Below are 56241 nucleotides of genomic sequence, written 5' to 3' on the forward strand. Positions count from 1 at the left end.
CTCTAAAGAAGAGGAGTTCAACAGAGCCGTCGAACCGGGAAATCGGAACAGTCGGCCTGAAAATCCGTATCGGCGACCTGGAAATCCGTATCAGTCGTCCGGGTCGATGGCCGCCAGGTCCATCGCGGATTCGACGTACGTCGTCGAGTGCGTCGCGTCGAGGAACGCCTCGTCGCGGACGACGGCCCGGTGGAACGGCAGCGTCGTCGCGATTCCCTCGACGCTGGCCTCGTCGAGGACGCGCCGGGCGCGAGCGACGACCTCCTCGCGGTCCTGGCCCGAGACGACGAGCTTGGCGATGAGCGAGTCGTAGTAGCCGCTGACCTCCTCGCCTTCGTCGACGCCGTCGTCGACGCGCACGCCGATGCCGTTGGGAAGTCGATACACGTCGAGCACGCCGGGATGCGGCATGAAGTCGTTCGTCGGGTCCTCGGCGTTGACTCGGAACTCCATCGCCGCGCCGCGGAACTCGACGTCGTCCTGGGCGAAATCGAGCTCCTCGCCCGCGGCGACGCGGAGCTGCCACTTGACGAGGTCGTACCCGGTCCGAACCTCCGAGATGGTGTGTTCGACCTGGATGCGCGTGTTCATTTCGAGGAAGTAGAACTCGCCGTCCTGGTAGAGGAACTCCACCGTTCCAGCGTTCGTGTAGCCTGTCTCCGCGACGCCACGACAGGCGGCGTCCCACATCTGCTGGCGCACCGCTTCGTCGATGGCCGGCGCGGGAGTTTCCTCGACCAGCTTCTGCTGGTTGCGCTGGAGCGTGCAGTCGCGCTCGCCGAAGTGACGGACGTTCCCCTGGTCGTCGGCGAGCACCTGCACTTCGACGTGGCGTGGATCGTCGAGGTACTTCTCGACGTAGACGTCGGAGTTGCCGAAGTAGTTCTCGCCTTCGCGACGGGCGTCCCGGACGATGCGCTCGACGTCGTCGCCCGCTTCGACGACCTTCAACCCTTTTCCCCCGCCGCCGCCCGCCGCCTTCACGGCGACCGGATACCCGTGTTCGTCGGCGAAGGCGCGGACGGTCTCCGCGTCGGTGATTGGTTCCTCCGTCCCGGGCACGATTGGAACGCCGGCCGACTGCATCGTCTGCCGTGCCCGTATCTTCTCCCCGAGGCGCTCCATGACGTCGCTGGACGGCCCGACCCAGACGACGTCGCTCTCCTCGACCCGCGCTGCGAAGTCGGCGTTCTCGGCGAACAGACCGTATCCGGGATGGATCGCGTCCACGTCGGCCTTCTCGGCGGCGTCGAGTACTGCGTCCGCGTCGAGGTAGCTTTTCGTGACCGGCGGTGGCCCGACCTCGTACGCCTCGTCAGCCAGTCGGACGTGTTTGGCCCCGTCGTCGGCTTCACTATGGACGGCGACGGCCTCGACGTCGAGTTCCTGGCAGGCGCGAACGACGCGGACGGCAATCTCTCCCCGGTTAGCGACGAGAACGCGGTCGAACATACCAAATGCTAGCCGGGAGGCCAGATAAAGTAGTGGCTAGAGAGTTCTGACTGGATACTTTCAGAATCCCGGGTGACAGGCTCCGTTGAAACCCTTTGTCGCTGATAGTTTGTCGAGGGTGTGCTGAATAGAGAGCGCGTATCTTTTGTCCTCCACTCACGGGCTGTTGGGGTCGTGGTGCCGGTATCGTACCACGAAACTTATACCGAATTAGTGTCGCAGTCCGCAACTGAACCAAGAAATGGGTAGTCCTCGGTCACGTCGTGCCTTCCTCAAATCGAACACAGTGACGGGGGCGACCCCTGTTTTCCGGCTGTTCCGCACTACAGGACTCCCGCAGTTCTCCACTTGCCGTCACAGTGTCCAACGAGGCGGTTGATGAGGTGACGATCAACGTATATATTGGGAAGCCATCGGGGATGAGCGCCTTGGACAAGACGGCGACGATACAGCCCAAGGGAACTACGAAGTTCCAGATGTAGTTGGGGAACAGAACACGTTTATGTAAGCAAATGATGTTTCACCGCCGTCATCTCTTTGTAAGAGACTGTCGTACGAGAGTGCGAGTTGGGTGGGGGGAGTGCTGTCGGGACCGTGCGAGAGAAAAGTGGGACGAGACACCAATAATGAGTAACGAGCCACACGACACGCCGACTGACACAGAATCGGGCGCCGAACCCCTGCGGGCGACCCGCCGCACTGCGCTTCGCGGGGCAGGCCTCGCCGGATTACTTGCAATGGCTGGTGGCGGCGCCGCTGCCCGCCAGAACTCCCCGGAGACGAACACCCGCCAAAGTGAAACCGAGACGACAGACGACGACGAACCCATCCAGGTGACGTGGGAAAACTACACGCGCGCAGAATCTGACACCTACTTCCAGCGCTACGTCGACTTGGGTGGGTTCGGGCAGTTCTATCACCACCGCAATCTCATTCCTATTGACGAACAGAGCGTTATCCAGATGAATCGTGACACGCTTTACTCGGCTGGCGTCTTCGACTTGACCGAGCCGGTCACCGTCACGAAACCGGAGACAGGTGACCGTTACCAGCTGATGATTGTCATCAACCAGAACCACTATGTGTCGCTGTCGTCCACAGCTTCCGGCGAGTTCACGTTGACGCAGGACGAGATCGGGACGCGATACTGTATGGTCGTGTTCCGCACGTTCTTCGATCCGAGCGATCCAGACGACGTCGAGGCCGCGCAGAGCATTCAGGACGAGATCACGGCGAGGCAAGCATCGGCGGTCACGACCTTCGACGTCCCAAACTGGGACCAGCAATCACTCGAAGAAATCCGCAACGCGCTCATCACGGTCGGGAAGACGATGAACGACACGCGAGACACGTACGGTGAAGCCGACGAGGTCGACCCTGTCAAGCATCTCCTCGGCACTGCGGTTGCCTGGGGTGGGATGCCGGAGTCGGTCACGCTGTTCCTCTTCCGAGTTCCCGAGCGGAACGACGGCGAAACGCCGTACACGCTCACCGTCGAGGACGTCCCCGTCGACGCGTTCTGGTCGGTCAGCGTCTACAACAGTGGCAAGTATTTCGAGGAGAACGAGTACGACGCGTATTCGATCAACGATGTAACCGCAGAACGAAACGACGACGGGAGCGTCACGATTCACTTCGGCGGCGACCCAGATCAGCCGAACTTCCTCTACACGCCTGATGGGTGGAACTACACGGTTCGGCTGTACGGTCCGCGCGAGTCGATTCTCAACGGGAGCTATCAGTTCCCCGAGGCCAAGCCGGTCGAGTGAGGCGAGCGCAGCGATAGCAGGCGTGCTGGCCGCTGACGCGTGTGTCGTCGCAATGTCGAATTTCGACTCCGCTTTCATCTCTCCCTGACGGCCGTGCCGAATACACCCTCTCTATTCAGCACACCGGTTATATCAACTGCTGATGATTTCAACAGAGCCGGGTGACACAAGCATCCACGTGACCGGTGAGGTGAAATGCCACCTCGATGCGCCAAAACGCGAGGACAGGAGTTACAGCGAGTGATTCCTATCCGTTAGTCGGGTCAGTACATCCCAGTCGCTCACTGCTCTAGCGGTTCCCCCGTCTCCTCCACGAGCGCTTCCAGTTCGCTGACCGTGAGCGGATCCACCGGCCGACGAGTCCCAGTCTCGGTGTAGAAGATACTAGTGGAGATTGCCCTGTCGGGGTACACGGCTTCTGCAACGCGATAGTAGACGCTCAACTGCTTGCAGTACTCGTCTTCGGCGTGGCGGCCACGATCGGTCTTGTAGTCGACGATCTCCACAGAGTCCGCCGTCACGTGAACCAGATCAACAATCCCGGAGATCGTGACCCGCTCACCGCCGACCTCCATGGGCAGGTACGCGTCCTCTTCGACGAGCAACTCCCCATGCAACCCATCGAGGAACCCTCGAACGTTGCGCTCGTCGTCGTTCCGTGGGTCGACGTCCTCGCCGAGCGCGTACGCCTCGGCGAAGTCGTGAACGCGAGTCCCGAAGTCAGTGCCCTTGCCTTCTTCGACGTCCTCGAACACGTCGTCCTGCATGAGCGTGTGCGGCGTGTGGCTCGTCGGTCCCTCGGGCGTCGGCACGGTGACCTGGAGCGTCGTCTGGGTGGTCTCCTCGACCGACCGCTCGTCCAGGTCAGGCTCGACCGACTCGACGTCGACGGGCAACTCCTCGACGAAGGTGTTGGGGTCGTCGCCAGCGGAGAAGACGACGTGCTGTTCGGCGCGGGTGATGGCGACGTAGAGGAGGCGGCGTTCCTCGTCGTAGTCGCGGGGGAGACACTTCCGGAGGACGTCCGCGCGCCAGTTGTCGTAGACGTGTGGCACGCCGTGGGCGTCCGCTGAGTAGCGCTTGCGCTGGCGGAGGCCGACAGGGTCGTCGTAGGTGACGACGCTGTCGCCGCCGCTGGCGGGCGGGAAGCGGCCGCTGTTCATGTTGGCGAGGACGACGATGGGGTATTCGAGGCCCTTGGTGGCGTGGATGGTCTGGACGGTCACGGAGTCCGTGCCGGCGCCGGCGTGGACCTCGTGGGTGCTGCCAGCTTCGATGCCGCGCTCGATGAAGCGGACGAGGTCGCCGCGCGTGAGGGTGGTGGCGTCGTGGACGGACTGGAGAGTGTGTAGGACGACGTCGGCGGTCGCGCCGTCGTAGCCGTAGCGGTCGAAGACGCGGCGGGCGACGCCGCCGAGCGTGTCGAGGTCGCGAAGTTCCTCGCGGAACGCGACCATGTTCTCGGGGTAGGCGTCGCGGTCGAGGATGGCGTCGGCCTCGTCGAGCGTGTAGCCCGCCTGTTCGAGGACGACGGCCCAGCCACGGTCGCGGTCGTCCTCCAGGATGCGCAGCCAGGCGAGCAGCAGTTTCGCCTGGTCAGTGCGGAACAGTTCGATGCCGCCCTCGTAGGCCATTGGGAGGCCGTACTCCTCGGCGGTCTGGAGCAGTTCGCGCCCGAAGTCGCGGGTGCGGGTGACGACGGCGACGTCGCCGTAGGTCGGCGGGCGGAGCGTGCCGTCGTCGGCTTCGACGCGGTAGTCGTCGTTGCCGACAATCTCTTGCACTTTGGCGAGGACGGACTCGCGTTCGTCCTCGCTCTGGATGGCTTCGATGGTGGTGTGCTGGTGGTCGGCGTTCGACTGCAGGGAGTCGATGCGGTCGCGGACGGCGTCGACGTCGACGTCGTCGTAGTTCGATGCGGGGACGAGCAGGCCGTGCTCGGAGAAGTCGAGGATTGCCTGGGTGGAGCGGTAGTTCTCGACGAGGGGAATCCGGTCGACGGAATCGGTGGGGAACGCGACGCGTTCGTGGTCGCGGTTGAGTTCGTCGGCGAAGCGAGCCAGCCGAGATTCGAACTCGACGATGTTGTCGACGTCGGCGTACTGGAAGCTGTAGATGGACTGTTTCCAGTCGCCGACGACGCAGAGGTTGTCCGTGTCGGCGAGCAGGAGCGCGAGCTTGAACTGGATCTCGCTGGAGTCCTGGAACTCGTCGATCATCACGTACTCGTGGGCGACCGCCTCGCGGACGCGGTGGTCCTCGCAGAGGAGGACGAACGCGAACAGCTGGAGGAAGCCGAAGTTGAGGTAGTTGCGCCGTAGCGCGAACTGGAGGTACTCGTAGTAGACGTCGTGGACGAACTGTTTGAGGGTGGTACGGTCCTCCTCGAAGACGCGCCGGGCGAGACTGGGAGGTACCTGCTTGCCGCTGCCGCGGATCTCGCCTTTCTCGGGTGCGTCGGGGAGATAGCACTTATCGTGGCCGTAGCGGCCGAGCTTCGAGCGCAGGCGGGACTGCTTGCTGCCGCCGTTCCGGGGCTCGTTCAGCTCGTCGAAGCGCTCCCTGAACGCGTCGAGGTCGCCGTCGAGATAGCGTTCGCCGTCGCGGTACCAGCCCTCGGGTTCGGGGAAGACGCCCTTCGCGGCGAGTTCGCCGACGAGGTCGAGCAGTGCGGTGGGGTCGTCGAGCGCGCGGAGGACGTCGTGGTACTCGGGGTGGTCGTCGCCGAACTGGTCGACGAACTCGCGGAAGAGCGCCTCCTCGACGAGTTCGTTCTCGACGAGGCGGGTGGAGCCGGTGATGCGGTCGTCGATGCCGAGGTGGGTGGGGGCGTCGTGGCCGTGTTCCTGGAGGACGTCGTGGCAGAGCGAGTGGAACGTCTGGATGGGGGCGTCGGCGAGTTCGCGCATGCCGTAGTCGCAGTGGCCGACGATGCGCTCTCTCATCTCGGCGGCGGCGTTGTTGGTGAAGGTGACGAGCAGGACGTCATCGGGGTCGACGGCGTCCTGTTCGACGATGGCGGCGTAGCGTCGGGTGACGGTGAACGTCTTGCCGGTGCCGGCGCCGGCGTCGACGACGTAGATGCCGTCGGTGCTGTCGATGAGTCGGCGTTGCTGGTCGTTGGGTTCGGGGTCGGTCATCGTTCGCCCTCCAGGAGCAGGTCGCGGTTGTCCACGTAGCGGTAGTTCGGCTCGCCGGCGACCCCCTCGATGGGGAACGGTTCCTCGCCGGCGCGGCGGCGGTTCAGCTCGTCGATGCGCTCGTCGACGAACTGCTCGAACGCGTCGAGGTCGTCGGCGAAGTAGTTGCGGCTACGGGTGCGTACCAGCTCGCGCATCGCCTGCTCGCAGCCCTGCGTGACGTACTTGTAGTCGCCGACGCGCTCCTTCATGCGGTCGACGAACACCTGCCCGAACTCGGAGGCGATGAGTTCGTCGCTGTCGGTCGTCGCGGGGAGGGGCGCGCGGTCGAAGACGGCGGCGTAGTCGTCGTACTCGACCTGCGAGAGCGTCTTCTGGCACTTCTTCGCGCCGTCGTCGCGCAACCGCTCGAACAGCGTCTCGGACTCGGCGTACTCGGCGAACGGTTCGGGGTAGTACGTGACGGTCGTCGTCGTGTCGTCGAGGTCGGCGTCGCCGGCGACGGCGTCGTCCAGCGTCTCGAGGAAGTGGAAGAACGTGAACTCCAGTCGCCGGTCGGGGTACTGCGAGCGCCAGTGGGCGAGGTAGAGCAGAGCTTGAAAATTCGGCGAGTCGCTCGGCGGGTCGACGGCGGACTCCTTGACGATAGTACTGGCGCGCTTGCGACTGCCGCTCTTGTGGTCGACCATCCGGGTGGGTGCGTGCACGAGGTCGATCTTGCCCTTCACGCCGAGGGCGTCGTTCTCGAACCAACGCTCGGTGTGCGGGGCGTCGACCGGGCGGTCGAAGTACTCCGCGATGGCGTTGGACCCCCAGCCACTGGTCGGCGTGAGGAACGCGTCGCCGTCGGGCGGGTTCGCGTCGAGATAGGACGCGATGGTCTCCAGGCCGACGCGGTACTTCGTGCGCCGGGTTGTCTGGTCGACCGAGCGCACGAATGGCCGCGTCTCGTCGAGCATGAACTCGACGACCTCGTCGATGGCGTCGTCGCCGATTGCGTCGGGATGGGTGGCGTAGAACTCGGCGAAGTCGTGGAAGAGGTTCCCCTCCGTGAAGTAGTCCTTGTCGGGGCTGTCGACGAGGCGGCTGAAGAAGTAGTCGCGCGGGCAGTTGACGTACGTGCTCAGACTCGACTGGCTGACGGTCTCGACCGCGGTGGTCGTGGCGTCGACGGGTTCGGTGTCGAAGCCGTCGCCGCGCTGGTCGAAGGTTCGCGTGTGGTCGATGGCGTCGAGGTCGCTGAAGCGTTCGAACGCCTCGTCCAGCAGTTCCTCGAAGTAGAGACAGGGCGTGACCGGCGACCCGCCTCTGGCGTCCTGGACGAGGTAGTACTGCTCGGCCCCGCTCTGCAGGAGGAGCTGGAACTGCTGGACGTTGCGCGTGTACTGTGCGTCCTGGTCGACCCACGGTCGCTGCGGCGGCGAGTGGGTCCAGCTCTCGTCGAGGCCGAGGTAGAAGACGACCGGGCGGTCGACGTACGCGGCAGACTTCGCGTCGGCGAGCAGGACGCCCTCGTTCTCGCGGTCGACCGGTACCTCGTACGTCTGGAGGTAGAACTCGAGGTCGTCGACCGCCTCCTGCGTGACTGGTTCGTCGAGCAGTCCGAGCGCGTCCAGTTCCTCGCGGAATTCGTCGAGCGTGCAGTCAGCTTCGCGTTCGAACGCGGCGAGTGCGTCGCCGAACGTGCGCTGCTCGACGTCGGTGGCGAAGTCGACCACCCAGTCGACGGCGGAGGCGTCCACGTCGTACAGTCGCTTCTCGTCGTGTTCCACGTCGACCGAAACGTCGAGCGCGGTCAGTAGCGGTCGCACCTCGCCGACGCGCGTGTCCGTACCGCCGTGGGCGGTCCTGAGCAACTGGACGAACGAGCGGCGGTCGGGGTGGTCGGCGAATCCCGGGCCGCCGTAGAAGGGGAGGTCTGCTGCTTCCAGGGCAGACCGGACGAGCGACGCGTATTCGCTGGCGCGGTCCTGGACGATGGCGACGTCATCGGCGTTCTCGGTCGTGATGGCGTCGACGACCGTGTCGACGATGGCGGCCGTCGAGTCGTAGACGTGGAACGGTGGACGGTCGAAGGCGTCGTCGGCAAACGGACTGCAGGTGTCGTACTCGTCGGGGAGGATGGAGCGTTCGAGTTCCGTGAACTGGTCGTACCCGACGACGGCGACGTCGCGGTCGGCGTCGATGCGGTACTCGGCGAGACGCTTCGACGTCGTGTCGAGCCCCTTCACGTGCTCGACGGCCTGCCGCGTGGCCTCGTCGACGTAGGCGTCGTGGTCGAGTATCGCGTCGACCGCACCCGTGTACTCCCAGCACCCGAGGACGTTGCCGGTCGCGTGAGAGATCTGCTTCCAGTCGAGGTCGGTCTGGTCGACGAGTTCGCGGAAGGCCCGGCGGTCCTCCGTGCGTTCGCGACGCCCGGCGGCGAGCCGGCGAGGCGTGATGGCGAACGGACCGAGATGTGGCCGGTCGAGTCGGCGGTTCAGCGCGCTGGCGAGCGGTGCGTCGGGGACGACGACGAGGTCGTAGTCGGCCACCTCGTCGTAGAGTCGGTCGAGTGATTTCGCCCGCTGCAGTGACACGTCAAGAACCGCAGAGCAGTGGCTAATAAAACTTCGTAGCTCTGTGGGGAATCGACGGGCGATTCCGGTTGTTCCGATTCGATCGCGCCACCATACTGGCGATTACTGATAAGCTGAACTCCGGGTTTGTGATAGGGTGTAAGTAGTAACGTAAAGGGTTCCTTTAGCTTGCAAACGGACTCGAACGGTTACTCGACGGACGGGATACGGATTACGGTCGATATTCCGCTTCAAGACGGTCGTCTATTCCAGAGTGAAGCGACAAACGCCATCCACCTCTCTTCGACGCAACACCACGACGAATCGTTCTCGGTGACTGACGTCGACGAGGCAGCCGACTCGTCACCCCAACTCGGTGGTCTCGCGAAACTACCCATCACCGGTAGATGGTCCTGTATATCACTTTCTCCGCCGTCTTCAGCACGACGTCTGTGACAGCAGCTTGGTAACTTGGTGACGGCACGTCGTATCGGTGGTCCGACTCTTGTCAGGCAGAAGGGGAGGAATACGGTTGGTCGGAGAGCATCTCGGCGAGTTCGTCCAGTAGCGTCGCGGCCGAATCGTGGCCGAGGTATCGGACGCGCTGAGTACGAGTATCGTGTTCGACCCACCCGTTCGATTCGAGCTTCGGGAGGTGGTTGTGCGCCAGTCCCAGAACGACCTGTTCTCGGGTCGTCTCGGGGACGCGACGAGCAACCTGGGTGGCCAGGTCCTCCAGCGTTGTCGTATTCTGGGAGTCGGCGGTCTCGAAATAGCGGATGACCTCCCGACGGAGGTGGTGACTCAACGTATCCAGCACTCTGTCCGTCTTCAGGGCCTCGTCCGGATCTCGCCCTTTCTGTGCCATGTTACCAAAGACCAATGCGATGCAGGGTTAATAAAGTTGTTACCGAACCTTCAAGATCGCCTGTAGCAATGGAGACCGATCTGCTGAACACTTCCTCCGGGTCAGCTGAGGCCGTTCGCTCAGTCAGTGCTGAACCCACTGCGCGTCTCGGTCACATGACCTCCTCGGCGGTACGGCCAGACCCTCGAAAGAGCACTGGCTGACAACTGCTGGTTGTTCGCTACCGTGTCGATACCTCTACACACACTACTGTGTATCGAGATGGCGACGAAAACCATCGCCCTCGATGAGGGGGCCTACGAACGTCTCGAGGCTCACACGCGGGAGGGCGAGTCGTCCTCGGAGGTCGTCGAGCGGATTGCAGGCGAACGGTCGTGGACGGAGGTGGCTGGTATTCTTTCTGACGAAGAAGCCGAGCAGCTCGACGCGATCATCGAGGAGGGACGGGAACGCTCACGGAATCGGCGGGAGCGCCTCGATTCGGACTTACGGAGTGAGGATGATCGAAGATACGTCGTTCAGCATCGATATCTTGCACGGCGACCCTGCCGCACTCGCGCGCCTCGACCGTACCGAGAAGGAGAGCCGTCCCGAAAAAGTCGCCTCGGTTACCGTTCTTGAACTGTCCGAGGCTGTCCCACAGTTAGATGTTCCCCAGGAACGCCAGCAGCGAATCTTCGACGTGCTCGACACCCGTCACGCTGTTGTCGCCGACGAGACCGTGGTGCGGAAGGCGGGGAAGATTTCGGGGGAACTGGCTCTGTTGAAATCCTCAGCAGATGATATATTCTGACCCGGCCACGGTCAATACAGACGACTCATCTATCGTAGGATTTAGTTAACCCAAGTGCTGCCTCTAGGTGAATGTCTCTCCAAAAAGCGATTCTCATCGAGGTGTTTGCGGTACTTCTGACTGTACACCGAGGAGTTGCGACGCTTTCTCCCGATATGTATGCCTCACCCGGTTCAATCCATTTCGGACTCCTCGTTGGTCTTCTCGGCCTCGTATACGGTCTCGCGGGAGACGCAATTGGGAATTCGCCCCAGAGCGAGTAATTCGCAGTTCTCATCGACCGGCTTTTTCACACGGTCTTATATCTGAACAATAGGATTTCAACAGAGCCGGAGAACTCCTCTCTCTGGGTGAAGAGATCGACCGAGAGGACTGTCTCATCGCGGCGACCGCATTGCTCAACGACGAACCGGTCGTCACCCCCAACAGCGATCGCTTCGAGCGAGGTGAGTACCTGGTCAGCCACCGACAGTCGGCGTGGAGCCGGGCCTGACCCTCACCGCGGTTCGAAGACGTGGACCGGCCAGTCGGTCTCGTAGTCGAGTGCGACCTCTCGCTCAGCGGTCGTCGGCTCGCGCACCGTGAGTTCGACCGGGTCACCGATGGCGACGTCGGCGTAGTCGGCGGTCACGCGCCCAAGGAGACGGCCACCGTCAACGAGTTCCACGACTGCGACCGTGTAGGGCGCGTCCGCAGCGAACGCCGGCGGCGGCGTGTGGACCGCTGTGTACGAGAAGACCTGGCCCTCTCGGGACTGCGGTTCGACGTCGACGGCGCGACTGCCGCAGGCGTAGCAGGCCGGCCGCGGCGGCAACAGTACCTGTCCACAGTCCGCACAGACCCCACCCAGGAGTTCGCCGTCCGCGAGGGCGTCGAAGAAGCCCGGCAGCGTCCGCGGGTCGGCCGCATCGAGGTCGCTGTCAGTCATCGTGCCTCCGCCGTCGTGAGCACGTGGCCGACGGTGACGGCGTCCGCGACGCCCCCTTCGTTGAGCAAGAGGGCCGTCTCGGCTCCTTCGACCGCTCGGTCGCCTGCGGTCCCCGTGAGCTGTTCGTAGGCTTCGAGCGCTTGCAAGAGCCCGGTCGCGCCGATGGGGTGGCCGCGGGCCTTCAGTCCGCCGCTCGGACTCAACTGCACGTCCGTCCAGCCCTCCGCCCGCTCCGCTGACGCCTGGTAGCTCTGATAGCCCGTTCCCGCGGGGGCGAAGCCGGCGGCTTCAGCGAGCAGCGCCTCGCAGACGGTGAAGGCGTCGTGGACCTCCGCGACGTCGACGGCCGCGGCGTCGATGCCCGCTTCCTCGTAGGCCGTCTCGGCGGCGATGCGAGCGCCCGCGATGTCGGTCATGTCACGCTCGGCGACCGCGATGTTGTTCGCGGAGGCCCCGCTGCCCGCGACGCGCACCTGCGGGCGGCCGAGGTCGGCCGCCAGCTCGGCGGTCGTCACGAGGACGGCCGCGGCGCCGTCCCCGACCGGCGCACAGTCGTAGAGCTTCAGCGGCGGGGCGATGGGGTCGGATTCCAGGACCGTCGCCACGTCGATCTCCTTCGGAAACTGCGCCCGGGGGTTGCGAGCGGCGTTGGCGTGGTTCTTCACCGCGATCTCGGCGAGGTCGCGTTCGGTGGCGTCCGTCTCGTGGAGGTAGCGATTGGCGAGCAGTGCGTACTGGCTGGGCGCGGTGACGCCGGAGCGCTGCTCGATGGCACGGTCGAACGCCGCCGACAGCGCGTCCGTCGCGCCGCTGGTGCCCGCTGAGGTCATCTTCTCGACGCCGCACGCGAGCACGGCCTCGTGTTCTCCGTTGCGGACGTCCTTGACCGCGTGGCGCAACGCGAGCGCGCCCGCGGCGGCACACCCCTCGACCCGCTCGGCGGGGACGTGACGGAGGCCGGCCCACTCGGCCAGAAGCGTCCCGTACATGATCTGGTGTTCGTAGCTCTCCGACTGGTTGCCGACGTACACCGCCTCGACGACGTCGGCAGGGTCGGGCAGTTCGTCGAACGCTTCCGCGAGGGCGACCGAGAACAGGTCGCGGCCCGGGAGGTCCGTGCGGCCGAGCGGCGAGGCACCGACCGACGCGATGACTGGTTCTGGCATGCGTACCTATCCGGTCTCGACGGCCATTGTTAGCTGTTCGCATTATCTAGCTGGCTGAAATATATGGCCATAGAACCACTTCACCGTCATCGCAGTATCTCCACGTCGACATCTCCACATCGACAGCCAGGCGGGACCCCTCGCGACGGTGCGTCGCGGCCGATAAGACTATTTTCACGGTCCGACAAGCAGCAATGTGGTGGACACCAGACTGGCCGACGCCGATTTCCCCGCCGAGGGTTCGGCGTGGCGGGTCATCACCATCGCGACCGGATGGCTGCTGCTCCTGTTCGTCGGTGCCTACCTGATCACGCCAGCCAGTGTCCTCCCGCTGGTGATGGCCGACCTCGGCATCACCGAAGCCACGGCTGCCGCACTCGTCTCCATGCCGCAGGTCGCCGCGACGGTGATCGGTATCCCCGTCGGAATCTATCTGGACCGCGTCGAGACCCGTGCTGCTGTCCCGGTTGCGGCGGCCGTCCTCCTCGCCGGTAGCACGGGTGACTGGATGGCTGCGAGCGGGGGCAGCGTCTCGCTGCTCATCGCCTCGCGATTACTCGCGGGCGTCGGGATGTTCGTTCTGTGGGTGGTCAGTATCAACGTCGCCTCGAGCACGTTTCCACCGACCAGGCGGGCGACGGCGACGTCGGTGATCATCTCCGGCTATCCGGCGGGATACGCGCTCGGACAACTGGGTGCGCCGCGCGTCGCCGCGGTCGTGGGCTGGCCAGGGGTGTTTCCGGTCTTCGGCGTCGCAGTGCTGGTGACGTCGATCGCGTTCTACGTTGCTGTCGGGCGCGTGTCGCGGTTTCACGCGTCGACGGAACCGATGACGCTGACAGGGTTCAAGAGGGTGTTGCGGAACCGGAACGTGTGGTCGGTCGTCGTCGTCACGATATTCGGCTACTCGCTGTACATGGTGTTCAATTCGTGGATGCCGACGTACATCACCCAGCGGTTCGGCGTCTCGCTGGCAGAGAGCGGCACGTTCGTCGCGCTGTTTCCCGCGGTCGGGATTCTCGCCCGGCCGACGGGGGGCTGGCTCTCGGACACGGTGTTGGCCCGTCGACGACGGCCCGTCTTCGGCGCCTCGTTCGTCGGCGCAACCGTACTGGCGGTCGTCATGTTCTACAGCACGACGATGACGGTGCTGGTCGCGATGCTCGTCCTCGCAGGCGTGTTCATCCAGCTCCAGATCGGGCTCATGTACCAGTCGATCCAGGAGTTCGTCGACCCGAGTGCTGCCGGCACGGCCGTTTCGCTCGCGAGCGTGGCTGGGTGGCTGGGGTCGTTCGTCGCGCCTGTCATGGTCGGAGAACTGGTCGCCACCGCTGGAACCTACGCCGTCCTGTTCGTGCTCGCAGTCGGCCTCGGTGTGACGGGAGCACTCATCGTCTGGCAGATGGCCGAGTCGGGCGAGTCTACTGCGCCAGCCTGACTACAGCCGCTGTAGCCAGCGTGCGACCTACTCGACCGCCGCCGGGTTCCAAGAGAGCCGAAAATCTCTAGTTTTCGTCATCGAGAGGCGCGAAGCCGTCTCGAACGACCTCGTTACGTGGGTAGGTAGACCGTCTCCGAATACCGTCCAGAGTCCACTCCGCTCCGACCTGACCGTACCGCTGTATAGTGGTTGCTATCACGGACGTCAGACTGGTCGCCGGTCTGGGGAGTGACGGCCTTCGTGAAACCCTTACTGTAAGTGGAGGCAGTTACTTATAGCAGGAGAACTATCTCGCGAACGAGTTCATGGATGAAGAGGTTCTAGTCGTAGACGATAGCGATTTTCAACGAACCATAATCCGAGATGCGGTCGAACCGGAACTGGAGGTGGTGGGTGAGGCGGCGACCGGTGTCGAGGCAGTCGAGGAGTACGAGCGACTCGTACCGGATGCGATCACGATGGACGTGAACATGCCCGAGATGGACGGGGTGGCGGCGACGGCAGAGATCAAGTCCACGGACGACCCGGCGACGATCGTCATGGTGACTAGCGTCGACCAGACTGACAAGATGAAGGAAGCGGTCAGAGCCGGTGCGGACGGCTACGTCACGAAGCCGTTCGAAGAAGACGAGATTCTCGCCGAACTCGATTCGGTGCTGTAATCGACGGGCAGAAACCGTGACCTTCGTCGAGCAACCGTGGTGCAACGTCGCCTCGAGTCGGTTCGTCAGTTACGGGCGAACGGTCGTGGACGGAGGTAGCTGGTGTTCTCGCTGGCGAAGCCGAGGCGTTCGCCAGAGTCATCGAGAAAGGACGAGACCCTCTCACGATCGCCGTGACCATCTCGCTTCGGACCTGCGGAGTGGGATGACCGGGGAGACGTCGTCCATCAAATCGTAAATGGAACTCGCGCCACGTACTGGCTACCATGGAGACGGTCGACATTCGGCAAGCGGACGTCGAGGATGCTGAAGCTCTCACCGCCGTCTATCGGAGTGCCTATCAGGAGAACCGGCGGCTGGGGTTCCCTGCCAAAGCAGAATCAGTCACACCGGAGACGGTCGAAGAGTGGATCGAGGCGGACAGAGTCTACGTCGCGGAAATCGAAGACGAACTCGTCGGTGGTGTGCGTCTCACGAAAACAGATCCTGAACGCGTCAAACTGAGTCGGCTCGCCGTCCACGAAGACTGGAAAGGCAGTGGAATCGGGAGCGGACTGGTAGACCATGCAGAATCGACAGTGCGAACACGGGGTGAGACGACGATCTGGCTGACGACACCCGGGGAACATCCGTATCTCCCCGGATTCTATCGGTCCCGTGGGTACGAAAAGACGGGGAACTACCCGCTGGAATACCGGGACTACGACGAGATCGTCCTCGAAAAACAGGTGTGAGCGGGGAACGACGTTTCGTCAGTGACCGGGCTGTGTCGCGACGTCGGCCCAGACGAGTCGGTGGTCCGAGGCCGCACTGACGTCCGCGCCGAGGTTCCGCTTCGTCGCGTTCTCGCTCGGCCAGACGACCGACGAGCCGTGGATAGAGAGATCCGGGGAGGGGAGGACGTAGTCGATCTGTTCGACGACGCCCTCGAAATCACCGCCGAACCGCGTCGCGGTGGGGAGACCGCGTTGCGCCGCGCCGGGGCTCGTCGGGAGGCGGTCCGTGTCGAAGTCGTCGTTGTCGAGAAGGAACTTCCGGGCGGGCTTGAGCGGCCGTTCGTCGCGACCCAGGCCTGGGCCGGCATTCATGTCGCCCATCAGGACGTAGGAGGCGTCGTCGTCGAGACCGCCGTGGACGCCACTGTCGTCGTAGATGTAGTCTTCGCCAGCGACGTAGTCCGCGAAGAACCGGACCTCGTCGTGGTTCCACCGCCCGTTGAAGTTGTTCACGCCGTCGAAGCCGGGCGGCGTCGGGTGTGCGAAGAGCCCGTGGACCGTCCCGCCGTCGACCTCGAACGGGACGTCGACGTGGGTCTTCGAAGAGAGGCGGAACACGTCGAGCTCCTCCTCCGTGAGGTAGATCGCGGTCTCGTCGTCTGCGGGGTCGGTGACGACGCCGTCGTCGCCGGCGACCGGAATGCGGTTGCCGGGCATGTCCGCCCAGTTGAACGTCTGGAAGGAGCGAAGGTTCGACTCGTCGATCGGGTACTTGCTCGCGATCGCGAACGCGTAGTGACCCGGATACACCCCGAACCCGAACGCGTCACCCGGCAGTTCGCCAGCCGTCCCGTCTTTGTTGAAATCGTAGTCCTGCTCCGGGAGGACGCCCGTGTTGCTCTCCGGCTGGAGCGTGTGTTCGTAGTCGATGCCGTCGAGGTCGTCCCGTTGCGGGACGCTGAGGTAGTTCTCGACGAACGCGTCGATGTTCGGTCTGTCGGTGTGTTTGCCCTGCTGGAGGTTGTTCGTGAGTTCGTTGACCACCAGGATGTCCGGCCGAACCTCCTGGACGACTCGGGCGGCCGCTTCCGCCTGTGGGTCGCCCGGTTCCTGGACCTGCTCCGTCTCGAGTTCGATCACGTTGAACGCCGCGTACCGTGTCTGGCGACTCTGTGCTTTGCGGTGGGGCTGCTGTCGACCGCTCACTGTGCCGACGAACCCTGCTGCAGTCGCTGTCCCGCCGATCGTTTTGAGTAACTCTCGTCGAGTCTGACGTCGAACCATCGGGTGCAACATTGGGACACGCCCCCATCAATATTTCCAATATAAATATATTACTTTTATGGGTTCGTATTCGAAATATGTGGGTGGCGATTCGTAGCAACGGCAGAACAAAGCGTGCGTGTCTTTCTGGAATCACTCCATCGAGGATCCAGCGGTCGTTGGGCCGTTTCACAGCATTCGTTCGGGTTGCTGGTATGCCAGATCGCAAGATCGGGCCTGTCGCCCCGGTCAGTATTTGCATCGCCAATGGGCAGGATCAACGAGAGCTGGTCACTGTCGTAGTCCGTCAGGTTGGTCGACTGCCACTCCGTCCGGTCATCGAGCCGGGCGCACACGACATACTGCCCTTCATTGCCGCCCCACGGACGCGAGACACGTGCGCCGCCGAGCGTGCCGTCATCAGCCACCGTCGCTTCGTGGTCGGTCCCCCGGTGTAGAGTCGGGCGAGTGGTTCCTCCGCTGCAATGACACGCCAAGAACCATAGAGCAGTTCGTAAGATTTCGCACCCGCAGGGTAACCAACGCCGGTTCCTGTTAGGTTCTAGGGGACGCCCGTTGGTCAACGGATGATAGCATAGCGGTGCCCGGACTTTCTCTCGGCACTTCTATTCACCGCGCTGATATTTAGGCGAGCCTAAAATAGAAACAACTATATCGTTTAGGCCGGCCTAAATCCAGATAGATGACTCAGGATACATCGTCCCGTCGGCGGTTTCTGACCAGTGCAAGCGTCGCTAGCGCAGCGCTACTTGCTGGCTGTGCTGGAGGCGATAGTACCGAGAAGACCACGGAAGGTACTACGACGGCGACTGGCCATACCACCACTACTGCAAGCTCAGACGACACGACGACGCTCCGTGTGTTCGACCAGGAGGCAGGCTTCGTCGGCCCCTACAAGGACGCAGTATCGCAGTTCGAACAGAAGCACGACGTGAACGTCGATGTTGTCGGCGGTCTCGGCGCAAACATCGTCGACAAGTATCTCGTCGAGAAGCAAAACGACATCGCGACAGCCGACGTGCTTGCAGGCTGGATTCCCCAGCAGCTTCTCAAAGCACAACTCGACGACAAGCTCACACAGCCCGAACTTCCGGGACTTGCCGACCAGATCCCGGAACGCTTCCGTGACCCACTGCTCGTTCGGCACGTCGCCGCCATCGTACCGGCGTACAATCCGAACAAGCTAGAGGACGCCGACGTCGAACCGCCGAAATCGTACGCAGCGTTAGCCGATGACCGTTTTGCCGGGAAAGTCGAAGTCGTCGACCCGGTCAAGGTCGGGAGTGCGATGAAGGTCGTCGCCTACATCGCGAACAACCTCGGCGGCTGGGATTACTGGCGGTCGCTCCACGAGAACGGGGCAAAAGTCGTCTCCGGCTATCCGCAAGTGCCAAAAGACGTCATCAGTTCCGAAACCGACACCGCCGTCGGGATTCTCGGTCTGGGCCTGGGACTCCCGGCCGAGAAGGAAGGGAAACCGGTCGAGAACGTCATTCCGACCGAAGGTGCGGTCGGGAGTTCACACGCGCTCGCGGTCAACCCCGACTCGCCCCATCCGGAGCTAACGAGACAGTTCATCACGGAGGTAAAATTCGACGAGACGGTGCTGGACTTCTGGACGGACAAGTATCTCCCCGTGACGCTAGATGGACACGAGTTGCCCGACGATTCACCGCTCTCGATCGACGACATTCGCACCGTCGACTGGCAGTGGATGATCGAACACGAACTGGATCTCAAGGTCAAGTGGCAGACCATCTTCGGCTAACCCAGTATGTCCAGGCCCCAGTCCACAGTGCGGTCGGCGAGTTCGACTGTCGACGCGTCCATCGGGGTCATCTACGCAGGCTATCTCTCGACCCATCAGGTTGCGACCGACGATGCCCACCCGGAGACGACACCCCTTCCGATGTACGACCTCCCGGACCACGACCTGACGAGTTTCGATGGCCTCGTCGTTCCGAGCGTCGTCGACCAGAAGTTTCTGGCGCACGAATCGGACATGTTCGCCGACTACCTCGACGCGGGAGGGGTCGTCGTCTCCTTCGCGAAGATCTTCCGCGATTGGCTCGCCGGATACCGCTGGCACTCACATCCAACGTCGGCACGCGCACTCGAACTCGAACTGGCCCACGACCACCCCGTCTTCGAACCGGTCACCGAGCGCGATCTGAATCTGTACGAAGGGGTCAGCGGATGGTTCACGCGGGGGTATCTCGAACCACCCGCGGGGGCGAAACCCATCGTCGTCGATGGCGAGGACAGAGTCATCGTCTCAGTAGATGAAGAGAGCACTTCGGGAACGATTCTCGCCACCGCAGGGTCGGATCTGTTCCATACCGCGTTTCGCGACCACGAGCCGTTCCCGAAGGTCGTCGCGCGGCTACTCGACTGGATGACCGACGTGAGCACCGTCAGTGACGGGGAACAGGGGGAGCGCCATGAGCGGTGAGACAGACGAGTCCGTCGCAGTGCTGGACTCGGGGGTTCCGATTCACGACTACGTTCTTACCGAGAGTGCGTACGCCGACTCGTTCGATTCGATTCCGGTTCGTTCGCTCCCGGAGACGGACCTCACAGACGTTGGTACCCTCGTCGTTCCCTACAAGACGAACCAGGAGATGCTTCGATCTGAACGCGACCAGGTCGAGGAGTACATCAGCGCCGGTGGGACGGTTCTCGCGTTCGGAGACGTCTTCCGTCAGTGGCTTCCCGGTGGCACGTGGCATCCAGTCGAGTTCGACTACACGTGGTGGGCGCGCGGTGAGAACCTCGAGGTGGAGATTCTCGAACCGGACCATCCACTGTTTGTCGACGTGTCGAGCGACGCGTACACCTGGCACTACCACGGGCGATTCGACCCGCCGACGGATGCGACGCCACTCCTCGCCGCCCCTGAGGGCGTCATCATGTACGAACAGCGACTCGGAACCGGGAAACTCCTGGCGTCGACCATCGATCCGTTACACCATCTCGGCGATGGAGAGATAACGAATCCGATCGACACGACCATTGCACTCGACCGCGTTCTCGACTGGGCTCGTGAGCCGGAGGGTCGACTGACAGATGGATAGCGGATCGAGGATCAGAGCGCTTCGTTCGAATCGGCTCGTCCGCTCGATCGTCCGTCCGCCGGTGCTCATAGCGCTCGGGCTTCTCGCCCCTCTTGTCCTGTTTGCGGCGTACCCGCTCGCAATCCTGGTTTCCAAGACGGTCGTCATCGACGACGTAGCGACGCTCGCCTACTGGCGGTCCGTCCTGTTCGGTGTTCCAAACCAGTTTATCTCGACCTGGGGACCGACGTACTCCGAGACACTCGTCTGGCAGCCACTGAAACATTCACTCGTCGTCGCCACAGGAACGACAGTCGTTGCTGTTGTCGTCGGAACGACACTGGCAGCGCTCGTGAGCCTGACGGACATCCGATTCAAATCGCTCCTCACGACGGTCGCCATCTATCAGGTGATCCTCCCGCCGTTCGCCCTGGCGACTGCGTGGATCATCATGGGCCAGCGCCTCGAGTTCCCTGCGACTATCCGCTACGGCCCGGAGCCGATGGTGCTCGTCCTCGCGGTTCACTTCTACCCTTTCGTCTACTTGATCACGAGTGCAGCGTTCCGGAAGATCGATTTCCGGTTGCTGGAAGCAGCGTTCGTTCACGGGGTACCGAAGCGTACTGCACTGCGCGAGGTCGTCCTGCCGCTTGCTGGCCCTGCCGTCGTCGGGAGTGGTGCTCTCGTCGCGTTCTCGTCGCTCGCCGTCTTCGCCCCGGTCGAGATTCTCGGCGGCGGGTCAGATCCGTATCGAGTACTCTCCACACAGATCTTCGCGCTCTACCAGAACGCACTCTCGACGCCGACCATCATGCCGATTGCGGCGATCGCGTCGTTGTTGCTGACCGTCGTTTCGTTGCTCCCGTTCCTCGGATACTACGTCATGCTCGAGCGGAGCCGAACGGAAACGGTGAGCGGGCAGGGAACTCACAGTGCTCTCTTCGAGTTAGGTGCGTATCGGACCCCGATCTCTCTCGTCGTTCTCGGAGTGTTTCTCTCCACGGTCGTCGTCCCGCTCGGGTTCCTCGGGTTGCAGTCGGTGTCCCCCTCGTGGGCGCTATTCGACGTAAGTGCCATGTCTCTCGACGCCTACAGGGCTATTCTCAGCTCTCCACCGCTGGGGTATAGCCTGCTCAACTCGATGATCATCGGAATCAGTGCTGCGACGATCGGAACGATCACGAGTCTGTTCGTCTCGTACGTCCTGGTCGCTGGGACCAACCGGTTCCTGAAACTCACTACCTACGGCCTCTCGTTGGTCTCGTTCGTCCTTCCAGGGGTTGCCCTCGGTGTCGCATACCTTCTGGTCGTGTCGCAACCGCTCCCCGTACCAGGTAGCTCACTCAACCTCCGGTTCCTGTACGGCTCGATCTTCCTCGTCATCGTCGTTACGACTGTACGGAACCTGCCATTCGGTGTCCAGAGCACCGCGAGTTCGCTGGTCCAGATCGACGACTCGCTCGTCGAAGCAGGTTATCTCAACAACGCCGGCTTCCCCGGTGTGTTTCGGGCGATTCTGGTTCCGCTTGTCCGTCGCTCACTGGTCGCCTCCTGGATACTCGTGTTCATCTTTGCGGTCAAAGAGCTCGACGTCATCATGTTCCTTTATTCGCCACAGCCGTTCACGCAGGGTGCGTTCTCCGTCTCGTCGATCACCGACGCACCACCGATAATGTACCAGGTTTTCTATATGTTGAATGCGCCGCAGAATCCTGAACTCTACTCCCGTGCTGCAGCCCTTCTTATCATCGTATCCGCGGTCATTCTCGTAGGTGTCCTCACGGTGAAACGACTGACAGCAGTTGATCTCGACCAACTCATCACAGCATGACTTCCGACAACCCCTTGCTCGAACTGGAAGAGCTCACGGTCAGCTATGGCGACGTCAATGCGGTTCGAGACGTCTCGATCGACATCACCGAAGGCGAAGTACTCTCGATAGTCGGACCGAGTGGGAGTGGCAAATCGACCCTGATCCGAGCCATCGCCGGGCTCGAAGCAGTCGATCGGGGTCAGGTCACACTCGCTGGCCAGCCGGTCTCCTCGAACTCGGTGCAGGTGCGGCCGCAGGCCCGAGACATCGGAATGGTCTTCCAGAACTTCGCACTCTGGCCGCACAAGACGGTCCGTGAAAACGTCGCCTTCCCACTCACTGCGGATGGAGTGGCAGCAGCCACCGTACGCGAGCGTGTTTCAGAGGTTCTCTCACTCGTCGAGTTGGACGGATACGATGAGCGGTATCCAGGTGACCTGAGCGGCGGACAACAGCAACGGGTCGCCGTGGCACGAGCACTCGCCCCAGACCCGTCGTTACTCCTGCTTGACGAGTGTTTTTCGAGTCTCGATGCACGCTTGAAAAACCGTATGCTGTCGGAGCTGGACCGGATTCAATCGGAGATCGGCGTCACGACGGTTTACGTGACACACGACCAGCAAGATGCGATGCAGATTGCGGACCGTATGGCTGTTTTGCGTGACGGGACACTGCAACAGGTCGGGTCACCGGTCGACGTGTACCGATCACCGGAAAATGGGTTCGTCGCAAACTTTGTCGGCGAGATCAACGCGCTCTCGACGGACGTGCTGGCGCAAGCGTTCGGTCATCGCGTGAGTAGTTGCCTCTCCGAGGTGGGTATTCGGCCTGAAGATCTCCGTTTGCTTCCCGTCGCAGCGACCGATGGTGATCGGCGATCCGTCGCGTCCGAACAGGAAGAACGTACTCGAGGGACGATAGTGGAGGCGACGTTCCTGGGAGACCAGACGCGGTACGAGGTCCGCGTCAATGACGTTTCCCTCACCGTCGTCGAACACCCTCGAAAACAGTTCGACGAAGGCTCACCTGTGCGGGTAGAGTTCGACCGATCCGCACTGGTCGAGATGTGATACTCGACCTCGTCGTTCCGGACGACGAATCGTCACCTTCCAAGATATCCGGGGGGACCGGGACGCCGAGGACGGGTCACTCCTCCCCGAGATCAACTCACGTGGAGCACTCTTCACCGTGAATCGAAAGACTCGCCAGTGGGGGAGTGGATCGTTTCGACCTGACCGCACCTCTGTATCGTGGTTCCCATTTTTGGACGCGCGGATTGGAATGCCGATGTCGATCGAGGAGGGCTGTTCTCGGCCGTGTCAGCCGCGTCGTCCGTCTACAGGCGGGTCACATCGCCTCGCCCTCGTTCAACGACGAATCGTAACCTCGTCGACCAACGCAGCGATTCGATAGGACAGCGTTCGGTCACGCTGAGAGTTCGTCACGACGCACCCACACGCCCGTGTATTGAGGGTCTCGGCAGTCGTCAAGCGGATTCCGCGCGAACGCTCGCGGACGGTGATGGTTGATACCCTCACGGAGGAAGAAGCCCAGAAGTTCGACGGCCAGGCTCCCCCGTCAGGGCCGGGCGGACGTCACGGCACCGTACGTGTCCAGGTACCCCGAGCCGTAGTACTTCTCCTCGTACTCGTCTGGCACCGATGCAGTGCGCTCGAGGACGCTCTTGACCTGGTTCGCGTTGAATTGCGGGTTCGCGCTCTTCACCAGCGCGACGGCGCCGGCGACCTGCGGTGCAGCCATCGACGTGCCGGCGTACCAGTCGTAACCGTAGGTAGCACCCAGGTACTCGCCCGTCTCCTCGTCGAACTCCGGGACTGCGATGGTGTTCACCACGAAGTCGCGGTCCCAGGGTACGCCCGTTCCGATCGCGTCGAGGTCCGCGTTGCTGCCGGGCGCTCCCAGGTCGACGGCGTTCGTGCCGTAGTTCGTGTAGAACGCCGGGGCGTACGGTGGTTCCACGAGTCCGTCCTCGCCCCACCGGAATCCGATCGGCCCCGCCGCGCTCACCGTCAGGCCGCCGGCGGTCTCCGAGGAGTCGCGCTGGTCCTCGTCGAACTGGAGCGTGCCACGATGGTCGCTCGCACTCCGTGCTATTTTATAACTGCTTCCTCCCTTAGAAATATAAAATAACGCGACCATAATATTATAAGCAATTGTTCCGTGGTGGATTGATCCGGGGGTGAACTCGGAGAGATGAAGCGACCAGATGGCACGCTACGACACAGTCGCAAATCACTCCGGAGGGATACTGCACTGGCCGTTCACTCGTACCGAAGTGCTTCGATCGGATCGGTTCGGGCACCGTTCCACGCGGGGTAGAGCCCTGCGACCACGCCGACGACGATCCCCACGATGACGGCGATGCCGGCCCACTCCAGCGGGAACGTGAACGGGAGATCGAGCACCCGCGTCGCCCCGTAGCCGGCGAGGACGCCGACCACGATTCCCATGACGGAGCCGATCACGCCGAGGACGACCGCCTCGACCAAAAAGAGCTGGAGGACGTCGCGATTCTGGAATCCGACGGCTTTCATGATCCCGATCTCGCGGGTGCGTTCGGTCACGCTGACCAGCATGATGTTGGCGATGCCGATGGCACCGACGACGAGCGAGATGACTGCGATGCCGGTGATGAACCCCGTGAACGTGTCCAGGATGCTCTGGATCTGCTCGACGAACTCCTCGTTCGTCTGGACGGACGTCTCGTACGACGACGGGAGGAGTTCGCGCGCGTCGGAATCAGACTCGAGGTAGGTCGCGACACGCTCTGACACGGCGTCGACCTGTTCGTACTCCGTTGCCACGACGGTCAGCTGCGAGTAGACGCGCTGGCGGTCGCCCGTCGACGGGCTCGCGAGCCGGGTCTGCACGAAGGGGTCGGTCGGACCGTACACCAGCGGTCGGCTGAGACCGCCACCCGGCTGGAAGCCACCTCCGGACGGCGCTTCGAGGATGCCGACGACGGTCGCGTTCACCGTCTCACCACTGCTGTACGTGATCGCCATCGTCTCCCCGACCGAGACGTTCTCCTCGAAGACCGTCGCCGCCGCGTTGTTGAGGACGACCTCGCGTTCGCCGAGCGCGAAGGCACCCCCGGCAGAGAAGTTCTCTCGTCCTGTTCGTTCGAAGTAGCCGGGCGTGGTCGCGACCATCGACGAGAGGCCGACGGTCTGGTTGCGGAACGCGACGCCGGAGAGCGAGACGCTTCCCTGTGGAACGACCGCTTCGACTCCCTGGAGGCCCTGGATCTCCTGGACGTCGTGTTCGGTGAAGACCGTCTGTCCGCTCTCTATCCCTGGACCTCCCTGCGCGCCTTCCGGCTGGGTCGTCACGGTCATCGTCGGTGACTGCCCGGCGGCGACGTCACCGATGACAGCACTCTCCAGGCTTGCCCCGAGCATGACGAACGTGATGACTGCCCCGACGCCGATGACGACCCCGAGCGTGGTCAGCGTCGAGCGGAGGCGGTGACCGCGGATCGACCGCCAGGCCATCCGGAAGCTTTCGAGGGCGTCCATCAGTCGACCTCCCGGTCGTCGACCGGTGTGCGTCGCGGTGACTCGACGGTCTCGATGCGCTCCAGTCTGCCGTCGAGGAGGTGGAGTATCCGGTCGGCGTGCTCGGCGATCCGGCGCTCGTGGGTCACCACCAGCAGCGTGTTGCCGGCGGCGTGGAGGTCGGCGAAGCGGTCCATGATGGTCGCGCCCGTCTCGGTGTCGACGTTGCCCGTCGGTTCGTCGGCCAGGAGCAGCGTCGGGTCGTTGACGAGCGCCCGGGCGATGGCGACCCGCTGGCGCTGCCCGCCCGACAGCTCGTTCGGCAGGTGGTCGGCGCGGTCGGCCAGCCCGACGCGGTCCAGCAGCGTCTGTGCGCGCTCGGTCCGCTGGTCGCGAGCGACGTCCCGGGCGACCATCGGCAGGGCGACGTTCTGCAGGGCGCTGAGTCGCGGCATCAGGTTGAACGTCTGGAAGACGAAGCCGATCTCCTCGCCGCGGAGCCGCGTTCGCTCGCGGTCGGAGAGGCTCGTCACGTCCCGACCGTTGACGACGACCGTCCCGTCGGTCGGCGTGTCGAGACACCCGATCAGGTTCATCAGGGTGCTCTTGCCGGAGCCACTCGGTCCCATGACCGCCGTGTAGGAGCCACGCGGCAACTCGAAGGAGATGCCGTCGAGGGCGTGGACGGGCTGGCCGACGCGATACGTCTTGCGCACCTGCTGAACGGAGACCGCCGTCTCGTCGGACGGGGCGGTCGCTGTCGTCGTGGAGTCGGTCACGATGCTCCCCACCACCCTGGTTGCAGACCGTTTGCTGGCACCGACGACGGTACGGCACCGACACGGATATATCGTCGTGGTGCGGTCCGCCCACCAGCCCCTGGCGCTTCAGCGGTCGAACGTCGACCGGCATCCGGTCGGCTCGAACGCCGCTTCCCGTCACAGGTGTCACCGCTCACGTTGTTTCGACGCGTTCGAAGCGATACGTTCGGACCAGACCATGCTCGTCGAGGAGACGAACGGCGTGGCCAGTCGACGCCGACCGGATAGCTGTCGGTTGCTACGGAGGTGACAGCGAATCGTCAATTCAGGCCTGGACTGGAATCAGAACAACAGTTTTGCGCTCTTCCTCATAGAACAGCAATATTGGACCCCGTTCCTCGATGCCCCACTGCAGACAGGGCGTCAGATGCTGCTCATCAGCGTGGAACCGGTGCCTGAACGGCTCGAACCGGTACCGGTCGAACACTGCCCCCTGACGTCACACCCGTCGCGCCCCTCCGTGACCGCGCGATAACAAGCCGTCGCATCGAACGCTCCGGCCTTGCTGCACCTTCTATCGTGACGCCGAGCTAAGTCACTCGCGACACCGGTCCGCCAACCGCGCTAGTTCGAGGATGGTTTGCCGTGCCGGTGGGTATCGTCCCGTTCTGAATCGGTTCCGGCGGCATCGATACCGAGTATCAACCATTAGTATATGATTAGCTACAATACATTTTTATATTTTTATTTTATAAGTGTGTATGAAATGTCGGAAACTAACGGCCACGACGGACTCAACCGTCGAAAGGTACTGAAAAGTATGGCTACAGTAGGAGCAGTAGGTGTTGCTGGGATAGGTGCCGCTGGTGGTAGCCAGGCAAAGGATGCTGACCCTGACGTAGAGATAGAGGAGATAAGTGGTAAAAAGAAGGGCAAGATACTTGCGACGATACAGGGAAGCGAGGAGTTCAAGTTAGTGTCGAAGAAGATGCGGGATAACGGGGAAGCGAAAATTGAACCCACTCCAGATGTGTTCAAGTCCTTCGATCAGGACGATAACGCGTATTATATCGCTTCATACGTCCTAGATGATGGCAAGCCTCGAAAGGAAATCACTGCTACGACCCAGGATGGAGTGGTTTCAGCTACTGGTTCTGTGATGAGTTACAGCGACGGTGAACCCGAGCGTGTGAAACAATACATCGCCGAAGATGAATCGATTCGCGTCGATAAGGCAAAGATCAACCAGGACTCGATCGAGCCAACCGGTGAATTTGGAACCGCCGACTATCCTGATGTTTGTCCTTACTGTAAGGGGGCTGTTCCGATAGCGTGCTTTATCGGCTGTGCGGGAGGAGTCGGAGCTATTTGCGCTGCTCTCAGTGCTGCTGCACCAGCAGGCGCCACCTGTTTCGGCGTGATCGGCAAACTCTGTAACACGATTACGCGAACGGGATGCTCCGGAAATAACGCACAGACGCTCTGTGAAATGGCTGGTCTCTGCCAGTAATACATTTGTGCCTGCCACCAATAGATATCACGCTATCACGATGTCGTGATGTTCCCTGAGAGAAACATGGACTGGGAAAACGCAAAGAATCCGCTTCTGTATTTTGTCTTAATTATCGTTCCGTTAGGGATAATATTGGATTATGCAATATTGCCCAACATAGATAGTGGTGAGATGGAGCTTGTGGTGGTGTTTCTATATTTCACTATACTGTTCTGCCCAACAGAATATCTTTATAATGCCGACGTGAACCGTGCAGTGAGAGATGGACTCACTTATGCAGTGATACTCACCATCCTGTACCGATTTTACATGCTTTGACTTCTGTCCTGCAGTCGTTTGCTTTACAGCGCAGTCGAATTAGACGAGCCTCTTCGTTGGGTGTCGACACTAATAGCGGTGCCGGCAGAACGAATCCGGGGAATTAGAAGGTACCCTTTTCCAGATCGAGTGAGTACGACTCACTACAGCGACCCATGGGCGTTCGACAGTGAGATAGAGAAACGCTGGGAAGTGTCAAATACATCAGATGGGACGAGACGAGATTCACAAGTTGACGCTGGGCGCGACAATGATCGTGATCGGTATCGCACCTGCTGTACTGTTCCTCCTCAGAGCAGTTCCAGGGATAGTGTTCGTGAGCAACGTCGGCGGGGGGACGGACCAACTCGTCTTCGACAACCTCGTCGTTCAACTCGTTCTGAGTGGATTTGGACTCTTCCTCGCAGCGATGGGTGTCTTTATCATCAGATACGGACAGCCAGAGTCGCCGGGCCAGGACCTCTATTAGTCGATTCCGACGCAGTTCGATACGTCAGGATTGATTCGACGCGTGAAAGTCTCCTCCTGGGTAGCGAACCGTTGGGTCGGCCTTCGCAGTAGCCGATGCTGCGACCGGTGCTCAGCGGCCGCTTCGCAGAACGACAGCAGACGACCCTCGAAATCCCGTACGACTCGGGTCTTCGAGTGACCCCGGATACTGTCGGGTGAGCACGTCTCTGGATCGCCAGACGCGTCTTCGTCGACGTTCAACCGGTAGCTACGGTAACGGACGCGTTCGTCGAGCCGTATCGGAGGGTGGACGCGGCGTGAGCAGTTTCAGGGCTTCGTTTCGCTCGTTCCGCAGTGCTCTACCGCAACACGTCCCGTCGAGCGGACGGCGACTGTGCTGAGATAGCGACGGAGCGGCGTTACTCGAGGACGTCCTCGATGTCCTGTTCGATGGTCAGGATGCTCTCCTCGATGTCCTCGACCATCATCGTCTGCTCCTCGTTCGCCGCCGCGACGTTCTGGACGGCTCCGGCGACCTCCTCTCCACGGTCGGCGACCGAATCGACCATGCTCGCGATCTCCTCCGCGCTCGCGGCCTGTTCGTCGGTCGCGCTCGCTATCTCGGTGATCCCGGAGTCCGTGTCCTCCAGCGCGCTCAGGATCTCCTCCTGGTTCTCGACGACGGTCTGGATCTCCCCGACGACGGCACCGATCTCCTCGTTCGTCGTCTCGACGCTCTCGACCGTGTCCAGCGTGGTTCCGCGGACGTCCGAGACGATGCGTTCGATGTCGTCCGCCCGTTCTTTCGACTGTTCGGCGAGGTCCTTGATCTCCTCGGCGACCACGGCGAAGCCGTCACCGCTCTCGCTGGCTCGCGCGGCCTCGATGTTGGCGTTGAGCGCGAGCAGGTTCGTCTGGTCGGCGATGTCGTTGATGACGTCGACGATCTCGTCGATCTCGTCGATGCCCTCGGCGAGCTCCGTCGCGTCGTCCGCGACGCTGTCTGCCTCCGCCGCCACTTCGTCCATCGTGTCGAGCGTCTCCCGCGCCGCGTCCGCCGACTCCTCGGCGAGCGCCTTCGTCTGCTCGCTCTGGCTGCTGACCTCCTCCGCGCTGGAGGCGATCTCTTCGACCGTCGCACTGAACGTCGACACCTCCTCCTGGACTTCGGTGAGGCTGTCGGACTGTTCCTCGGCGAGTTCGCTGATCTCCTGTGAGTTCTCGGCGACGTCGGTCGCCGAGTCGTTGAGTTCCCCGACGGCACTCTCGACCTCGTCGGTCATCTGGTCCTGGAGGTCCTGGATCTGCTGTTGCTGTTCGATGAGCGTCGTCACCTGGGTGAGCACTTCGACGGCCCCGACGACGTCGCCGTCCGGGTCCGCGATCGGGACGCCGAGCGCACGGGCGTGCTTCGTCCCGTCAGGCGTCTCCGCCGACCGGATCTCGTCCTCGCGGATGACCTGGCCGGTCCGGATGACTTCCTCTGCGAGGGTCTCGTCCTGTCCTTCCGTCCCGAAGACGTCGTACGCGTGTTGCCCGACGACCTTCTCCGCCGGGTAGCCGGTGAGGGATTCGGCGCCGTCGTTCCAGCGCGTGATGTGCCCCGTCTCCTCGACGACGAACGCCGGCTCCGGGAACGTGTCGACGAGCGACCTGAACGCGGTCCTCCAGAAGGCGGTCGCATCGGTACCTGCTTCCGGTTCGACACTGCGCGTGTTCCGAGTTTCCGCAGACATTTCTCGACTGGTAGACTTATCTAACACCATATATATGCCCATGAACAGGCCATGGTCTAGCGTACCAGTCGTCGTAGAAACTTCGAAAGCAACCGGAACAGTTCGGGCGGGACGCGGGAGTCAATCTCCGGGACTACGGGAGGTTAGCGTCGGCCTACGACCGGCGACCGATCGAACGAACCGTCGTGGTGACGGCGACTTATAGAAAAGGGTTGTCCACGGTTGCGTGACGAGGTATCTCACGTCCGGTCTCCAGCGCGTGAGAATCGAACGAACGGTTATTGCCCGTGAGCGCTAGGTGCTGGTGAGGGGTTTCACGATGAGTCAATCCGAGTCCGGGGCGCGCTACGAGAGGCGGAAAGCAGCACTGGACGCGATTCCACCGGTCGAACAGTCGGTCGAGGACGGCGTCCTCAACGTCACGCGCCGCTTCCGTGGGCTCACGCTCGAACAGGCCATGGGGTATCTAGAGAATCTCGGCGGAGAACGCCGAAGCGACGCCGAAATCGAGGGCGAGGGATGGCGGGCCCACCTCTCGTCGGAGAAGGTGCCCGTCGGGCCGTCGTACCGACTCACCGAAGTGACGGTGACGTGGACCGGGCAAGAGGCGGTCGCCGAACCGGTAATCCTCCACTTCCGACTGAAAGCGTTCCGCGCACCGGGATAGGGTGTGTCAGTTCCGACCGGCCGCGGACACTCGCCGGACGTCTCGACGCGTCGTTCGTCAGTGCTCGTGGTCGAGCGCGGCAGTTCGAGCGTCGTCCGTCCAGTTTCGATCCGCCGTCATTCGTCACGGTAGCTGGACAGCTGAGCCTGTCATAGAACGCTCCGCACGGCAGTTCATTTCAACTGGAACCGTTGTGAACCAGCTAGTACGTAGCTATGCGAAGTCACCATCGCTCGCCACAAACGCTTATCCACTTCAATCTCTTTGCTCAAGGCAAGCGATGGGCATTTTCAACAAGCTGGGTCGACAGGCCGAACAGTTCAAACAGAAAGCGAAAGAGGCTGCCGAGGAGCATGCCGACGCCGAGGAGAAGATCGACTACCAATGCCAGAACTGTGACGCACAGTTCCAGACCGAGTACGACGAGTGTCCGGAGTGCGGGGCTCAAGAAATCACCTCACGACCACCTACTAACTGACGTTCTGAGCGCCGATACTCGAAAAGAAACGGACGATCAGCCCCGCAACTGTATCGGTCATTCGCGGATGAGCACGGCAAGGTGTGTGGACGTTTCTATGACACGCCGGGACAGCTAGCTGGAACGGTATCGGAACCGAGCCGTCCGCACAGCGCGGAAGTGACAGTGACCCGACTCCGACACGATTGCGCGACGTCCGCGACCCACACTGGATGAACGGACAGTTTTGATTGGGGTCACAGTTTCGAATGGGCTCACAGGGGAGGTATACCCACCATGAGCCGTATCGGCAGGTAGAAGACGGACGCAGACAGAAGACATATTCCCCATTCGCGTAAGAGCCTGCTATGGTCCCCTTCCCGATGCTCGGTCAAGAGCTCACCGGGGTGGTCGTACTCTCGTTACTTGCGTTCGCCCCCGGCGTCGTGGCGGCCGTTCTCTGGAGTCCGTTCCTCCTGTCGGCTCGCCTCAGGTCGCTCGTCCGTGCCCTGCCACCGCGGCGATTCCCGCTCGTCGCCTATCTCGGGGTGATGGTCGGTGGATCGGCCCCGTACGTCGTCGGCTTCGTTGTCACCCTCTCCAGAACGGCCGACGCGAGTGGCGCCGTCATCGCCAACGCGATTTTGAACGTGACCGTTCCTCTCTCGGTCGGCTACGTTGTTGGCATCCCGATGCTGGCGGGACTCGTCCTTCCCCGCATCGGCCTCGACTGGGACGCGACGGGCTACAGGCCCGGAACGTGGGCGCTACTGGTCATCGCGAGCGCCTGGTACGCCGCCCTGTTCGCCGTCCCGCTGTTCCTCGTGGCGCTCATCGTGGCGTTGCCAACGTAGCAGATGGGCGAGTTGGGCCGTGGCGCGATCAGTTCGGGTGAAGACTGTCAGAGACGGCGCTCCAGCAGAAGCGTGCTTGTTCGCCCGGACGCTCGAAGCGGTTCTGGAAACGAGTACTGATTGGTTCGGGCGATCGCCCACGGTCCCGATCGTGTCACCCGGCGGGTGTCCGGAATCCACGGAGCCTACGAGTATCCGACGAGGAGCACTGCGACCCCGCCGATGGCGAAGAGCGCGCCGGTGGCAACGGCCAGCTGTTCACCGCGGGGGACGAGCAGTTCGGCTGACACCACGACGGTGATCGCCGCCATCCAGACGAGGTTCATCGAACCGACGACGACCATCAGCGCCCCACGACAGTTCCTGAACCCCGCCGACTCTATCTTCGGGGACGACGGCTTCCGCACCGGTCCCCGGATGAGCGCCACGAAGGGGAGGAGTGTCACGCCAGCCCCGCGGTCTCGCCCGGCCGCAGACTGTCAATCTGCGTGATAGCTACGAGCAAGTGACGGCCGTCGAGAAGCGATTCGTTCCGATAGTGGTTGGCGATTCGCGGGGTTACAGACCGACTAAACCGTTGAACCGTCGACGTCGATATAGCTCCCCGAATCCCTGGAAAACGGCCTGCATGAATCGTTACGAGCGCGTGTAAACAACGATGAATGGAGTAAATCGAGTCGGACGGTTGTCTATCTTGAAGTACGGACAGGGCAGGTACTCGACTCGTATGGCACGACGACACTTCCGAGCGGTCCTCGTAGCAAGCATCGTCCTCCTCGCCGGCTGCGTGGGCGGTCTCTCCGGTTCGACCGGGTCCCCGACGACGGACGGGGAGCAGACCGACACCACACAGCCCGCGGGGGCGTCCGACGCGGGTACGGTCGCCTTCTACGTCAGCGACGAGAAGAACGCCATCGGCGACTTCCAGCACCTGAACGTGACCGTGACGCGCGTCGGGTTCGAACGCACGTCTGCGGACGGCAGTGCGTCTGCTGACGCGAACGCGTCCGCGAACGCCACGGCTGCGGCCGAGAACGGTACGTCTACAGCTGACAACGGTACGTCTGCAGACGACGACACGGCCGCGGACGGTGGCGGCTGGGTCGAACGCGAGGTCGACGACAGGACGGTCGACCTGACGGAACTCCAGGGACCGAACTCGACGCTCGTCGACGAGTACGCAATCGAGAGCGGCACCTACGGGAAGGTGTTCGTGCACGTTGGCGAAGTGAACGCGACGCTGCAGAACGGCGAGCAGGTCCGCGTGAAGCTTCCGAGCAAGAAGCTCCACATCAACGAGGAGTTCACGATCGAGAACGGATCGCAGGTGGACTTCGTCTTCGACATCGCGGTGCACAAGGCCGGCAAGAGCGGGAAGTACATCCTCAAGCCGGTCATCAGCGAGTCCGGCACGGACGTTCCGATCGAACCGATTGGCGACCAGGAGCGGCGTGACGGACTGAACGCTCAGTTCGTCGGCAACGTCTCGCAGACCGGGAACGTCACCGTCGAGGTGACCCGCGACGGCGAACCGGTCCGGAACGCGACCGTTCGAATCGGCGGAGACGTCGTGGGCACGACTGACGCCGATGGCCGAGTCACGGCCCAGCTTCCCGGTGGGGCGAAAGCGAAGGTCACAGTCGAGAAGGGCGACGACGAGGCGGAACTGGACATGGAGTTCGGCCACGAAGACGAGCAGGACGAGGAGAAAGACGATGGGGACGCGGGCGGGCAGGCAGCTGCCGGACTGAACGCGAAGCTCGTCGGCAAGGTCGTCCCCGGCGAGAGCGCGACCATCCGCGTAACGGAGGACGCCAGCGTCGTCGCGAACGCGACCGTCGTGGTGAACGGCGAAATCGTCGGCACGACCGGTAGCAACGGCGAACTCACGTTCGAGGCCCCCACCAGCGGAAGTCTGGCGGTGACCGTCGAGGCTGGTGACGCGGAGGTCGAACTCGAACACGATTTCGCATCGGACGCGAGTAGCTAACGCGGCGCGGCTCTCCCGGCCGAAAGAGGCCCCGCCGAATCTGTTCTTCCAGGTCGCCGGTGTCGGTCGGCTGTCGCCCGTTCAGAGGTTCGTGCAGACGTGTTCTCCGCTCACGACCTCGGGGATGACCACCTCGTCCGCGCCGGCCCGCCGGGCCAGCGCCTCGTCGCGCTGGTCGCCGGCCCGGACGACGAGCGTGACCGTCGGGGCGAGCTGGCTCGCTGCGATGGAGATCTGGATGTTCGCGTTCGAGTCGTCGATCGCGCCGATGACGGTGTCGGCCCGTTTGACGCCGGCCTCGGTGAGCACGTCTTCGCGGCGGGCGTCGCCGTTGATGGCGAGCACGTCGTCGTCGATCGCTCGCTGGTACTGTGCGTCCTGGTGTTCGACGACGACCACGTCGCGGTCCGCGTCACGGAGCTGGGCAGCGATCGTCTGCCCGAACGTGCCGTAGCCACAGACGATGACGTGGTCGTCGAGTTCTGTGACGTTGCGTTCGAGTTGCATCTGTTCGAGTTCTTCCTGTATCTGTCCGCCGAACGTGGCCGAGACGAGCGTCTCACCGATCCACAGACTGGCAACGACGAGTCCGCTGAGCACCACGATCGCGTAGCCCTTGACGAGCGTCGCCGGACCGTCGTGGGTTCGGAAGTGGAGTTCGATGCTCGTGGGGTCGAGCAACCAGAACAGTGCGTCCACGATGCCGATGCCGTCGAGCGTACTGAAGCCGGCCACGCCCGCGACGACGATGGCGACGAACACCACCACGGGGCGTAGCATCCGGCGCAGTAGCGGGCGCCGGGCGACGGCGCCGACGAGCGTGCGCGGCCAGTTCGTGATCCGTTCTCGTCCTGCACGTGGGGCGCCGTCGGAGTTCGTCGATCGGGCGTCGCTCACGACGGATCACTCGAGGAGATGGACGTAGTCGTCGAGGCCGAGCGCGAACTCGTCACGCGGTGGGAGGTCGACCCACGAGTACTCGAACTCGTGGCCGTTCTCGTCGCCGTCGCCGGTGACGGTGTGCGTCCAGCGGTTGCACGGTTCGTGGACGGTCGCGCGGGAGAAATGCCGGACGTAGCGTTTCGGTGGTGAGCGACGACGCGTCCACGTATCGGTGGTGAGATGCGCCAGGGCACCGACGGCGCCAAGCCCGCTCTCTTCGGCGATCTCGCGCAGTACTGCCGTGCGAGGCTGTTCGTCGGCCTCGACCGTCCCTTTCGGAACCTGCAGTCCGTCGTGGTCCGGTCCCTCGAACACGAGCAGTTCGCGCTCGTTCCGGGTGATGTACGCACACGCTTTCTGGACGTACGGTACGCCGTTGCAGGCCATACCGCGTTATCTAACACCAATTCCAGTCAAAAGCTTTCGGGCAAGGAGTATCTAGGAGTAATAGGAGTACAATCGCCCGAGGGGTCCCTGAAGTGGTTGTGACCACTGGAAGGGTCGCCCGGCCGATGGACGCTCCGATCACCCGGTCCAGTTGCCACGGCGCGCGTCGCACACGCCGTCGGCCTCCCGCCGCGAGGAGGGGGTCGCTCCGGAACGGTCGGCGAAGCGAGCGGACGTCGGGACCCTACCTCTCGGGACTCGGATAGCCGAGTTCGTCGCGCACCGCGTCGAAGGACACCGTTCCAGCTATCTGGATCGCTTCGGGGTCGAGCGCGTCCGCGTCGAGGACGGCCTGTGGCGTCATGTACGGCCACTCGGCGTTCTCGTTCTTCGCGCTGAACGCATTCAGTTCGTGGTTCATCACCTGCTTGCTCCACGGCGCGAACAGCAGTGGATCTTCGCTACCCTCGAACGTCGACTCGTAGTCCGGAACCTCCCCGTCGACCATGTCGTCGACGACGACTCGCGCGGTCATCCCGAACACGTGGTGGGGCGCGCAGAACAGGTCGTACAGTCCCGGCTCCTCGAACCGGTAGAGCCACGCTCCCCCGACGTTCACGATGGGCGACGAGAACGGCGGCACGTTCTTCGGCACCCGTCGCTGGTAGCCGTGTCCGGGATGGTATGGGGTGACGGTGTGGTCGGGCGACCTGAACGTGAACTGCACGACGTCGCCGGCACTGACGTGCAGTCCGCTCGGTTCGAAGTGGGCGTAGAACGGTGCGTGGTCCGCCGATTCCTCGTTCGGGATTTCGGTGTGAAGTTCGACCTCGTGGTCCGCCTCTAGCCCGGCGGGAAGGTCCGCGGCGTCCGGCGTCGCGTACCCGTACTGCGGGTGCATCTCGTCCTCGCCGGCGCTGGCGGTCGCGAGGCCGCTCCCGAGCGAGAGGGTGGCACCGACCCCGAGCGCCTTCAGCAGCGGTCGCCGCTCGACGCCCGGCAGGCCGCTGGTCGATTCGTCCGTCGATTCGTCCGTCGGGTCTCCCGTTGATGCTGTCATTCGTGTGTGCCTCCGTCGGTTCGCTGGTGTCCGTGGTCATGGCCGTAGACAGGTGTCCGCAGTCTGGCGCTACCGTTCTCCCAGTCTCGTAGACCGAGCGGTTCCATCATGCCGACCTCGTCGGCGTTGTACCACTTCTCGGCGGCCTGGCCGTCTTCGATGCGGAGGAGGGCGAGCGCCCGGACGTCGAACGTCTCGCCGGTCGCCCTCCATCGTGCCGCCCTTCGTCCGGTGGACCGCCACCGTGTCGTCCTCCGAGAGCAACGATTCTATCTCGGCGTGTGCGTCGGGAATCGCCTTCAGCAGGTCGCCTGCCCGGTCGACGTAGGCGGCGACGCCCCGGACGGGAGCGTCGACCCCGTGAAGGCCGTGCACGACGACGTCGTCGGCGACCGTCTCCTCGATGATCGCAGGGTTGTTCTCGTTGTATCCCGCGTCCGTGTATCGACGGACGACCGCTGTCGGTGTCGTCATCTCCACTCCCGCTCTCGAACCGAGAGCGTCTCAAGCCTCGATTGGTGTTCCAAAGAAGCGTGCCTCAAAGTAGCACTAGGGCCTGTCCGGGTGCGCGTCCTGCGCCTGACGCAATGAACAACGGCGGGCAGATGGGCGACGGCGGTCAGACGGACGACGGCGGCCGGTCGCCGTAGCCGATCAGTCGCCGTCGTCTACCAGTCCAAGCTGTTCGAAGATTTCCTGCTGGTCGAAGTACGCCCGGTGTTCCTGCACCTCGTCGTCCGCGACGAGGAACTTGGACATCTCGCGAATCTCGACCGTCCGGCCGGTCGGCGGGATGCCGTCGAACTCCCCCTCGTGGGTCATGCTGATCTCGCCCTCGTACATCACGAGACCGTCGTCGGAGACCACGTCGACGACCGTCACGTGGAAGTCCGGAAAGCCAGCGACCACGCCCCGGATGAACTCCGCCAGGCCGTCGCGGCCGTGGACCTCACCGCCGGGTGCGGCCGGGTCGTACATCGCGAACGACTCCGAGACGAGGTCCGGTATCCGCGCGTAGTTCCGTTCGTTCCACACGTCGACGTAGGCGTTGACGAGCCGTTCAGGTTCCGTCGTAGTTTCTGCCATCTGTCAGGTCACCCACGGTCCAGCCACCGTCCGTCCGTTCAAAAAGTGCGTCTCAAAGTAGCACTAGGGCTCGCTTCCGGCGGTATCGGCTCACGGTCTCCGACCCGGTCAGCGGGCGCGTCGACCGCGCTACCACCCGCGCTGGTCGTGCCCGACTAGAGCCACCTCTAGAGGGTGTTGAAGCAACACTGTCAGGTAGTACCGTGCCGGGGCAGAACACCATGACGACACCACAGGCAAACAAAGAACACGTCCGACGCGTCGAGGACATGGTCAACGACAAGGACCAGGCGGTCCTGCCCGAGATCTTCGCCGACGATTTCGTCGTCCACTTCCACGGTGGTCGCGAGGAACTGCACGGGCTGGACGAGTATCGCGACTACCTGACGGAGACGTACGAGGCGTTTCCCGACCTCACGATCGCCTTCGAGGACGTGATCGCGGAGGACGACATGGTTGCGGTCAGGTACTCGGGTTCCGGGACGCACGAGGGGGAGTACGAGGGCATCGAGCCGACGGGCGAGACGGTCGACCTCTCGGGTATGCGCGTCGTCCGCGTCGAGGACGGAGAGATCGTCGAGGCGTGGGGGCAGCGAGACGACGTCGGCGTGCTCGCCCAGCTCGGCGTCGTCGAGCCACCGATGGCCTGAAGCCGGTCGTCCTCGGCGGCCGTCGAACAACTGCCGGGCGGACCGGGCGAGCACCGCGGACGGCGGGGTCTTGCCTGCTCGCTCACGGCGTCACGGCCCGGAGCGTGGGGTGCGGCCGAGACGGAGCTGCCGACCCGGCACGAACCTTGATAAACAGTAGCATGGTAGCTCTCGTATGGCCGAGTCAGCACGTCCGTCGATTGGCTGGCGTGACGTGGCTGCCACGTCGATCGACGGTGTGGGGGTGGTAGCGGACAGCGAGTACGTCTTCGCGAACGACGCGCTCGCGGAGATTCACGGCTACGCCGACGCCGAAGCGCTGCTCGGGACCGCGTGGGCGACGCTGTACCGGCTCGACGCCGAATTCGACGAACGCGAACTGCTGACGCGAGTGCAGGAGACGGACTCGTGGCGTGGCGCGGGGGAGGCACGGCGAGGTGGTGAGACCGTTCCGGTCGAGCTCTCCCTGCGGTCGGCCGAGGACGGCGTCGTCTGCGTCGTCCGCGACGTGCGCGGTCACCACCGGGCACAGCGCACCGAGCGCGAACGGGAACGCTACGAGACGATCGTCGAGACGACCTGCGACGGGGTGTACACTCTCGACGAGAACCTCGAGTTCTCGTACGTCAACGAGGCGCTCTGCGGGATGGTCGGTCGGTCGCGCGACCAACTTCTGGGGACGAACGTCATGGACCTGTTCGTCTTCGACGACCAGCGCGCGCTCGCCGACGAGATGCGCGACCGCGTCGTGAGCGGTGACCTCGGAACTGGCGTGGTCGAGGGGACGACCACGACGCCCGACGGCGAGAGGGTCCACCTCGAAGCACGGTATCGACCGCACCCCCCACCGGACGGCGAGTTCCGCGGAAGCGTCGGGACGATCCGCGACGTCACCGAACGCAAGGAGTACGAGCGCGACCTCCTGCGCCAGCGCGACGAGCTGGAGACGCTGAACCGGATCAACGGACTCCTGCTCGAGGTCACCCAGGAGCTGGTCGAGACGCCCACGCGCGACGCGATCGAGCAGACGGTCTGTGAACGCCTCGCCGAGTCCGAACTGTACCAGTTCGCCTGGATCGGCGAACCGGAGACGGACGGCCACCGCATCCGGTCGCGGGCCAGCGCGGGCATCGACGACGGATACGTCGAGTCGGTGCCGATCACGACCACCGACACCGAGACCGGGCAAGGGCCAGGTGGCCGCGCGCTCCGCACCGGCGAGGTGCAGGTGAGCCAGGACGTCCGCACCGACCCGACGTTCGAACCGTGGCGCGAGGCGGCACTCGACCGCGGCATCCAGTCGGCCGCCGCCGTCCCGCTCGTCCACGGCGACACGACCTACGGTCTCCTCGTCGTCTACGCGACCCGTCCGCTCGCGTTCAGCCGGCGCGAACAGGCGGGGTTCGAGACGCTCGGGAAGGCGGTCGGGTTCGCCATCAGTGCCATCGAGAACCGCAACCTGCTGTTCGCCGACGCGGTCGTCGAACTGGAGTTCGAGGTCACCGACTCCCGACTGGTGTTCGTCCGTGCGTCCGACCGCCTCGACTGCGAGCTCACGGTGACGGGGTACGTCGCGTCGGAGTCCGGCGACTGGAGCGTCTATCTCGGCGTCGACGGAACGCCGCCGTGCGCGCTCGACGAAGTCGCGGCAGACGACCCGGACGTGGAACGGGTCCGGACGCTCGCCGACGGCGGCGACGAGGGGCTCGTGGAGTTCGTGATGAGAGGCCCGGCGTTGAACGAGATAACGGACCACGGTGCGATGCTCACGTCGGGACACGTCGACGACGGACGGGGGCGGTTCCGCATCGAGGTGCCACGGACCACGGACGTCCGGCGGCTGGTCGGCCGGCTACGGTCCACGTACCCCGAATCGACGCTCGTCGCCCAGCGCGAGTTCGAACGCCCCGTCCGGAAGGCGAGAGAGCTCCGCCAGTCGATCGAAGACCAGTTGACCGACCGCCAGCGGGAAGCGCTCTACCGCGCCTACCACGCGGGCTACTTCGAGTGGCCGCGGACGAGTACCGCGAGTGCCGTCGCCGACTCGATGGGCGTCGCGGAGACCACGTTCCACTACCACCTGCGCAACGCTCTCGACGGACTCCTGGTCGTTCTCACCGAAGTGGAGCGCCGGCGACGGTAGAATCTGCGCAGGTGCCCTCGTCTGCGTCGCGAGCGTGGGAGCGTCAGTTCTGGACTATCGACTCCCGGTTCGAGACGAGGAGGGCGGCCGACGAACGGTGTGTACAGAAAACATTTACCACGTCCGCTGGTAGCCCTGTCAGCATGGTTCACTGCCCTGAATGTGACGGCGAGATATCCGAGGAATCGGACGTGGAGTTCCTCGACCTCGACGCGAAGATGGCGGGACTGTTCCGGTCCTCGAAACGATTCTACGTCGTCGCCTGCAACGACTGCGGCGCGGCGATCGGCAGCGGCGTCGCCGGCGGCGGCGGGTGACGACTCGCGCTGACGGCGGTCGCCCGCTCTCCCGTTCGGATGCGGTCGTCGTTGCACCAGTACTACGTGACCGGACACCGAACGATTGAGGTATGGCATCGCCGTCCCGATGGCTCGCTCGCCTGGGCCTCGTGTTCGCGTTCGTCCCCGTGGTCGTCGCCGGCCAGCCCGCGCCGGGCGTCGAGACGCCCTCGGTCTCGCCGCTCGCCCGGGTCGTCGGCGGGGGGCTCTCCACGCTCGTCGTGGGCGGACTCCTGCTGGCTGCCGCACCGGACTACACCGACCGTATCGTCGACCAGATATCCGACGAGCCGGTCGCCTGCTTCGGCTGGGGGCTCGCCGTCCTCGTCCTGTTCGTCGGCACGACGGTCCTTCTGGCGATCACCGTCGTCGGAATCGTGCTGGTGATTCCGCTGGTGTTGGCCGTCGCCGTCGTCGGCGTCGTCGGGAGCGCCCTGGGGTACCTGGCGCTGTTCGGACGGGTCGTCGAGAGTCGCTGGCTCGCGCTGGGCCTCGGGGCGCTGGTGGCCGGCCTCACGAACGTCGTCCCGGTCCTCGGGAGCGTCGTCGGCTTCGTCGTCGGGAGTGTCGGTGTCGGCGCTGTCGTTCGTGACTGGCGGACGTGACCAGACACCGCCACGCGAGGCGACCACGGGCGACCGTAGACGTGTCGTCCCACACGGCCGCTCTTCTCCTCGCCGTCCCTTCACCCGAACCTTCGACACGAGAGTTGACAGTAAGCAGTCATCGCGTGCTGTCGCTGGATCGACCTTATCGATACGAGAGACGTGAGCCGCGACGGTTTCCAGACTCCGGAATCGAGTCGGTAGAGGGATACGAATCCGTAACGGGTTGGTCCCTGTATTGAAAATATCGTCGAGAATTCAACCATAATTTAAGTGTGGTGTATCCGACCAGAGACCATGAGCCAGTACAGACACGTCATGTACATCTCGGGGTCTCACATCGAGCAGGTCTTTCACGAACGGTACGAGGGAGGCATTCCGATCGGGACCAGGTCAGGTGGCGGAGTCCCGCCGGAGACCGAGGGGAAACTCGGTGCGCTCGTCGGCAGTCTGCGGGAACACTTCGCCAGCGACGTCGACAGGGACGGCATCAAGGAGATCAACTTCGACGACGAACTGTTCCAGACGAAGCGGGTGATAAATGACGTCCTCGACGACGAAGGTATCCCGAGCGTCGCCGACCTCCACGGCAGCAACGGGAACTGGGAGGGGATGTACCGGTTCTCCTCGGAGGTGCTGCTGCAGCCCTACGACGGCAGGTTCGAGGACGGCAAGAAGTTCATCACCGTGACGGGCATCGAGGACGACGTGAAGTTCCAGGGCGTCACCTCCCTCGACAACTGGTCGTCGCGGACCAACGTGCTGAACGCGCTGGGGACAGACGGCACGTATCCGTTCGAGGGCGTGCTGACGCCCGTCGAGGAGGAGTCCAACGGCATCGAGCAGGAGGAGTACAGCGTGCAGTTCCTGTTCATCCGTGCGCCGGACAAGGCGGCCCAGCGGCGATGGAGCGAACGGCAACAGCTCAAGAAGGAGCTGTACCAGTAGCGACGGACGCGTCCGGAACCGCCTCTCGCCGGCGTGTCGCACAGCTTGCTCGGAGGAGAGGCCACGTGCGTACGTGTTGCCGGACGGTCTCGGCGGAAGCGCGCGTCAGGCGTCGGACCCGTACCGTCACTCCATTCCAGCGCCCCGGATTCTGCCGACGAGAAAGCATTTACCGGGCGAGCCGAGATGGTGACTCGATGACAGGTCCCCCACCTTCCACCCGTCGACGGGTCCTCCGGGTCACGGGTGTCGGCGCGCAGGAACGCGGCAGTTGGCGTGTAACTGGCTCCCCCTGACAGCGAGTAAGATATTTCTCGTCCGACGATAGGAGGGGTCTACGTCGCGGCGTCGATGGCGGCCGCCAGGTCGGCGACGATGTCGCCGGGGTCCTCGATGCCCACCGAGAGGCGGACGAGGTCGTCGGTCACGCCGGACGCTTCGCGCTCGGCCTTGGTGAGCTGCTGGTGGGTGGTGCTGGCCGGGTGGATGACGAGCGTCTTGGCGTCGCCGACGTTGGCGAGCAGGCTTGCGAGGTCCGTCGATTCCACGGTCTTCTGGGCGGCGTCGTAGCCGCCCGCCAGGCCGAAGGTTATCATCCCGCCGTAGCCGCCGTCGAGGTACTCGCTGGCGTTGTCGTGGGTCGGGTGGGAGTCGAGGCCGGGGTAGTTCACCCACGCGACGTCGTCGTGGTCGTCGAGGAACTCGGCGACGACCATCGCGTTCTCGCAGTGGCGGTCCATCCGGAGCGGCAGCGTCTCCAGCCCCTGGAGGGTCTGCCAGGCGTCGAAGGGAGCCTGCTGGTTGCCCAGGTCGCGCAGGCCGCGGGCGATGGCGGCGTACGTGAACGCGGCGTCGCCGAACGTCTCCGCGAAGTTGACGCCGTGGTACGCCGGGTTGTCCCGGGCGAGCTCGGGGTACTCGTCGGCGTGCTCGGCCCACGGGAAGCTGCCGCCGTCGACGACCACGCCGCCGACGGTCGTGCCGGACCCGTGGAGCCACTTCGTCGTCGAGTTCCACACGAGGTCGGCGCCGTGCTCCAGCGGCCGGCAGAGGTAGGGCGTCGCGAACGTGTTGTCGACCAGCAGCGGCGCGCCGTTGTCGTGGGCGATGTCGGCGACGCGCCGGATGTCCGGCGTGTCGAGCGCCGGGTTCCCGATGGTCTCGAGGTGGACGAAGGCGGTGTCCTCGTCGATGGCGTCCGCGTACCCCTCGTAGTCGAGCGCGTCCACGAACCGGGTTGAGACGCCGCGCCGTTCGACGGTGTGGGTGAGGTAGGTGTAGGTGCCGCCGTACAGCGACGACGAGGAGACGACGTTGTCGCCCGCCGACGCGAGCAGGAAGGTGGTGAGGTCGAACGCGGCCATCCCGGAGCCGGTCACGGCGGCGCCGACGCCGCCCTCCAGGGTGGCGAGCCGCTCCTGGAGCGTCTCCAGCGTCGGGTTCATCAGCCGGGAGTAGATGTACCCCGGCTCCTCCAGCGCGAACTGCGCTGCGGCGTCGTCGGCGTCCTCGAAGACGTACGACGAGGTCTGGTAGAGCGGCGGCGCCCGGGACCCGGTCGCGGGGTCTGGCTCCTGGCCGGCGTGTAGCGAGTCGGTCGCGAACGAACGGTCGTCGGTGTCGTCGCTCATACCACCCCGAACACACGTGGGGGTAATAGGACACGCGTGTGAGGAGAAGCTTGCCGGGGTCGATGACACCGGCGAGTGGTACGGCGTTGGACGTTCGTATCGCTACCTGGGCGCTTCCACGTCGTTCGTATCAGCTGGATTTCATAAGAAAGCAGACTTAAATTTATGCATCGATAACGATACACTTATCAGTCGGCGCGGTCGATGGCTCCGTCGATGTCCGCATCTTCGAACACGACCACCTCCTCGTTCCCGGTCGCGAGCGGAACCCTCGCGGGTGTCGGCGCGTACCTGGTCGGCTACCTCGCGACGTACCTCTGGAAGGCCCAGGCGGTCACGGAGACGCTCCGACCGCTCAACACCGTCGCCGAGTTCTTCGGCTCCGACCCGGTCCCGGCCTGGAAGGTCGTCGGCTGGCTCTACTACGGCGGTCACTTCGTCGACTCGAAACTCCAGTTCGGCCCCGCTGGACCGCGGTTCGTCGACCTCGTCCAGAGCGGGGAGGGGACCCTCGAACTCCTGTACCTGCTCCCGCCCGTCCTGCTGTTCGTCGCCGGCGCCGCCGTGGCCGTCCGACACGCCGCCGCCTCCGCGCAAGACGCGGCGATGAAGAGCGGCGTCGCCGTAACGGGTGGCTACCTGTTGTGCGCGCTCGTCGGAGCGCTCGCGTTCCAGATCGACGGCAGCGGCCCGGAGTTCGTCCCCGCGATACTCCTCGTCGGCGTGGTGTATCCGCTCGCGTTCGCCTCGTTCGGAGGCGTGGTCGGCCAACTGCTGCGACGCCGTCGGACGTCGGGGACGACCCCTGCGGCAGAGTAGTTCGAGGGAATCGACGGTCACTCCCCGTCCGAATCGCTGCCGCACCCGCTGTTCGTGGCCGTTCGGTCCTTGTGATGCCGGGAGCCAGCGGTCGGCCCCGGAATCAGACGACCGACTCGCGGAGCGCCCACGTGTCGGCCGTCGGGTCCAGGTTCGAGGGCCCGGCCCCGCGCGTCGTCAGGATACCGGCGTGGTACAGCATCGCCTTGAGCTGGAAGACGGTCGGCGAGTGGTAGACGACCCCCTCTTCGAGCGCCGCCCGCTGTAACTCGCCGTCGGCGTCCAGGACGCGTCCGCGGACGTTCTCGTCGCCGCGGACGAACAGTTCCACGGTGAACGACGGGTGGAGCTCGTGGAGGTACTCGACGACCTCCACGAGCGTCGGTTCGGGGATGCCGTCCTCGTGCATGCGCTGGAGTTCCTCGACGAGCAGCTGCGTCGCCGGGTAGTCGTAGACGACGCGGCGGGTGAGCAGCCCCCACTTCGGCGCGAGGTCGCAGAACCGCTTTCGCGACCGCTTCCAGTCGTCGAACGTGCGGAGCGCTGCGTCGACGCTGCCATACTCGCGGCGGGCGAAGCGGACGACCTCCCGCCCCAGCGGCGTCAGCCGCTCCCGCGTCGGACCGACGTCGACGAGGTCGAGGAACGCGGCGCCGGCGCGGGCGTCGTCTGTCGCGGCGACGACGTACTCGCACAGTACGGACGCGGTGTCGTCCGGGTGGTAGAGCGCCAGCGGGTACGCCAGGTAGTTCTTGGGGTGGTTCAGGCCGAAGGACTTGTTCGCGACGCCCTGTGCGCTCGCCTGGAAGCGGATCGACCGCGCCTCGTCGGCCGTCCGGTTGCCGACCACGCGGGGAACCTCCAGCGACTCGACCGATCCGCCTGCGTCGACGCCCAGGACGCCGACGTTCAGTTCACGGGCGAGCGCCCGATTCGACTGCGATATCGCCCGTGCAGGGGCGGCGACGTAGGCGGCGTTCGCCTCGTGGAGGCGGTCGTGGGCCTGGACGATGCCGCGCTCGACGTCGACGGTGCCGCTCCCGGTGTAGCCCTTGGCCTCGACGACGACGAGCGGTGGGCTGTCGCCGAACCGCTCGACGGCGAGGAGGTCGGAGTCCAGGTTCCGCACGCCGACGAGGTCCGGGTAGCCGGAGCCGATCTGGACGTGGTTGAACGGCGCGAGCGTCTGCGTGACCGCCGCGTCGATCTCCGCTTCGGCGACCCAGCTGGTTCGCGCGAACTGCGTGTCGACCACCGCGTACGCGTCGGTCGCGTCGGCGTCGGGGAAGAGCCGCCGCTTGGTGTGCGCGAGGACGTGCGGTTCGGTCAACTGGCGCGTCGCGCTCACGATACCGGAACGTCCCACCGCTCGGACATGAATATTCGGGTCCGACCGCCACCGGACGACGCGACCGCGGGTGCGACGGATTGCGCCCTTGCGTTCGTCTCCGACCGCCCCGTCGCGAGCGGTATCGGAACTATCGGAACGCACCCGCTTCCGTTTAATACCCGGGCGATGATACTACCGGACGAACGATGATACGCGATGCTCGCGTGCTCCAGCCGCAGTTCATCCCCGAGGAGGTCGAGCATCGCAACCCCGAGGTGAACCGGCTCTCGGACACGCTGAAGCCCATCATGGCCGGACGGCCCGGCGAGACGTCGCTGCTGCTCGGGCCGTCCGGCGCGGGCAAGACCTGCATCGCGAAGTACACCCTGGAACGGCTGCGGGAGAACGTCCTCGACATCAACACGCAGTACGTCAACTGCTGGCAGGACTACACGCGCTTCCAGGTGCTCTACCGGCTGCTCGACGCCGTCGACCGGACCGTCGACGTCCACCGGCGGTCGACGCCGAAGGACGAGCTGCTGGACCGCCTCCGGGAGTACGACGGCCCGCAGTTCGTCGTCATCCTCGACGAGGTCGACCAGCTGGAGGACAAAAGCGTCCTCTACGACCTCTACCGGATGCCCTCGATCACGACGGTCCTCATCGCCAACCGCGAGCAGGAGCTGTTCTCCCAGCTCGACGACCGGCTGACGAGCCGGCTACAGACCTGCGTCCGCATCGCCTTCGACAAGTATCCCCTCGAGGAACTCGTCTCCATCCTCGGCGCGCGGGCGCGCTGGGGGCTGGCCGAGGACGCCATCGACGAGCAGGAGCTGGCGCTCATCGCGGACGCCGCCGCGGGCGACGCCCGGGTCGCCATCAGCATCCTCCGGAACGCCGCCCGGCGGGCCGACCAGGACGGCCGCGACCGCATCACGACGGACGTCGTCCGCGAGGCCGTCCCGGAAGGCCGCGACGAGGTCCGCCAGAAGACGGTCGAACAGCTCACGCCGCACCAGCGCGCGCTCTACGACATCCTCCAGGACGAGGGCGAACTCTCCCCCGGCGAGCTGTACGACCGCTACGCCGAGCGGGTCGACGACCCGAAGACGCGACGGACGGTCCGCAACTATCTCTCGAAGATGGACCACTACCGGCTCGTGGTCGCCGAGGGGAAGAACCGCGCGCGGACGTATCGTCCGCGGTAGCGTCGACGTCCTCGTCGTCGTGACGACCGACTCCCGTCGCTTTCTTCGGAACGGAGGTTGCCGGAGACTGACGAGTGCAATGGTTGCCGAAGTCGGCGAGTACGGGGATACGTGGTGAGCGCCGTTCCCAGCAGAGTGACGCTTCCGGCAGCGTGACAGTTCCGGTGGATACCGCGGCTACTCCGGGCGCAACCACTGTCGGACACGGAATCGGCAACGTTTCGCGACGCGGTCGCCCGGCGGTCGACGCACCGCAGTCGCCGTGTTTCACGAGAATCGTGGAACTCGTTCCGGACGTTCACCGGTTTCGGAACCTCCGGAAACGACACGGTCTCGCCTATGTGGTCGCCGCCAGTACGTTCAGGTGGTATGATAGAACGGCATCGAAGTCCACGCGTCCCCCGTCTCGACCCGGGGGTCACGCTGCTCGAGGTCGACGACCGCGCGACGGGCGCGCTGCACTCGCTCGTCCTCGACCACCTCCTCGTCGACGACGGGACGGCGGTCTGGGTCGACGCCCGCGACGAGGGCACGACCCGCCCGCTCGCCCGCATCGCACCGAACCTTCGCCTCCTCGAACGCGTCGCCATCGCCCGCGCGTTCACGCCGTGGCAGCACCAGGCGCTCCTGCGGGACCTCGACGACGCGTTCCCGGCGGAGGCGTCGCTCGTCGTCGCACCGGCGTTCGACTGGTGCTACCGCTCGGACGACCTCGCCGAGAGCGAGGCCGAACGGCTCTGTTCCGCTGCGACGTCGCTCGTGGCGGACGTGGCCGAGCGCGAGGGGGTGCCGGTCGTCCTGACGCGCACCGCCGGGACGCCGTTCGCGGCCGAACTGCTGGACGTCGTCGACGACGTCGTCCGCTGTGAGATCACGGCGTTCGGGCCGCGGTTCGCGGGTGACGACTTCGAGACGCTCGTCTACCCGCACGGCGACGGCACCGTGCAGACGACGCTCGCCTACTGGCGGCAGGTGCTCGCGACCCGGCATCCGGCGGCCGCGACCGCGACGACGCCAACGGAGGTGTCGGCCGGTGGGGCGAACTGACCCGACGTATCGCGACGTGCTCTCGGCGATGGAGTCGCGGTGGTCGGACTACCGGCGGGCGCTCCGCCGCGGCGACCGGGCGGCGTTCGACCGCCTGTTCGAGCACGCCCGCGCGCACGCCGACGCGGCCGGCGTCCAGAACCACCAGCGCGTCGAGGTGACCGTGCTCGTGTCGGTCGCGCTCGAACAGCAGAAGCGCCTCGACGACCTCGAGGAGCGCGTCGACCACCTCGAAGACGACCTCAACGCCGAGGACGACCCCAACGCCGACCGCTGACATGGTGTTCAAGATAGACTACCGCGGCGGCGACGTCCTCCGGTGGTCGCTCGCCGACGACGGTGCCGAGTACGCGGTCGACGACGCCTACGCGCCGACCATCTACGTCTCTGCGCACGGCGACGGTGACCTCGACACCGCCCGGCGGACGCTCCGCGAGCACCCTGCCGTCGAACGGGTTCGGGTCGTCGAGGAGCGCGTGTCGTTCCGCCACGACCCCGAACCGGTGCTCCAGGTCGACGTCGCCGACCTCGACGCGGTGACGACCGTCGCGCGTACGGTGCGCGACTGGGGCAGCCCCGGCGAGTACCGCTGCTACAACGTCGACCTCTCGCGGGAGTTCCGCTACTGCCTGGAGGAGGGGCTGACGCCGACGCCCGACCGCGACCTGGACACCCTCGACGTCGCGGTCCCGGAGACGGAACTCGCGAGCGAGACGGTGACGGAGCTCTCGGTGGGCGACCGCACGGTGTCGGGCGGGGGCGGTGCCGTGCTCGAAGCGCTGGCCGGGCGACTCGACCGTGCGGACCCGGACGTGCTCGTCGTCAACACCGCTGACCTGGTGCCCGAGCTCGCCCGGCAGGCCGAACGGTTCGACGTCGACCTGCAGTTCGGGCGACTCCCGGGCTGGGAACGGCTCGCCGGCGAGTCGACGTACGAGAGCTACGGGCGCGTCGGCCACTCGCCCGCCCGCTACGACGTTCCCGGACGCGTCGTCGTCGACCGGTCGAACACGTTCATGTGGAACCAGACGAACCTCGACGGCTGCCTCGACCTCGTCGAACGCTCGGGGAAGCCGCTGCAGGAGCTGTCGTGGTCGTCCATCGGCACCATCCTGACCGCCATCCAGGTGCGGGAGGCCCGCCGCCGCGGCGTGCTCGTGCCGTGGCGGTCCTGGCGCCACGAGCAGTTCAAGACGATGCGCCAGCTCCGGGACGCCGACCGCGGCGGCGTCACGTTCGCGCCGGACGTCGGCCTGCACGAGGACGTCCACGAACTCGACTTCTCGTCGCTGTACCCCAACGTCATCGTCACGCGCAACGTGAGCCCGGAGACGACGCGCTGTTCGTGCCACGCCGACCGCGGGGACGTCCCGGAGCTGGGGTACGGCATCTGCGACGAGCGGGGATACCTCCCGGACGTCCTCGAACCGCTCGTCGCGGACCGCGACGCCATCAAGACCGAACTGCAGGACACCGAGGACCCCGACCGCCGCGCCGAACTCGAGGGGCGGTCGAACGCCATCAAGTGGATCCTCGTCTCCTGCTTCGGCTACCAGGGCTTCTCGAACGCGAAGTTCGGTCGCATCGAGTGCCACGAGGCGATCAACGCGTTCGCGCGGGAGATACTCCTGGAGACCAAGTCGATGCTGGAGGACGCCGGCTGGCGCGTCGTCCACGGCATCGTCGACAGCGTCTGGGTGACGCCGATGGACGGCGCCGAGCAGACGTCGCTCGACGCGCTGACCGACCGCATCTCCGAGCGCGTCGACGTCCGCCTCGAACGCGAGGCCCGCTACGACTGGGTCGCGTTCGTCCCGCTGCGCGACTCCGAGGCCGGCGCGCTGACGAAGTACTTCGGGAAGGTCGCGGACGAGGCGGCGGACGAGGTGGAGTACAGGTACCGCGGCGTCGAGTGCCGCCAGCGCAGCACGCCGCCGTTCGTCGCGGACGCCCAGCGCGCGCTCGTCGCGGCGCTCGACGCACACCGGGAGCCGGAACCGGTCTGCGCGGAACTGCGGTCGTGGCTCGACCGTCTCCGGCGCGGTGCGGTCGACCCGGCCGACCTCGTCGTCACGCGGCGCGTGTCGAAGCCGCGCGAGGAGTACGACCAGGCGACCCGGAGCGTGGCGGCGCTCGACCGCGCGGCCGACCTCGGCCTGACGCGCGCGCCGGGTCAGGACGTCTCGTTCGTCGTCGTCGACGACGACAAGCGGTCCCGCGACCGGGTACGGCTGGCGGTCGAGGAGCCGACGACGTACGACGCCGATTTCTACCGCGAGCGCCTGCTCCGGGCCGCCGCGAGCGTGCTGTCGCCGCTGGGCTGGCGGCGGGACCGCATCGAGCGGTTCCTCGCCGACCACGAGGAACAGAGCCTGCAGTCGTTCGCGTGACGACCCGACCGGGATGGCTTTCCGGACGGTCGTCCGCCTGCCGCCCGGAATCTACCGGACGACGGTGACGGGTGCCGGCGACCGCCGCGCCACGGTCTCGGCGACGCTCCCCAGGAGCACCCGCGTCACGCCGGTGCGGCCGTGGCTTCCCATCACGACGTGGTCGACGTCGTGGTCGTCGACGTACTCCAGGATGGTGCGGGCGGGGACGTTCGGGTCGGACCCGACGGCCGTCGCGGTCCGTATCTCGACGCCGTACTCGTCGGCGAGTTCGCGCTCCTCGTCGAACAGCTCCTCGTTCTCCGCCTCGATCTCCTCGTACTCGGCCTCGGTGTGGACGAGCTGTCCGTCGCCGTAGTGGGTCTCCAGCGGGTCGATAGCGTGGAGGACGGTTATCTCCACGTCCGGGTACGTCGAGAGGGCGTACCCCAGCGCGTCGCGGGCCTGCGGCGAGCCGTCCGTCGCGACGAGGAGGTGCTGCTCGCCGGTCCGCTGATGGGGACGGACGAGCGTGACGGGGACCGGCGCCCGCCGCAGGACGGCCTCCGCGACGCTCCCCAGGAGGATGCGCGAGGCTCGCTCGCGGCCGTGGCTCCCCAGGACCACCTCGTCGATCTCGTCGCGCTCGCTGTACGCGACGATCTCGCGCTTCGGGTGACCGACGCGGACGGCGGTCGTCGGCTCGACGCCGTGCTCGTCGGCGAGGTCGGACAGGCCGTCGAAGATGCGGTCTGGATGCAGTTCGTCTTCGCCGTAGCTGGTGAACCGCGGGTCGACGACGTGTAGCAGGACGACGTCCCCGTCCGGGTGCGCCGTCAGGGCGTGTTCGAGCGCGTCGTAGGACAGCGGCGACCCGTCCGTCGGAACCAGGACTCCCCGTGCCATGCACGTCCGTTGCACGCCGCTCACGAAAGCCCTGGCGGCGGAACTGGTGAACGAAGGCGACGGTCAGGCGTGGTCGATGGTCTCGAGCACGCGCTGGGAGAACTCGACCTCCGAGAGGTCACCGGCTTCCAGCGCCCGGAGCCAGTCCGCCTCGGCGTGCCAGTCGCCGACGAGGTCGTCGTCGAGGTCGGTCACGGTGCCGCGGATGGCGACCGGCGACTCCGCCAGGTCGCGGACGACGTTGATGACGCGGCCGACCTCGCGGTGAGGGACCGCGCCGGTCTGGCCGGCGGTGACCGACTCGTACGTGATCGCCAGACTGTCCACCTCGACGTCGAGCGACGTGACGTAGACCCCGTGGCTCATCAGTCGCGCCTCGAGCTGGTCGGCGTCGATGTCCATGGTTCGTCCAGCGTCGCCCGGCGGTTTAGGGGTTGTGTGACGCTCCTGCTCTAGCTATTTCGTGTTCCAGCGCGTCACGGGCACGACCAGTTGCCGTACGGTGACGTGCACGGCAACTGGTCGAAGACGTGACGACGGCTCGACAGTACGAGAAGCGGTTGCAGGCGGCGGCAAGGGTGGGCACAGGCGCGTGTTCGACCCCGACGCGCCGGCGGGCTGGACACGTTCGGGTTGACGGCTTGCGGCGGTGTCGTTCGTCCTGGCCACGCTCACCACCAAAGTATCTATCACCCCACGAGCCAAATATTTAAATATAGAAAGTTGTGTGATAAAATCTGTCCCTTTATCTACCAGTTTCCCATAGCTACTTCTCCGACGCTCGGATTCCCGTGACCGGAGCCGACTACGGACGGCCCACATGCGTATCGGCGTGACTAGCGGCGGCTATCGGTACCGCGTGGCAGACAACCAGCGGCGCACGGCACCGGTCACCGACGACGAGGCACCTGGGCGACCGCGACTGATGAGTCGGACCGCCAGTCGATTCCCACGACTTTCCACACGTGTCGGATGGTCAAACACGAGACGACGGCGCATCACTCACGGAATCGCTCTCCGACCCGGAATCCCTGCGCGACCGGGCGAACGTCGAGTTCGTCGAGGAGGAGTTCGTCCTCGGCCGGGAGGAGTACGAGGAGGTCCGCGAACGCGTGGCGACACCTGGACCAGCCACGCCGTCGTCGGCATCGTCGACCACGACGGGGCGACCCTGCTTGCGAACGATGGTTCGCACGGCTGGACCCCGCCGGCCTTCTCCGTTGAGGCCGGCGACGGCTACGCGACCGCCGTCCAGGACGGGGTCGAGGAACTGACCGGCGTCGCCGTCGACCTCGACCGCGTGGAACGTGCGCGACGCGTCGACTACCGTCTTGAAGACGGCGAACCGGTCGCGACGCTGTACCAGGTCGTCTTCCGGGCCGCTCCCGTGGCCCGGGAGGACGTGACGGGCGGAGTCGGCGGCGGAGTGGGCGACCCGGACGTCGAGTGGTTCGACGACGTGCCGGAGACGGACGTCGAGGAAGGTAGTGTTGCCGAGGACGACGTCCGACTGTTCGTCGACTGACGGGCGACCTGACCCCGACGCACGGCTCGTCGCGGGTCGGTTGCACGAAAATCGAACGGTTCTGCGGTTCGCTACCCGGAAGATTGCAGCGCGAGGTGGTCCACGGTGGTCAGCGCACCTCGGCACCGGTGGGTTCGCGGGTCGCCATGCGGCGGTCCTTCGCCCACCCGCCGACGGCGCCGGCGACGGCACCGGGGATGGCCTGGAAGAGCAGGACGGTCAGGCCGAGCACGAGACCGGCGGTGGCGGGAACCAGTCCGGCGAACAGGGTGCCGAGCACGACGCCCACGACGAGCAGGACGAGCGCGCCGATGACGGTGGCGAGTCCGCCGTGGACGGCGCCGCGTCCCACGCCGGCGACCATGTACCCGGCGGTGAGGCCGCCGATGAGGCCGGGGAGCGACTGGACCCACGCCATCGCGGGCGCGAGCCAGGCCGCGAGTATTCCGAGGACGAACGCCACGACGAACCCGGTAAGGACGGCTCTCCAGTTGATGTCCATGGGAATATGTAACATGCGAGAATTGATAAGTACTTTTTAAAAGAACCCGTCACGTTCCGGTTCGAGTTTCCCCGCCGCTATCGGTATTCAGACAGCAGCGGCGAAGGGACGAACGGACGTCCGCGGCGGAAATAACACGCCGTCGAAGGGGAAGCGGAACGGCCAGGTTACCGTGCGCCCCTGCATCGCCGCCGCAGGAGGCGGTGAGAGTCTGACGCCGTGCAGCGACCGAACCGGCCTACGTCTCGACGGTCGCACCGCAGTCGGGACATTCCAGCGACATCCCCTGGTCGGTCATCACGACGGCGAGCACGTCGCTGTCGCACTCGCGGCAGGGCTGAGGGATCCGGACGTCGGTCGACTGTTCGGGCGCGCCGAGCGCCAGCGCGACGACGCGCTCGTCGGACTCGTTGCGGCCCTGCTGGAACTCGCCGCGTGCGAACCGGACGGCCTCGTCGGGGCCGACCTCGACCGTCTCGGTCTCGGCTGTCGCCTCGTCCTTCGTCTCGAAGGTCGCAGTGCCCTCGACGACGTAGAAGACCTCCTCCTGGTCGAGGTGGGTGTGCAGACCGCCGGCGAACGCCTCGCCGGGGTCGAGCGCGTAGTAGTTGATGGCGAAATCGGTCGTCCCGAGCGCGTCCGACAGTCCACGCCGGTCGACGTCGCTCTCGCCCATGCTCTGCGGTTCCACGTCCTCGATGTCGACTCGCTGCATACGTTCGGAGGCACTCGCTGGAGGAAAAAAGGTCTACCTGTCCGGTCGCGACCGGTGGCCGACCTCTGAACGGTCGGTGCCGGTTCGCTTTGCGTGTGCTTAAGTACTCGCCGGATAATCTCCGGATATGGCTGGAATCGTATCCGGAGAGGCGACCGAACGCGTTCTCCACGTCGGTCGCGACCGTCCCATCCGTATCAGCACCGGACATCGCATCCTGCACCACGACGGAAAGTGCAGTCGTCCGCACGGACACAACTACGAGATAGCGGTGACCGTGACGGGCGAACTCACCGACGAAGGATGGGTCGTCGACAAGGGCGAGGTGACCTCGATAATATCCGAGTGGGACCACAGGTTCCTCCTCGAGGCCGGCGACCCGCTCGTCGAGGCGTTCGAAGCGAGCGGCGACGACGACGCCGTCGTCGTGCTCGACGCGCCGCCGACCGCCGAGGTGATGAGCGTCGAACTGGAGCGGCGACTCGCCGAGCGCCTCCCCGAGACCGTCTCCGACGTGCGCGTGCAGGTAGCGGAGACGGCCGAACTCTGCGGCGGTAGCCCGCTCTGACCATGCCGGTGACCAGCGACGCGCCGGACCGCGAGGCGGACGCGACGGGGTCGGAGACGGAGGGAGAGCCGACGCTCCCCGTCAACGAACTGTTCTACTCGCTCCAGGGCGAGGGGAAACTAGCCGGGACGCCGAGCGTCTTCGTCCGGACCAGCGGCTGCAACCTCCGCTGCTGGTTCTGCGACTCCTACCACACCTCCTGGGAGCCGACCCACGCCACGATGACGGTCGACGAGATACTCGCCAAGGTGGACGACCACGACGCCAACCACGTCGTCGTCACCGGCGGGGAGCCGCTGGTCCACGACGCCGTCGCGGTCCTGCTCGACCGCCTCGCCGAAGCGGGTCACCACGTCACCGTCGAGACGAACGGCACCATACACCGCGACGTGCCCATCGACCTCGCCAGCGTCAGCCCGAAGCTCGCCAGTTCGACCCCGACCGCCGAGCGGGACCCGAAAGGCAACGGCGAGTGGGCCGACCGCCACGAGGCGCGACGGCTCGACGTCGACACGCTCGCGCGATTCGTCGAGGACTACGAGACGCAACTGAAGTTCGTCGTCAGCGACGAGAGCGACGTGCGCGAACTCGACGACCTCGTCTCCCGCGTCCGGGACGCGGCCGACGTCCCCGTGCCGGACGAGGACGTCCTGTTGATGCCCGAGGGCGCGACCCGGGAGCGCCTGGCGGAGACGCGCGAGCGGGTCGCCGACCTGGCGATGGAGTACGGCTACCGGTTCACGCCCCGACTGCACGTGACCCTCTGGAACGACGCCCCCGAAACCTGACCGAGACCCCGATCGACCGACTCACGAACCTGACGACCATGACTGCAAACGACGCCACCGAGAACGCCGACGAATCGACCGACGACCGGGCCGTCGTCCTCGCCTCCGGCGGGATGGACAGCGCGACGGCCGCCTACGAGGCGCGCGAGCGCGGCTACCAGCCCGTCCTCCTGCACACCTCCTACGGCCAGCGGACGGAAGACAGGGAGTTCGCGTGCGCGAAAGAGCAGGCCGACCTGCTGGACGCGCCGTTCCTCCGCGTCGAGACGAGCCACCTCGCCGACGTCGGCGGGTCCAGCCTCACCGACGAGGAGATGGCGGTCGCGGACGCCGACCTCGACGCCGACGAGGTGCCGGACACGTACGTCCCGTTCCGGAACGCCAACCTGCTCTCGATGGCCGTCTCCGCGGCCGAGGCGAACGACTGCGACGCCGTGTTCGTCGGCGCGCACAGCGAGGACTACTCCGGCTACCCGGACTGCCGCCCCGCGTTCTTCGAGGCGTTCCAGTCGGTGGTCGACGTCGGGACGAGACCCGACACCGACATCGACGTGGTCGCGCCCTTCGTCGAGTGGTCGAAGACCGACATCGCCGAACGCGGCGTCGAACTCGGCGTCCCCTACGAGCACACCTGGAGCTGCTACCGCGAGGAAAAACCCGCCTGTGGCACCTGCGACGCCTGCGCGTACCGCCTCCAGGCGTTCCGCAACGTCGGCGTTCGCGACCCCATCGAGTACGAGGAGCGCCCGGAGTACTAGCCCGCG

56 protein-coding genes and 1 pseudogene (1 of these 57 cut by a window edge) are annotated in these 56241 nt (G+C 64.8%); 32 read left to right on the forward strand and 25 right to left on the reverse strand.

Annotated elements, in window-relative coordinates; genetic code table 11:
* Nucleotides 1-90 precede the first annotated feature (90 nt).
* On the reverse strand, nt 91-1452 hold the full coding sequence (locus NKT36_RS00295; protein ID WP_327051954.1) for an acetyl-CoA carboxylase biotin carboxylase subunit: 1362 nt from the start codon (nt 1450-1452) through the stop codon (nt 91-93).
* Between the two features lie 626 nt (nt 1453-2078).
* Here NKT36_RS00295 and NKT36_RS00300 point away from each other — a divergent pair.
* The gene (locus NKT36_RS00300) at nt 2079-3221 is read left to right on the forward strand and encodes a DUF1214 domain-containing protein (RefSeq protein ID WP_327051955.1); all 1143 of its coding nucleotides are present in this window, start codon (nt 2079-2081) and stop codon (nt 3219-3221) included.
* 281 nt (nt 3222-3502) lie between these two features.
* Here NKT36_RS00300 and NKT36_RS00305 read toward each other — a convergent pair whose 3' ends face one another.
* The 3 genes from NKT36_RS00305 to NKT36_RS00315 all read right to left on the reverse strand — a co-directional run bounded on the left by NKT36_RS00305 (nt 3503) and on the right by NKT36_RS00315 (nt 9790).
* Entirely contained in the window at nt 3503-6361 is a 2859-nt protein-coding gene (locus NKT36_RS00305; RefSeq protein ID WP_327051956.1) for a UvrD-helicase domain-containing protein, read from the reverse strand.
* Nucleotides 6358-8943, reverse strand: coding sequence for a PD-(D/E)XK nuclease family protein (locus tag NKT36_RS00310; protein WP_327051957.1), 2586 nt, complete (start codon nt 8941-8943; stop codon nt 6358-6360). The genes NKT36_RS00305 and NKT36_RS00310 overlap by 4 nt, the downstream gene beginning before the upstream one ends.
* A 487-nt stretch (nt 8944-9430) precedes the next feature.
* Entirely contained in the window at nt 9431-9790 is a 360-nt protein-coding gene (locus NKT36_RS00315) for a DUF7344 domain-containing protein (protein WP_327051958.1), read from the reverse strand.
* Between the two features lie 261 nt (nt 9791-10051).
* Between NKT36_RS00315 and NKT36_RS00320 the strand changes: the two are divergent.
* A pseudogene (locus NKT36_RS00320) lies at nt 10052-10288 on the forward strand (DUF7557 family protein); the annotation flags it as partial.
* A gap of 1 nt (nt 10289) precedes the next feature.
* Nucleotides 10290-10583 carry a PIN domain-containing protein gene (locus NKT36_RS19215; protein ID WP_407652237.1) on the forward strand — a complete coding sequence of 98 codons (294 nt, stop codon included), beginning with the start codon at nt 10290-10292 and terminating at the stop codon, nt 10581-10583.
* A gap of 289 nt (nt 10584-10872) precedes the next feature.
* Here the strand turns inward: NKT36_RS19215 and NKT36_RS00325 are convergent, their stop codons facing one another.
* Genes NKT36_RS00325 through NKT36_RS00335 form a run of 3 tightly spaced genes read right to left on the reverse strand, consistent with a single transcriptional unit; the run spans nt 10873 to nt 12677 of the window.
* Nucleotides 10873-11049 carry a hypothetical protein gene (locus tag NKT36_RS00325; protein WP_327051960.1) on the reverse strand — a complete coding sequence of 59 codons (177 nt, stop codon included), beginning with the start codon at nt 11047-11049 and terminating at the stop codon, nt 10873-10875.
* A gap of 30 nt (nt 11050-11079) precedes the next feature.
* Nucleotides 11080-11511, reverse strand: a complete 432-nt coding sequence (locus NKT36_RS00330; RefSeq protein ID WP_327051961.1) for a Zn-ribbon domain-containing OB-fold protein — start codon at nt 11509-11511, stop codon at nt 11080-11082.
* Nucleotides 11508-12677 (reverse strand): thiolase C-terminal domain-containing protein, encoded by a 1170-nt coding sequence (locus NKT36_RS00335; protein ID WP_327051962.1) that lies wholly within the window; start codon nt 12675-12677, stop codon nt 11508-11510. The genes NKT36_RS00330 and NKT36_RS00335 overlap by 4 nt, the downstream gene beginning before the upstream one ends.
* Before the next feature lie 199 nt (nt 12678-12876).
* Between NKT36_RS00335 and NKT36_RS00340 the strand changes: the two genes are divergently transcribed.
* From NKT36_RS00340 to NKT36_RS00350, 3 genes are all read left to right on the forward strand, one after another.
* Nucleotides 12877-14115: an MFS transporter gene (locus NKT36_RS00340; RefSeq protein WP_327051963.1), complete on the forward strand. Its 1239-nt coding sequence runs from the start codon at nt 12877-12879 to the stop codon at nt 14113-14115.
* Nucleotides 14116-14423: 308 nt separating this feature from the next.
* A complete protein-coding gene (locus NKT36_RS00345; protein WP_327051964.1) occupies nt 14424-14780 on the forward strand; it encodes a response regulator in 357 nt (118 codons plus the stop codon).
* 266 nt (nt 14781-15046) lie between these two features.
* Nucleotides 15047-15514: a GNAT family N-acetyltransferase gene (locus NKT36_RS00350; RefSeq protein WP_327051965.1), complete on the forward strand. Its 468-nt coding sequence runs from the start codon at nt 15047-15049 to the stop codon at nt 15512-15514.
* An 18-nt stretch (nt 15515-15532) separates the two neighbouring features.
* Here NKT36_RS00350 and NKT36_RS00355 read toward each other — a convergent pair whose 3' ends face one another.
* Nucleotides 15533-16780: an endonuclease/exonuclease/phosphatase family protein gene (locus NKT36_RS00355; RefSeq protein WP_407652187.1), complete on the reverse strand. Its 1248-nt coding sequence runs from the start codon at nt 16778-16780 to the stop codon at nt 15533-15535.
* 859 nt (nt 16781-17639) lie between these two features.
* On the opposite strand from NKT36_RS00355, the gene NKT36_RS00360 reads away from it, so the two are divergent.
* Genes NKT36_RS00360 through NKT36_RS00380 form a run of 5 tightly spaced genes read left to right on the forward strand, consistent with a single transcriptional unit; the run spans nt 17640 to nt 22716 of the window.
* Complete coding sequence (locus NKT36_RS00360; protein WP_327051967.1) at nt 17640-18548, forward strand: ABC transporter substrate-binding protein; 909 nt, start codon at nt 17640-17642, stop codon at nt 18546-18548.
* 6 nt (nt 18549-18554) lie between these two features.
* Nucleotides 18555-19232, forward strand: coding sequence for a hypothetical protein (locus NKT36_RS00365; RefSeq protein WP_327051968.1), 678 nt, complete (start codon nt 18555-18557; stop codon nt 19230-19232).
* Nucleotides 19222-19854: a hypothetical protein gene (locus NKT36_RS00370; RefSeq protein WP_327051969.1), complete on the forward strand. Its 633-nt coding sequence runs from the start codon at nt 19222-19224 to the stop codon at nt 19852-19854. Before NKT36_RS00365 ends, NKT36_RS00370 begins: the two co-directional genes overlap by 11 nt.
* The gene (locus NKT36_RS00375; RefSeq protein WP_327051970.1) at nt 19847-21664 is read left to right on the forward strand and encodes an ABC transporter permease; all 1818 of its coding nucleotides are present in this window, start codon (nt 19847-19849) and stop codon (nt 21662-21664) included. Before NKT36_RS00370 ends, NKT36_RS00375 begins: the two co-directional genes overlap by 8 nt.
* A complete protein-coding gene (locus NKT36_RS00380; protein WP_327051971.1) occupies nt 21661-22716 on the forward strand; it encodes an ABC transporter ATP-binding protein in 1056 nt (351 codons plus the stop codon). The genes NKT36_RS00375 and NKT36_RS00380 overlap by 4 nt, the downstream gene beginning before the upstream one ends.
* Nucleotides 22717-23224: 508 nt before the next feature.
* Here NKT36_RS00380 and NKT36_RS00385 read toward each other — a convergent pair.
* From NKT36_RS00385 to NKT36_RS00395, 3 genes are all read right to left on the reverse strand, one after another.
* Nucleotides 23225-23806 carry a S8 family serine peptidase gene (locus NKT36_RS00385; protein WP_327051972.1) on the reverse strand — a complete coding sequence of 194 codons (582 nt, stop codon included), beginning with the start codon at nt 23804-23806 and terminating at the stop codon, nt 23225-23227.
* 122 nt (nt 23807-23928) lie between these two features.
* Nucleotides 23929-25185, reverse strand: coding sequence for an ABC transporter permease (locus NKT36_RS00390; protein WP_327051973.1), 1257 nt, complete (start codon nt 25183-25185; stop codon nt 23929-23931).
* Nucleotides 25185-25943, reverse strand: a complete 759-nt coding sequence (locus tag NKT36_RS00395) for an ABC transporter ATP-binding protein (RefSeq protein WP_407652188.1) — start codon at nt 25941-25943, stop codon at nt 25185-25187. Before NKT36_RS00395 ends, NKT36_RS00390 begins: the two co-directional genes overlap by 1 nt.
* 748 nt (nt 25944-26691) lie before the next feature.
* On the opposite strand from NKT36_RS00395, the gene NKT36_RS00400 reads away from it, so the two are divergent.
* From NKT36_RS00400 to NKT36_RS00410, 3 genes are all read left to right on the forward strand, one after another.
* Nucleotides 26692-27435 (forward strand): halocin C8-like domain-containing protein, encoded by a 744-nt coding sequence (locus NKT36_RS00400; RefSeq protein ID WP_327051974.1) that lies wholly within the window; start codon nt 26692-26694, stop codon nt 27433-27435.
* A gap of 48 nt (nt 27436-27483) precedes the next feature.
* Nucleotides 27484-27756 (forward strand): hypothetical protein, encoded by a 273-nt coding sequence (locus NKT36_RS00405; RefSeq protein WP_327051975.1) that lies wholly within the window; start codon nt 27484-27486, stop codon nt 27754-27756.
* Nucleotides 27757-27964: 208 nt separating this feature from the next.
* Nucleotides 27965-28225: a hypothetical protein gene (locus NKT36_RS00410; protein WP_327051976.1), complete on the forward strand. Its 261-nt coding sequence runs from the start codon at nt 27965-27967 to the stop codon at nt 28223-28225.
* A 400-nt stretch (nt 28226-28625) separates the two neighbouring features.
* On the opposite strand, the gene NKT36_RS00415 is transcribed toward NKT36_RS00410, so the two are convergent.
* The gene (locus NKT36_RS00415) at nt 28626-29942 is read right to left on the reverse strand and encodes a methyl-accepting chemotaxis protein (RefSeq protein ID WP_327051977.1); all 1317 of its coding nucleotides are present in this window, start codon (nt 29940-29942) and stop codon (nt 28626-28628) included.
* A gap of 319 nt (nt 29943-30261) precedes the next feature.
* Between NKT36_RS00415 and NKT36_RS00420 the strand changes: the two genes are divergently transcribed.
* The 3 genes from NKT36_RS00420 to NKT36_RS00430 all read left to right on the forward strand — a co-directional run bounded on the left by NKT36_RS00420 (nt 30262) and on the right by NKT36_RS00430 (nt 31920).
* Entirely contained in the window at nt 30262-30609 is a 348-nt protein-coding gene (locus NKT36_RS00420; protein WP_327051978.1) for a hypothetical protein, read from the forward strand.
* 280 nt (nt 30610-30889) lie between these two features.
* The gene (locus tag NKT36_RS00425; protein ID WP_327051979.1) at nt 30890-31087 is read left to right on the forward strand and encodes a hypothetical protein; all 198 of its coding nucleotides are present in this window, start codon (nt 30890-30892) and stop codon (nt 31085-31087) included.
* Between the two features lie 347 nt (nt 31088-31434).
* Nucleotides 31435-31920, forward strand: a complete 486-nt coding sequence (locus NKT36_RS00430; RefSeq protein ID WP_327051980.1) for a hypothetical protein — start codon at nt 31435-31437, stop codon at nt 31918-31920.
* Nucleotides 31921-32105: 185 nt separating this feature from the next.
* Here the strand turns inward: NKT36_RS00430 and NKT36_RS00435 are convergent, their stop codons facing one another.
* The gene (locus NKT36_RS00435; protein WP_327051981.1) at nt 32106-32366 is read right to left on the reverse strand and encodes a copper chaperone; all 261 of its coding nucleotides are present in this window, start codon (nt 32364-32366) and stop codon (nt 32106-32108) included.
* Nucleotides 32367-32647: 281 nt separating this feature from the next.
* On the opposite strand from NKT36_RS00435, the gene NKT36_RS00440 reads away from it, so the two are divergent.
* Nucleotides 32648-33910 (forward strand): DUF4382 domain-containing protein, encoded by a 1263-nt coding sequence (locus tag NKT36_RS00440; RefSeq protein ID WP_327051982.1) that lies wholly within the window; start codon nt 32648-32650, stop codon nt 33908-33910.
* Between the two features lie 81 nt (nt 33911-33991).
* Here NKT36_RS00440 and NKT36_RS00445 read toward each other — a convergent pair whose 3' ends face one another.
* The 5 genes from NKT36_RS00445 to NKT36_RS00465 all read right to left on the reverse strand — a co-directional run bounded on the left by NKT36_RS00445 (nt 33992) and on the right by NKT36_RS00465 (nt 37385).
* Nucleotides 33992-34690, reverse strand: coding sequence for a potassium channel family protein (locus tag NKT36_RS00445; RefSeq protein ID WP_327053407.1), 699 nt, complete (start codon nt 34688-34690; stop codon nt 33992-33994).
* Between the two features lie 123 nt (nt 34691-34813).
* The gene (locus NKT36_RS00450) at nt 34814-35239 is read right to left on the reverse strand and encodes an NUDIX hydrolase (protein WP_327051983.1); all 426 of its coding nucleotides are present in this window, start codon (nt 35237-35239) and stop codon (nt 34814-34816) included.
* A 244-nt stretch (nt 35240-35483) separates the two neighbouring features.
* Nucleotides 35484-36299: a cupredoxin domain-containing protein gene (locus NKT36_RS00455; protein ID WP_327051984.1), complete on the reverse strand. Its 816-nt coding sequence runs from the start codon at nt 36297-36299 to the stop codon at nt 35484-35486.
* Between the two features lie 69 nt (nt 36300-36368).
* Nucleotides 36369-36773: an ester cyclase gene (locus NKT36_RS00460; protein ID WP_327051985.1), complete on the reverse strand. Its 405-nt coding sequence runs from the start codon at nt 36771-36773 to the stop codon at nt 36369-36371.
* A 180-nt stretch (nt 36774-36953) separates the two neighbouring features.
* Nucleotides 36954-37385, reverse strand: a complete 432-nt coding sequence (locus NKT36_RS00465; RefSeq protein ID WP_327051986.1) for an ester cyclase — start codon at nt 37383-37385, stop codon at nt 36954-36956.
* A gap of 221 nt (nt 37386-37606) precedes the next feature.
* Between NKT36_RS00465 and NKT36_RS00470 the strand changes: the two genes are divergently transcribed.
* The 5 genes from NKT36_RS00470 (at nt 37607) to NKT36_RS00490 (ending at nt 42069) form a co-directional block, all read left to right on the forward strand.
* A complete protein-coding gene (locus NKT36_RS00470; protein WP_327051987.1) occupies nt 37607-38035 on the forward strand; it encodes an ester cyclase in 429 nt (142 codons plus the stop codon).
* Between the two features lie 238 nt (nt 38036-38273).
* Nucleotides 38274-40178, forward strand: a complete 1905-nt coding sequence (locus NKT36_RS00475) for a bacterio-opsin activator domain-containing protein (RefSeq protein WP_407652189.1) — start codon at nt 38274-38276, stop codon at nt 40176-40178.
* Between the two features lie 143 nt (nt 40179-40321).
* Nucleotides 40322-40495: a hypothetical protein gene (locus NKT36_RS00480; protein WP_327051989.1), complete on the forward strand. Its 174-nt coding sequence runs from the start codon at nt 40322-40324 to the stop codon at nt 40493-40495.
* A 92-nt stretch (nt 40496-40587) separates the two neighbouring features.
* Nucleotides 40588-41121 carry a hypothetical protein gene (locus NKT36_RS00485; RefSeq protein WP_327051990.1) on the forward strand — a complete coding sequence of 178 codons (534 nt, stop codon included), beginning with the start codon at nt 40588-40590 and terminating at the stop codon, nt 41119-41121.
* Nucleotides 41122-41418: 297 nt separating this feature from the next.
* Nucleotides 41419-42069: a hypothetical protein gene (locus NKT36_RS00490; protein ID WP_327051991.1), complete on the forward strand. Its 651-nt coding sequence runs from the start codon at nt 41419-41421 to the stop codon at nt 42067-42069.
* Between the two features lie 335 nt (nt 42070-42404).
* Here the strand turns inward: NKT36_RS00490 and NKT36_RS00495 are convergent, their stop codons facing one another.
* Complete coding sequence (locus NKT36_RS00495; protein ID WP_327051992.1) at nt 42405-43700, reverse strand: O-acetylhomoserine aminocarboxypropyltransferase/cysteine synthase family protein; 1296 nt, start codon at nt 43698-43700, stop codon at nt 42405-42407.
* Between the two features lie 216 nt (nt 43701-43916).
* Here NKT36_RS00495 and NKT36_RS00500 point away from each other — a divergent pair, with 216 nt between their 5' ends.
* Nucleotides 43917-44519, forward strand: coding sequence for a hypothetical protein (locus NKT36_RS00500; RefSeq protein WP_327051993.1), 603 nt, complete (start codon nt 43917-43919; stop codon nt 44517-44519).
* Nucleotides 44520-44622: 103 nt separating this feature from the next.
* Here the strand turns inward: NKT36_RS00500 and NKT36_RS00505 are convergent, their stop codons facing one another.
* The gene (locus tag NKT36_RS00505; protein WP_407652222.1) at nt 44623-45870 is read right to left on the reverse strand and encodes a hypothetical protein; all 1248 of its coding nucleotides are present in this window, start codon (nt 45868-45870) and stop codon (nt 44623-44625) included.
* A 185-nt stretch (nt 45871-46055) separates the two neighbouring features.
* Between NKT36_RS00505 and NKT36_RS00510 the strand changes: the two genes are divergently transcribed.
* The 4 genes from NKT36_RS00510 (at nt 46056) to NKT36_RS00525 (ending at nt 50494) form a co-directional block, all read left to right on the forward strand.
* The gene (locus NKT36_RS00510) at nt 46056-47057 is read left to right on the forward strand and encodes a Cdc6/Cdc18 family protein (protein WP_327051995.1); all 1002 of its coding nucleotides are present in this window, start codon (nt 46056-46058) and stop codon (nt 47055-47057) included.
* A gap of 369 nt (nt 47058-47426) precedes the next feature.
* Entirely contained in the window at nt 47427-48104 is a 678-nt protein-coding gene (locus NKT36_RS00515; RefSeq protein ID WP_327051996.1) for a hypothetical protein, read from the forward strand.
* Entirely contained in the window at nt 48091-48381 is a 291-nt protein-coding gene (locus NKT36_RS00520) for a hypothetical protein (RefSeq protein ID WP_327051997.1), read from the forward strand. Before NKT36_RS00515 ends, NKT36_RS00520 begins: the two co-directional genes overlap by 14 nt.
* A 1-nt stretch (nt 48382) precedes the next feature.
* Nucleotides 48383-50494, forward strand: a complete 2112-nt coding sequence (locus NKT36_RS00525) for a type B DNA-directed DNA polymerase (RefSeq protein ID WP_327051998.1) — start codon at nt 48383-48385, stop codon at nt 50492-50494.
* A gap of 51 nt (nt 50495-50545) precedes the next feature.
* Here NKT36_RS00525 and NKT36_RS00530 read toward each other — a convergent pair whose 3' ends face one another.
* Nucleotides 50546-51379: a universal stress protein gene (locus NKT36_RS00530; RefSeq protein ID WP_327051999.1), complete on the reverse strand. Its 834-nt coding sequence runs from the start codon at nt 51377-51379 to the stop codon at nt 50546-50548.
* A 63-nt stretch (nt 51380-51442) separates the two neighbouring features.
* Nucleotides 51443-51781 (reverse strand): hypothetical protein, encoded by a 339-nt coding sequence (locus NKT36_RS00535; protein WP_327052000.1) that lies wholly within the window; start codon nt 51779-51781, stop codon nt 51443-51445.
* An 898-nt stretch (nt 51782-52679) separates the two neighbouring features.
* Between NKT36_RS00535 and NKT36_RS00540 the strand changes: the two genes are divergently transcribed.
* Nucleotides 52680-52904, forward strand: coding sequence for a hypothetical protein (locus tag NKT36_RS00540; RefSeq protein WP_327052001.1), 225 nt, complete (start codon nt 52680-52682; stop codon nt 52902-52904).
* Nucleotides 52905-53013: 109 nt separating this feature from the next.
* Here the strand turns inward: NKT36_RS00540 and NKT36_RS00545 are convergent, their stop codons facing one another.
* Together NKT36_RS00545 and NKT36_RS00550 are read right to left on the reverse strand one after the other, a co-directional pair.
* Nucleotides 53014-53406, reverse strand: a complete 393-nt coding sequence (locus NKT36_RS00545; RefSeq protein WP_327052002.1) for a DUF5518 domain-containing protein — start codon at nt 53404-53406, stop codon at nt 53014-53016.
* Nucleotides 53407-53644: 238 nt separating this feature from the next.
* Complete coding sequence (locus tag NKT36_RS00550) at nt 53645-54121, reverse strand: cupin domain-containing protein (RefSeq protein WP_327052003.1); 477 nt, start codon at nt 54119-54121, stop codon at nt 53645-53647.
* A gap of 127 nt (nt 54122-54248) precedes the next feature.
* On the opposite strand from NKT36_RS00550, the gene NKT36_RS00555 reads away from it, so the two are divergent.
* From NKT36_RS00555 to queC, 3 genes are read left to right on the forward strand one after another with little or no spacing between them, the layout of a single operon-like run.
* The gene (locus NKT36_RS00555; protein ID WP_327052004.1) at nt 54249-54689 is read left to right on the forward strand and encodes a 6-pyruvoyl trahydropterin synthase family protein; all 441 of its coding nucleotides are present in this window, start codon (nt 54249-54251) and stop codon (nt 54687-54689) included.
* A gap of 2 nt (nt 54690-54691) precedes the next feature.
* Nucleotides 54692-55477, forward strand: coding sequence for a 7-carboxy-7-deazaguanine synthase QueE (locus NKT36_RS00560; protein ID WP_327052005.1), 786 nt, complete (start codon nt 54692-54694; stop codon nt 55475-55477).
* Between the two features lie 38 nt (nt 55478-55515).
* Nucleotides 55516-56235 carry a 7-cyano-7-deazaguanine synthase QueC gene (gene queC, locus NKT36_RS00565; protein WP_327052006.1) on the forward strand — a complete coding sequence of 240 codons (720 nt, stop codon included), beginning with the start codon at nt 55516-55518 and terminating at the stop codon, nt 56233-56235.
* Here the strand turns inward: queC and NKT36_RS00570 are convergent.
* Nucleotides 56232-56241 carry the end of a DMT family transporter gene (locus NKT36_RS00570; protein WP_327053408.1) on the reverse strand. 992 nt of this gene lie beyond the right edge of the window, so the window shows 10 of its 1002 coding nt (coding positions 993-1002); the start codon falls outside the window, past its right edge; the stop codon is at nt 56232-56234. The genes queC and NKT36_RS00570 overlap by 4 nt on opposite strands.

The organism is Halomicrococcus gelatinilyticus (assembly GCA_024227995.1).
Classification (GTDB): Archaea; Halobacteriota; Halobacteria; order Halobacteriales; family Haladaptataceae; genus Halomicrococcus; species Halomicrococcus gelatinilyticus.

Coding starts and splice junctions, on each gene's coding strand:
- NKT36_RS00410 (WP_327051976.1), top strand. CDS start 27,965: ATGGGACGAGACGAGATTCACAAGTTGACGCTGGGCGCGACAATGATC.
- NKT36_RS00335 (WP_327051962.1), bottom strand. CDS start 12,677: ATGCCAGAACCAGTCATCGCGTCGGTCGGTGCCTCGCCGCTCGGCCGC.
- NKT36_RS00330 (WP_327051961.1), bottom strand. CDS start 11,511: ATGACTGACAGCGACCTCGATGCGGCCGACCCGCGGACGCTGCCGGGC.
- NKT36_RS00315 (WP_327051958.1), bottom strand. CDS start 9,790: ATGGCACAGAAAGGGCGAGATCCGGACGAGGCCCTGAAGACGGACAGA.
- NKT36_RS00295 (WP_327051954.1), bottom strand. CDS start 1,452: ATGTTCGACCGCGTTCTCGTCGCTAACCGGGGAGAGATTGCCGTCCGC.
- NKT36_RS00560 (WP_327052005.1), top strand. CDS start 54,692: ATGCCGGTGACCAGCGACGCGCCGGACCGCGAGGCGGACGCGACGGGG.
- NKT36_RS00485 (WP_327051990.1), top strand. CDS start 40,588: ATGGCATCGCCGTCCCGATGGCTCGCTCGCCTGGGCCTCGTGTTCGCG.
- NKT36_RS00365 (WP_327051968.1), top strand. CDS start 18,555: ATGTCCAGGCCCCAGTCCACAGTGCGGTCGGCGAGTTCGACTGTCGAC.
- NKT36_RS00500 (WP_327051993.1), top strand. CDS start 43,917: ATGTCCGCATCTTCGAACACGACCACCTCCTCGTTCCCGGTCGCGAGC.
- NKT36_RS00530 (WP_327051999.1), bottom strand. CDS start 51,379: ATGGCACGGGGAGTCCTGGTTCCGACGGACGGGTCGCCGCTGTCCTAC.
- NKT36_RS00510 (WP_327051995.1), top strand. CDS start 46,056: ATGATACGCGATGCTCGCGTGCTCCAGCCGCAGTTCATCCCCGAGGAG.
- NKT36_RS00420 (WP_327051978.1), top strand. CDS start 30,262: ATGAGTCAATCCGAGTCCGGGGCGCGCTACGAGAGGCGGAAAGCAGCA.
- NKT36_RS00375 (WP_327051970.1), top strand. CDS start 19,847: ATGGATAGCGGATCGAGGATCAGAGCGCTTCGTTCGAATCGGCTCGTC.
- NKT36_RS00415 (WP_327051977.1), bottom strand. CDS start 29,942: ATGTCTGCGGAAACTCGGAACACGCGCAGTGTCGAACCGGAAGCAGGT.
- NKT36_RS00425 (WP_327051979.1), top strand. CDS start 30,890: ATGGGCATTTTCAACAAGCTGGGTCGACAGGCCGAACAGTTCAAACAG.
- NKT36_RS00545 (WP_327052002.1), bottom strand. CDS start 53,406: ATGGACATCAACTGGAGAGCCGTCCTTACCGGGTTCGTCGTGGCGTTC.
- NKT36_RS00495 (WP_327051992.1), bottom strand. CDS start 43,700: ATGAGCGACGACACCGACGACCGTTCGTTCGCGACCGACTCGCTACAC.
- NKT36_RS00345 (WP_327051964.1), top strand. CDS start 14,424: ATGGATGAAGAGGTTCTAGTCGTAGACGATAGCGATTTTCAACGAACC.
- NKT36_RS00470 (WP_327051987.1), top strand. CDS start 37,607: ATGACGACACCACAGGCAAACAAAGAACACGTCCGACGCGTCGAGGAC.
- NKT36_RS00460 (WP_327051985.1), bottom strand. CDS start 36,773: ATGACGACACCGACAGCGGTCGTCCGTCGATACACGGACGCGGGATAC.
- NKT36_RS00525 (WP_327051998.1), top strand. CDS start 48,383: ATGGTGTTCAAGATAGACTACCGCGGCGGCGACGTCCTCCGGTGGTCG.
- NKT36_RS00515 (WP_327051996.1), top strand. CDS start 47,427: ATGATAGAACGGCATCGAAGTCCACGCGTCCCCCGTCTCGACCCGGGG.
- NKT36_RS00535 (WP_327052000.1), bottom strand. CDS start 51,781: ATGGACATCGACGCCGACCAGCTCGAGGCGCGACTGATGAGCCACGGG.
- NKT36_RS00405 (WP_327051975.1), top strand. CDS start 27,484: ATGTTCCCTGAGAGAAACATGGACTGGGAAAACGCAAAGAATCCGCTT.
- NKT36_RS00480 (WP_327051989.1), top strand. CDS start 40,322: ATGGTTCACTGCCCTGAATGTGACGGCGAGATATCCGAGGAATCGGAC.
- NKT36_RS00445 (WP_327053407.1), bottom strand. CDS start 34,690: ATGCTACGCCCCGTGGTGGTGTTCGTCGCCATCGTCGTCGCGGGCGTG.
- NKT36_RS00400 (WP_327051974.1), top strand. CDS start 26,692: ATGTCGGAAACTAACGGCCACGACGGACTCAACCGTCGAAAGGTACTG.
- NKT36_RS00550 (WP_327052003.1), bottom strand. CDS start 54,121: ATGCAGCGAGTCGACATCGAGGACGTGGAACCGCAGAGCATGGGCGAG.
- NKT36_RS00385 (WP_327051972.1), bottom strand. CDS start 23,806: ATGGTCGCGTTATTTTATATTTCTAAGGGAGGAAGCAGTTATAAAATA.
- NKT36_RS00490 (WP_327051991.1), top strand. CDS start 41,419: ATGAGCCAGTACAGACACGTCATGTACATCTCGGGGTCTCACATCGAG.
- NKT36_RS00465 (WP_327051986.1), bottom strand. CDS start 37,385: ATGGCAGAAACTACGACGGAACCTGAACGGCTCGTCAACGCCTACGTC.
- NKT36_RS00390 (WP_327051973.1), bottom strand. CDS start 25,185: ATGGACGCCCTCGAAAGCTTCCGGATGGCCTGGCGGTCGATCCGCGGT.
- NKT36_RS00430 (WP_327051980.1), top strand. CDS start 31,435: ATGGTCCCCTTCCCGATGCTCGGTCAAGAGCTCACCGGGGTGGTCGTA.
- NKT36_RS00300 (WP_327051955.1), top strand. CDS start 2,079: ATGAGTAACGAGCCACACGACACGCCGACTGACACAGAATCGGGCGCC.
- NKT36_RS00370 (WP_327051969.1), top strand. CDS start 19,222: ATGAGCGGTGAGACAGACGAGTCCGTCGCAGTGCTGGACTCGGGGGTT.
- NKT36_RS19215 (WP_407652237.1), top strand. CDS start 10,290: ATGATCGAAGATACGTCGTTCAGCATCGATATCTTGCACGGCGACCCT.
- NKT36_RS00455 (WP_327051984.1), bottom strand. CDS start 36,299: ATGACAGCATCAACGGGAGACCCGACGGACGAATCGACGGACGAATCG.
- NKT36_RS00555 (WP_327052004.1), top strand. CDS start 54,249: ATGGCTGGAATCGTATCCGGAGAGGCGACCGAACGCGTTCTCCACGTC.
- NKT36_RS00355 (WP_407652187.1), bottom strand. CDS start 16,780: ATGGTTCGACGTCAGACTCGACGAGAGTTACTCAAAACGATCGGCGGG.
- NKT36_RS00350 (WP_327051965.1), top strand. CDS start 15,047: ATGGAGACGGTCGACATTCGGCAAGCGGACGTCGAGGATGCTGAAGCT.
- NKT36_RS00450 (WP_327051983.1), bottom strand. CDS start 35,239: ATGGCCTGCAACGGCGTACCGTACGTCCAGAAAGCGTGTGCGTACATC.
- queC (WP_327052006.1), top strand. CDS start 55,516: ATGACTGCAAACGACGCCACCGAGAACGCCGACGAATCGACCGACGAC.
- NKT36_RS00440 (WP_327051982.1), top strand. CDS start 32,648: ATGGCACGACGACACTTCCGAGCGGTCCTCGTAGCAAGCATCGTCCTC.
- NKT36_RS00380 (WP_327051971.1), top strand. CDS start 21,661: ATGACTTCCGACAACCCCTTGCTCGAACTGGAAGAGCTCACGGTCAGC.
- NKT36_RS00305 (WP_327051956.1), bottom strand. CDS start 6,361: ATGACCGACCCCGAACCCAACGACCAGCAACGCCGACTCATCGACAGC.